The sequence below is a fragment of the Alkaliphilus serpentinus genome, from assembly GCF_009017255.1.
In the GTDB taxonomy this organism is placed as follows: Bacteria; Bacillota; Clostridia; order Peptostreptococcales; family Natronincolaceae; genus Alkaliphilus_D; species Alkaliphilus_D serpentinus.
In genome coordinates, this window is the sequence record NZ_WBZB01000054.1 from 1 (window position 1) to 56,677 (window position 56,677).

Sequence of the window (56,677 nt, forward strand, 5' to 3'; positions counted from 1 at the left end):
TCATAACCTACTTTACACTACCATGATAGATCTTCTTTTTTATCTTTAACCGATGGTGTCAATTACTTTATAACCCTTGACATTCCTTGCAATCTATTTTACTATGGATTTATATAGTTATATTATAATAATTATATTGTTATAACTATATTATACTTTAAATTATAAAAAATGCAATAGCAAAATACACTGGAGGGGTAAATTATGGATAGAAAAAAGTTTGAATCAGTGGTGGATAGTCTGTTTTTGTTTTTGCCATTGTTGAAGAAGAAGCTAGTTACAATGGATCTTTATGATGAGGAACAGGATTTGTTTCAATCCCACTTTCAAATACTTTTTTTATTGGATGATATGGGTACCCTTACTGCATCTGCCTTAGCAAAAAACCTCAATATATCAAAGCCCAATGTTACTCCCCTTGTTTTAAAGCTAACGAAGAAAGGTCTTATAGAAAGAATCGGTAGTGAAAAAGACAAAAGGTATGCCCATCTTAAGCTAACTGAAAAGGGAATGGACTTTATGAATCAACATAAAACCCTTGTTATTAATGATTTAAAGAAGAAGCTTAGTAATTTTACTGATGATGAACTGGAAAACCTAGCAGCTGCCCTTGATGTTATTAAGGGGATCATATCAAAGTTCGAATAGAATAAAAAAAGCCGATTAAAGTAATAGAATACTTTACCGGCTTTTTGCTTTATTAAGTTCCACAGAAGGTTCGATAGGGACGGTTTGAAGGCTCAGGTAATTTTGTATACTCCTCCTGCTGAGGTGAGTAGCCATAGGGCCTTGAAAGGACATTCAGAAGCCTATCCATAACACCATAGTTTCCATCCTTTACAGTAGCTTCAAGGGCTTCTTCCACTCGATGATTACGGGGAATAACAGAAGGATTGAAGCCCCTCATTAGTTGATGGGAGGAAGTTTTTGATTCCTGCTGTCTATCTAGCCTAGCCTGCCACAGTTTATACCATTCTTTAAATTCTGGGGTTTCAAAGAAGCCGGTGTCATCTCCTTCTTCAAAGGTTAATCCCCTAAAGGTATTGGTAAAGTCAGCCTTATGTTTTTGCATAATCCTTAAAAGCTCCTGAATAAGGTCTTCATCCTGTGGCTCATCATTAAAAATCCCTAACTTTCCCCTCATACCAGATAACCAATTATCATGATATAGGGCTGAAAAATCTGAAAGGATATCCTCTGCCAATTTAACAGCCTCCTCTTCCTTGTCATGTATAAGAGGTAATAGAGCATCAGCAAGTCTAGCCAGATTCCACCCAGCTATAGAAGGCTGATTTTGATAAGCATACCGTCCCTTACCATCAATTGAGCTGAAAACCGTAGCAGGATCATAGGTATCCATAAAGGCACAAGGTCCATAATCAATGGTTTCTCCACTAATTGCCATATTATCTGTATTCATAACCCCGTGGATAAAGCCCACCAGCATCCACTTAGCAATCAGGAAAGCTTGGGACTTTACCACTTCCCTAAGTAAAGAAATATAAGGGTGATCATCGGTATCAATATAGGGAAAGTGTCTACCTATTGTGTAATCAGCCAAAGCCCTTAAGTCCTCAATAGTCCCCCAACTTGCTACGTATTGGAAGGTACCTACCCTTATATGACTGGCAGCCACACGGGTTAATATAGCCCCGGGTAAATAGGCATCTCTAATAATCCCTTCTCCTGTCGTCACCACTGCAAGGCTTCGAGTGGTGGGAATTTGAAGGGCAGCCATTGCCTCACTAATAATATACTCTCTAAGCATGGGCCCAAGGGCTGCACGGCCATCACCGCCACGGGAGTAGGGTGTAGGGCCAGAACCCTTAAGCTGAATATCTACCCTCTGACCCATTGGGGTAATCTGCTCTCCAAGCAAAAGGGCCCGACCATCCCCCAGCATTGTAAAATGTCCAAACTGATGGCCTGCGTAGGCTTGAGCCAAAGGTAAAGCCCCATCAGGAATACTATTTCCTGCTAGTGTTTCAATACCTTCTTTATTTAGCAGGTTTTGTACATCTAGTCCTATCTCTGTAGCCAGTTTATGATTTAAAATAACCAGCTTTGGTGATGGTACTGGAGTAGGCCTTAAGGTAGAATAAAATATTGAAGGTAGCTGTACATAGCTGTTATTAAAGTTCCAATTTATTGCCTTTGTGCTTGTCATATTATCACCTTTTCCTTTTCTCTTATATGCTATTATGTTGGTTTTTTTATGGCTATTAAAAATATTGCTTAAAAATACATCTAAGTTTATTATATCTTTTTAAAACACATTTAAACTTTTTATAGATAAATCACATCCTATATCTATTAATCATATTATGTTCATAAAAGAGTATGAAAGGAATGATTTATGTGAATTATTATTATAACCCATGCTACTATCCTTATTTCTATAATGCACCTGTTTATAACCCATATAATATGCAGGGCTACAGATTTCAACCATACCCCTATTGGGGTAATATGCCTATGTATTCTCCAGGCTCTGGGAGACAATGTATTGAGTTAAAGGATTATGGACCTGAACCCTTTGTAGTTAACATTGAAGAGGCTACTAAGGAAAATACAAATTTCCGTACCGCGTTATGGACTGGATGTCATTTACAGCTAACTCTAATGAGTATAGATGTTGGTGAGGATATAGGTCTTGAAAAACACCCAGATGTAGATCAATTTATACGAATAGAAGAAGGTCAAGGGCTTGTCATGATGGGGGATAGCAAGGATAACTTATGCTTTAAAAAAGAGGTGTATGATGATTATGCAATACTTATTCCTGCTGGAACATGGCATAATGTAGTTAACACTGGCTGTAAACCCCTTAAGCTATACTCTATTTATGCACCACCGGAGCATCCTAGGGGCACCATCCACGAAACCAAAGAAGATGCTGAAGAGGATCATCATCATTAAATAACAGACTGCTTAAAAACCCCCAAAGGCTTCCCTTGGGGGTTTTTTATCATAAACTTAAATTAGGAATCCTACCACTAAAACCACCAACACCAGAAAGGGAGCTGGCACTTTTTTCGTCAGCAATACCCCAATAGTAAGAAGGGTGACCAAAATATTATCCAATCCAAATCCACTCTTTTGCATTAAAATTACAGCAGCTACAGAAATCAATCCTCCAGCAACTGCATTAATTCCCTTTAAGGATACCTTTATTCCTCTTATCTTCTTTAAACTATCCCAAACTGGATAGATAAAATAAATTAAAAGTAGACCTGGTAGAAAAATCCCTACTCCCCCTGCCACAGAGCCTAGGACTTGGGTTAGTACACTACCACCACGGGCCGCCATCCCTCCTGCATAGGCACTAAAGCTGAACATCGGCCCTGGCAAGCCCTGAACCAAGCCATAACCCGTTAAAAACTCTTGATTGGTCATAAATCTATTTACTTCAACAAGCTCACTGTGCATAACAGGAACCACAACCTGCCCACCACCAAAAACCAAATATCCATATCGATAGAAGCTTTCAAAAAGGCTGATAATATGATTGTCCCACACAAAAGCTATGAGAATGCTACCCCCAGCAAAAAATCCAAAGACAATTAAGTAACTCCAAGGAGGATTGATGGTTACACGATTCCATAGGTCCTTTTCCTTTGACGTGACAACACTAGCAATACCGCCAATAATTAAAACCAAGGGGAATATCCATGGGTCACGGATAAAGTAAGTGGTTATGCCTCCAAAGAGTAGCAAAGCTATTGTGATTTTATCCACTACAACCTTTCGTCCAATTCTATATGCAGCTACAACAATAAAGCCTACAGCCATGGGTCCGATATATCTAAGACCCTCTTGGGAAAGATTCATGGTTGATAAAAATTGATACAAAAAGGATAATAGGGTCATGACGGTAAGAACAGGTAATGCCCATACCAACATAGTTAAAAGGGCTAATAAGGGTCCCCCCATTTTATAGCCTATGGATACAATGGTTTGAGTGCTGGTTGGCCCTGGTAGAATACTACACAAAGCAATCAGCTCCACCAGCTCCTCTTCATTAAGATAATCCTTCATTACCACCATTTGGTCGGTAAATACCCCGTAATGGGCCTCTGGACCTCCATAAGCCCCTAAAGAGCAAATAAATACATCCTTTAAGAAGGTAGTCCAGACCAATTTCTTCTTATTTTGTAAATTGTGGTCCTTCTTCATGTAATCATCCTTTCAATCATCGATTGACTGTTAATAGTATATCAGTTTTTACATACAATACCCTTGAACACATTTACAATTCATGATATTATATTATCAAATATCAATATCGTATTCCTATATCAAGATTATATACTAGGGGTGAGAAGAAATGCAAGACCAAATTTTAAGGAAATTTTTCTTAGGTTTTATACAAATCCATATCCTTCATCATGCAAAAAAAGACCCCTTTTATGGTGTTTGGATGATGGAAGAGCTTAAGGAGCATGGCTATGATATCAGCGCTGGAACCCTTTATCCCTTGCTCCATAGCATGGAGACCAAGGGGCTTTTAGAAAAGGAAGAAAGAAATGTTGATGGTAAGATCAGAAAGTATTATGGGATAACCCCTCTTGGAAGCAGGGTATTAGAGGAAGCGCGACGGAAGGCCTATGAATTGTTTAAGGAAATAAAGGATTAAAAGAGGAGGACCCTAAGGCCTCCTCTTAGATTGTTGAAAAACCCTCATCTTCTTTGTAGCTACCATTATACAAAACTGCAGCAATTAGCTTTTGAGTATACTCATGTTGAGGATTATTTAGGACTTCCTCTGTATTTCCCATTTCTACTATTTCTGGAGATATAAATTGTCGATATGATTGAAAGGGTCAACAAAGGCATAATAAAGCTTTTTAGAGTATTTTTACATTATACTTCGATTTGAATATAGCTGCTACCCTCTTCAACCTTAACTATAATTTGATTTTCTTTGTAGCACCAATAAAAGCTATGATTCTCATTTCTATTACAACATTCAGTGGCTAACTTATCATTAATAGTTACTTTATTAGGTTTTACTTCATTCCAAAAACGTAAGAAAATAGGTTGATTACTATTAGTGCTAACAGTTATACCTTTATCTATTCTAACTACTTCTATATTAATATCTCCCAAAGCCCCAAATTTAAAGTCGTTCTTTATCTGATCTTCTAATCGTATATCAAGGCATAAATTTTTGAAGCTATCAACATCATTCCCTACATTTCTCAAAAGTTCTAAGCTACTATTCAAATTCAGGGGTATGATTGAGTTAGCCTTCACAAACACCGGGATGGTATCTAATGGAGAGAAAACTTCAAAATAGCCCGACTTATCATATACCCTATTATCAAAGAAACCATGCCATTTACCCTTTGGAAAATAGACTCTTTTTACGGTTTGGCCTTCCTCTGAAACAGGTGATACCAAAATGTTTTTTCCTAGCATATATTGCATATCCAGGTTTATGCATTCATCTTCATCTGGGAAATCATAGAACATGGCCCTCATCAGAGGTTGACAGTTATTTACACAATCATTTGCTTCACTATATATATAAGGCAATAAGTTCATTCGCAGTATAGCGAACTTTCTATATACAGAGATAACCCTTACATCCTTTGTTCTTTCTGCAATATTCCAAGGAGTACGGTCTCTATTATACTCCCCCTTTGTTTCTGCATGGTACTGCATTACAGGACAAAAAGCTGCCATCTGAGCTGACCTTATAAACAGCTCAGCAGTAGGAATTTCTCCATGGAAGCCAGCAATGTCCCAGCCCCAAAATATGATTCCCGAAAGTCCGGCTGAAATTCCTGCTCGAATTGAGGACCTAAAGGCTTCCCAGGTAGAGCGTTCATCTCCAGCCCAATGCATTGGCATTGTATGGGACCCTGAATAACCAGCTCTACTAAAGGTTATGCCTTCCCCCTTTAAATCTTTTACATACCTATAATAAGCTCCTATATAATCTAATACATAACGATTATGCATCTCTCTTCCAGATGTGCCATCAAAAAACTTTAGTTCATCTCCTAATATACATTCTCCACCATCAGTTTTAAATCCATCTATTCCAATGTCCTCAAGAAGATATCTTCTTTTATCAAGCCACCACTCCCTTGCTTCTGGGTTAGTAAAGTCAAGAACTAAACTTCCTGCAAACCATCCATAGGGAATTCTATAGGGGGTTAAATCTTCATTCATAACACAAAAACCTTTTTCAATCATCAATCTCTCATCCTCATCCCTTTGGGGATGGGAAACTCCCCCCATATACTTGTGAATAGGTACTTGCCATAGTAATACCTTTATCCCTTCCTGGTGTAGCTTATCTACCATGCTTTTGGGATCATTCCATCTACCCCATTGAGAAAACTCAAACTCCCTGGCCCTATGGCGTTCTTTTCCATCCTTCAGATTATATTTTGCATCATTGAAGATGTAAAATGTCGCCTCATCACTCCACTGTTCAATAACCAGCACTGTAGCCGGTATATCAAATTTTTTTGTCATTTCAACCTGATAAAGTACTTCCTGTTGACTGTCCCAATTATTACTGGACATCCATGGTCCAAAGGCCCATATAGGTGGAAGCTCAGGTAGTCCGATTCTATTTATATAGTTTTTCAGAATTTCTTTAGGATCTCCAAAATATAAATCGAAGTCAAAACTGTCTTTACTACAGTAACCTTCAATAGTAACTGCATTTTCATTTGTGGAGCAGAAATCGAATACACTATAAGAATTAGTCTTAAAATGCAAACCATAGCCCTCTGAGCTTATATAAAAAGGACTTGGCATATAGGTCTTCATCCCTTGGCTCCTGTACTGGTTATATACATAATTATCTATTCTAAGGCCTTTGTATTCAATACAAGAATATCTCTCTCCCATACCAAAGTACTTCTCTTCTTTGCCTGCTTTAAGATTTAACCTTGCTTTTATGATGTCCTCACCGTTGTAAAGAAAGGATACCATGTTATCTTCTAAAGTAGTCAATACCCTCCCATTATGTTTATCGCAAATATAAATACCCTTTTGTGTTACGACAACATCTAAGTCCTCTGCTTTAAAGGTATCCAACTTTAATAGATTATAAATCTTATAATTATGCCTGAACACAAACTCAAATAAAGCAGCTTTGCCATTGGGTCTAATGGTTAAAACAGGTAATACATCAGAATCTACAGCCTTTTCGAAATATATTATTATCTTCTCCTGTAGCTGTTCTGCCCCTATTATGCCATTACAGTCAAACCACCTTGCAGTATTGAAGGAGAACTCTTCGCTTGAGGTAAGTTTCCCACTTCCCTCTGCAGTTATCTTATAGGTGACTTTTTCTCCAAAATCAAACCTTCCGATATTAGCCCTATAATACTCTCCTCCAGCATCTGTACCCTCTTTAATCATTTTTACTTCCATTGGAGGTTGATTATTTTTCGAAAACTCCAGTTGAAGTGTATATTCACCAAAGGAAGGGTTAATTTCTGCATTTATTACTACCTCCTCTGTATCAGTCGGTATCCTTGGAGATCTTTCATGTAAAGATGTATAATATGGATCGCTGGTTCCTTTAGGGCAATGGATAATTGTCAGGTCCCCACTTATGTTTTCTTTTTTATATAGAACTTCCTCAACTATGGCCATAAGTATAGTAGAAAGAGCCTCTTTCCCTATAGAAGCAGTTAATTCTGCTGCTTTATTATAAAGGACCTTTGCACGGGTTAAATCCCCTTTTTCAATATCACCTTTCTCAGCAAAATACCAGGACAATAATAGAGTCAGCTCTTTATTTCTTTTTTCTGTTAAACTAAATTCTATTCCTTGATTTCCAAAAAACCTTTCAGATTCTTCTTCCATGGATTCAACTAATATTCGATCTTCAGCACCAAACATACAAAAGGGGACTGCACACATAGATAGATCTCCCAGTCGAAGATCGCCTTCAGCAATACTAATTAAATAGCCACCCTGTAGGAATTTCTTTAATGCATACTCCCTTAAGGCTATCATTTTTTTACGGGCATCATCATTATCAATGATGTTTAGCCCACTCTTTAGTCCACAGTGTAATGCAGCAATATTGGATAAGTAATAATCCGATTTACCCCCGTAAAGCCAGTGGGGAGCATTACAATCATTGGTACTTAGCTGTACAGATACTAGTTCTTCAATGTATTTACCCTCAATATCCTTAATATCAGCTTCCCTAATTGCATCACTGATTATCCATAGGGCCAGTGCATGGGTTGTAATATTTTTTGTGTCTAAGTTATCAATTATTAACTTAACATACTCGTTGACGGTGTTATAATCCTTTGATAATAAGTAGTATTTTGTTGCAAAGCATAGGTCTCTGATTTTATCATCAGAAAGTCTTACGCTACTTTCAAATAGACTTTTGTAATTGTTCGTTTTAATCATATCCATACCTCTAATCTCTAATGATAAATGTTTGATATCCTTGAAACTTGACACCCTATACTATAAATGATAGGATAGTTGCATAAAACAACTACCCTATCATTATTGAAATACTGTGGTTTTGCATGATTGTTCCTGACTCAACACAAGCATGCAATACTCCCTATGAGAAACTGTTGGCGCAGTTTCTCATTTATTTTATAAGCCCCTGCAGTCTTTTTGCTGCATTTTCAAGGGCTTCTTTAGCTGTTATTCTACCAAGCTTAGCCTTCTCTAATTCTTCTCCTACTGCGCCAGTAATTTCATTCCATCTCTCTGGGATAGGGCCTACAGGAGGAAGAACCAATGAATCTAAAGTTTCATTAACAACCTTTCTTGAAGCAGGTTTGTCTAGTTCATAATAACTTGCCATTACCTTCTCATCTGCTATAGCTGGCACACTCCAACCCTTTTCAATCCTTAAGGAAACTGCATATGGGTCACTGGTCATAAATTTCATAAATCTCCAGGCAGCTTCTTCCTTTTTAGTATCCTTAGATACTACAAGGGCATCTGCAAAGAAATGATGGGCCTTTTGTGTATTCCCTGGTTCTAAGGCAATATCCCATTCAAAATCGGCATCAGCAAATCTTCCAAAATTCCAAATACCTGTGCGAAGCATAGCCAGCTTACCATCTTTAAAGGCATTTAAATCAGCATCTGGCTGGCTGAAGGTGTCATCATTAAGCTTTGGTGATACTCCATATTTCAATGATTTGTCAATCATCCATTGTAGAGCATCGATATTAGCTTGACTGTTTATGGTAACTGACTTATTGTCACTACTCCAAATAGATCCACCATTTTGTGCAATTGTCTTATAGAACTCCCAGAACTGAAATGGTGCATAAGTTCCCCAAATACCATTTTTCTCATCTGTAAGCTTTTGTGCTGCTTCAAGTTCTTCCTTCCATGTCCATGATTCATTAGGATATGCAACACTGTTTTTATCAAATAAATCTTTATTATAGAAAAGTACTACAGCAGAATACCCTTCAGGAAGTCCATATTGCTTACCATTATACTTAAAAGCATCATAAGCTAGCTTCTTGAATACATTTTCCTTAAATTCTCCATCATTGGCTATTGCACTGTTCATATCTTTAATAACGTCCTTCGCTGCATAGGTGGCAAAATTTTCATACCCAACCTCAAATACGTCAGGAGCTGCATTACCTGCTATGGCAGCATTTAGTTTCGTATAGTAGTCAGCCCAAGCCAAAACCTCATACTCAACCTTAATATCTTCGTTCAATTCCATAAATTTGTCGATCATTGCCTTTAGAGTTTCCTCTTGAGAGCCACTGGCTGTATACTGCATAAATTTAATGGTTACTGGCTCTTTTGCTACTTCAGCTGGTTGTCCAGACTGTGGTTCTGTAGTTTCTGCTACATCTTTACTACAGCCTACCACAAGGGATAAAACCATAATAATCGCTAGTGCTAGTACTAGAGTCTTTTTTAACATTTCATCCACCTCTTCATTTTTTTATTTTTTTTCCAAGTTCAATAACAAATAAAAATCTAATCTATACATCCCCCCTTCTTGTTTCTTAACCTTTGTTTCCACCTAACGTAAGTCCCTTAATGAAATATTTCTGAGCAAAGATATATACAATAAATATAGGTATAAAGCTTACTGTATTCCCAGCCATAAGTATATTCCATTCCGTTGCCCACCTGCCTGTAAGTTTACTTAGGCCCAAGGGAAGTGTCATAAGTTCTTTGCTGTTTACAATAATCAATGGCCATAAAAAGCTATTCCACGAGTACATGAAGGCAAATATACCTAATGTAGCCATTGCAGGTTTCGACAGAGGAAGTATAATTTTTGTGAATACCTTTAAATAGGAAGCACCATCTATATATGCGGCCTCAAGAAATGAATCTGGTATTGTTAGCATGTGCTGTCTCAGTAAAAATGTCCCAAAGGCGCTGAATATATCAGGTAGAATAAGTCCTAGGAAGGTATCCGCCAATCTTAATTTTGAAAATACTATAAACAAAGGCACTAAAGTAACTTGTTTTGGTATCATCAAGGTTATAAGATATAACATAAAAAGCACCTCTCGGCCTCTAAATTGGAATTTTGCAAATACAAAAGCTGCCATTGAACAAAATAAAAGCTGTAGAATTGTTGTTATTGTAGAAACGATTACACTGTTTATGAAGAATTTTTCTATTGGAAAGTATTTTTTTATTTCAATAAAATTTTCAAAAGTAAATCTATTTGGCAAAAGCTGTGGAGGCATTTTCACCACCTCAAGGGCATCTTTAAAAGCCCCGGATATCATCCAAAGAAAAGGAAACACCAAAGTAACTGCAGCTACAGTTAGTATTGTATAGGTCAATAGGTTAGGAACTAGAATATTCTTATTTATCTTCATAATTGACCCACCTCTTTTGTAGTTTATTCATTACAAGGGTTATGATAAATATTATTGAAAATAATATCCATGACTGGGCTGCAGCAAAACCCATTCTATAGTTCTTAAATGCATTCTTAAATATCTGTTCAACCATAGTTGAGGTGCTTCCAGCCGGCCCCCCTCCTGTCATTACCATAACCTGATCAAATAATTGAAAGCAGTTTATCAGAGATATCACAAGTATAAAGTAAATTGTTGGTGTTAATAGGGGTAGAGTTATTTTAAAGAACTGATTTATTGTATTTGCACCATCAATTTTTGCAGCTTCATAATAGTCATTAGAAATATCCGCCAAACCAGATAGTAATATAATTGTGACAAAACCTACGTCCTTCCAGACACTGGCCATAATTATTGCAGGCATAGCCCAAAAGAAGTCAGAGAGCCAAACTGGCCCTTGAACTCCTACTAAAGATAACACATAATTTATAATACCTGTATTTCCATTAAGAAGCCATTTCCATATTATAGAAACTGCCACCCAAGAGGTTATAACAGGTATAAAAAACATTCCCCGAAAAACCTTTGCTCCTTTTATGTTCCTATTCAGTAGGGTGGCAAATAATAGGCCCAACCCTAAAACAAGGGGTATATATCCTATCAGGAACTTAAAAATGTTAAAGATGGCGATATAGGATTTTTCTTCTGTAAATACATTTATATAGTTCAACAAACCCACAAATTTAGGTTTTCCTAGCATATCCCAATCAGTAAGGCTTACAACTGCTGATATTAAAATCGGCAAAAGATTGAATAGTGCCATGCTTAAAAGACTTGGGAGTAAAAAAGCACCTATTACCAAAAGTTTTTTACCCTTTTTATCACCAACCATGTTAAACCTCCTTATTTCGTTAATTGGCAGACTGTAGCCCTTTCAACGATGTTTAAAGATAGAGTCATTTCTTTTATTCCTTTTTTATTTCTACCTTCAAGTATGTCAATCAAAAGATCAGCAGCCACCATTCCCTTTTGTGCAATATCCTGCCTTACAGTGGTAAGAGGAGGAGTAAACATTCTGGTTATAGAAAGGTCATCAAATCCAATTATGGAATAATCTTCAGGAATTTGTTTTCCCCATGCTTTAAGACTGTTGATGGCTCCAAAGGCAATTATATCAGCTGTAGCAAATATTGCTGTCACTGGAAGCCCACTATTTACTATTTCATTACCTGCAGCAATACCATATTCATAATTAACTGACCCACTGTAAACATATTCTTGCCTAAAGGGTATTCCAGCCTCTTCTAAAGCTTTTTTATATCCATGAAAACGTTTTTCCATAACGCCATGATTCTTGATCTTTCCTGTTACTATAGCAATATCTTCATGTCCATTTGCAATTAAGTGCTTTGTTGCGATATATCCACCATATAAATCATCAATACCTATCATGTAGAAATTCTCATTATTTACATAGCTGTCGAGAAATACTACTGGCATCTTTACTTTGCTTAGCTCCTTGCAGTAATCTTCCTCATAAGCACCTAATATTATTGCTCCATCCAGGTTTCTCTGCATAGAAACATCAAAGCAGCCTCTTCCTCTTTCCACTCTTGATAGAAGAATATGATAACCATTCTCCCTTGCTTTTGTTTCTATACCACCCAGTACATCACTGTAAAAGGGGTTTACGATTACAATGTCGCTATTTTCTTCGGTCTGGGGAATGATTACACCTATAAGCATGGATTTATTCTTTACCAAGCTTCTTGCAGAGAAATCTGGCACATAGTTTAAATTTTCAGCTGCCTCTTTAACGGCTCTTATGGTCTCATCAGACACTTTATTAAACTTTCCGTTGAGTACATAAGAAACAGCAGCAATAGATACACCTGATTCCCTAGCTACATCTTTTATTGTAATTTTCTTCATAATAAATACCTCTAATCTAATTTTTTAATATTATTTTAATATTAATTAAACGTTTAATCAACTGTAGATATATTTGTTTTTAGGGGTTTATGGCTATTATCTATTTTAATCTCATATTTTCTATCGTTATAAATTAATTTAAATTGTACATCCTTTATATGATCCGGCAAACAGGGTTTTGCCAATAGAGTATGATCTCTAATGTATATCCCACATATACCAAATATAAAGGCCTGCCAGGATGCTCCCGCTGCTGCAAAGTGGATCCCTTCCTTGCCAGTGTTATTCATAATGTTATCTATATCTAGTCTAATGCTCTTCATTAAATAGCTATAGGCCTCTTCCTTATAATCTAGCCATGCAGCAAACTGTGCGTGGGTACCATAGCTTAAGGAGGAATCATGTAATGTTATAGATTCATATTCATCCCAGGCTGCCTTCATCTCTAGCTTGCTAAATTTATCAGGCAAAAGACACATTAGAAGTATAACGTCTGCCTGCTTTATAACCCTATAGCGCTGCAAACGATCAAAGCAGATTGTCTTATATAAAGGTTCTTCTCCCTTTTTATATGCTGAAATGTCTAGTACTTCAAGCTTATAAAAGTTATCATCCTCAATATACAGATTTTTAGCTTCATCATAGTTAACCTTGGCCTTGGTAATAATATCATTCCAAAGATTTATTTCACTTTCTTCAAAGCCCATTTCAGACTTCATATCTATCCATTTAGACCTTCTATTGGACTTCAACATCTCAATTGCCTTTTTGCCTAACTCAAGATTGTAGAGGGCTAAAAGGGTAGTATAAGTATTGTTTAGTGTAACTCCTCCATATTCATTGGGTCCCTTTACAAACAGCATATTATATAGGTCATTTCGTAAATCATAGGTAAAGCGACTCGCCCAATATCTAGCAGTTTGAATTAGAATTTCAGCACCATAATCCAAATAAAATTCAATATCCCCGGTTATGTTGTAATAGTTCTCTATGGCGTATGCAATGTCGGCTGTAATGTGAACCTCTGAAAATCCAATATCCCAAGTCTCACATTGTTCTATACCATCGGTGTTACACATCCATGGGTAACGTGCACCTGATAAATTCTGATTTCTAGCATTTTCTTCTGCTGCTTTTAAAGTATTATATCTAAACATTAATAGATTTTTTGCCGCCTCAGGACAAGTATAGATGTAGAAGGGCAGCATAAAAATCTCAGTATCCCAAAAATAACAACCCTTGTATCTGGAGTGGGTAAGGCCTCTAGCCCCTATGCTTACGGTTCCATCATGTTGAGAGTTGGATGATATCAACTGAAAAATATTATATCGAAGCCCCTGCTCCAGTAAATCGTCACCCTTTATATCGATACTGGATATATCCCACTTAAGGGACCATTCCTCTTCTGAATCCCTTAAAACCCTTCGGTAACCCCTGAGGGAAGCATCTGCTATCATTTCCTTTGAAGCCTTTTCTATATCAGCTATACCATCCCTAGAGGTATATATTGCTGAATAGGTATCTAACTCTATAGAGGATCCTTTAAGAACCTTTTTTGTACTCTTAATACCTACAATCTTTGCTAAACTTATGCTGTCATGTTCTACTCCACCCTCTGGGGATACCACGCATAAGGCCTCAGACATATGAATATTTGTACCTTTCGTATTAAATCCTATAGATACAGAATTTTTTTTATAGTGATTAATACTAGTAACATCAAATAGCGATACCACTTCACTGTCACTTTTTAACTGATCATCTGGTATTGGATTATTTGAAGAGGCTGCATCGATTCCATTTAATACTGTTATCTCCCCACTATAGTTAAGGGGAGTAACCTTATATCTAGTAACCGCCAGATGCTTCTCTTTGAGACTAAAAAATCTGCTATACTCAATAACGGTATCTCTTTCTTTACTATCTCTAACCGTCAATTTACGGTATAAGACACCATTTTTCATATCAAGCTCACGATCATAGTCGATTATATTACATTCAAATGGATTAAGCAGCTGTCCGTCAATATATAAGTTTATATAAAATATATTGGGTGTGTTTACAAAATCCGTTATTCCTGCCTTAATATAATCATACACTCCAGCTATAAACACCATAGCTTCATAAGACTCTTTATTTTCCTCTGGATGGAATCCCCTTGAGCCCATATAACCGTTGCCCAAAGAAAATAAACTATCATATAATAAGGCCTTTTCAGGTTTGTATTCCTTTTCTATCAGCTTCCAAGTATTAATGCTTCCATAGCTCACACCAGCCACCCCCTTATTTCTTACCACTATTCAATCCAAAGCCTTCATAAAGAGCATAGGCTAGAAAACCAGCACAGGTTGCAAAGGCAGCCCCTGTTTCACATTGGCCAGTGTGTTCATTTACACTCTCACAAGCTATCCCATTATCCATATTGGTTTTCATAAGGATCTCTCTAGCATGCTCCTTCTCTCCACAAAGCAAGCTATTGCAAAGACTCAATATCCATGGGTGGGGTGCATGCTCACAGCCTATTTCAGCAATATTACAATTGGCGAAGGAATAGGCGTATGATGGATCCTTAATATTTTTGACTGTATCTACATAAACCTCATCTTCATAGCTACAAAAGCCCATATATGCAGATAGAAGTAAGCTTCCAGGAGGCTCATCATATATGTTAAAGTTACCTTGTAGGTCTACAGACCATGCAAATATTTTTTTGCCTTTGTGTTCTACAATACAGTTCTCATTTATTGCCGTCTTTACTTTGTCAGCCCTTTTAAAGAGTTCTTCCTTTTTATCAAGATTTCCTAGTTTTTCATTGATCTCTCCAAGGTTTTTAAGTATACGCCAAACTAATATGTTGTTATATGTAAGATATGGATAAACAATCATATCATCTGTTGGCTGTAGAAAAGTATCATAAAGCTCAATACTCTCATGTCTATGCTCATCAAGTATTTCCAGTATGCTTTCTATACCTTTTTTATACTCAGGAATATTGATAATATCATAATCTCCAGTATGGACTACATAATTATACAGGGCAATTACTGGTGCACAAAGTTCATCAAGTTCAAAGCCAGGCTCTAGAACTGTTCCATCAATATATCTACTATGAATACCTATATTTTTTATCTGTGTTTTAAAGACATAATTCAGCATTTTTTTTGCATATTGGGAGTCAGCTATTAGTATAGAAGGAAAGCTCCATAACAAGCTATCTCTGTCCCAGTAAGCTGCACTTACATAATACCGTGGGCTTCTAGAGGTAACAAGTACCAGATCTTCTGTATCTAAGGTTTTTCCTGTTGCAAAGAAAAAATTAAAGAATAGATTTTCATTAAGAATTCTTTCGATGTTCTCGTCTTCAGCCCTTTTCATCCTTTTCTTAAGCCATTCATAGGTTGCCTTAAATTCATATTCAAAGCCTCGCCTATACATTTCCTTAGCAGAAGTAATTGCAGCAACTTCTTCATAGCCAATGCCAAAATAGTAATTAACTCTTTTTTCTTCCCCCGGTGCTATATTTACCTCTTTACTAAAGTAGTAATCTATTTCTTTATTATTGTAGTTTGCAACACTTGTCATGCCTTCCTCTGGCATAGGTGCGAAGGAGAGGATTGTAAAGGCATCCTTTAAGTCAAAGCAGTAACTTCCCTTATTCCAGTTGCTTTTGTAGAATATCCGCTTTGCTTCAATCTCTTTGCTTTCATTAATTTCGTGTATAGCACGAGACCAAGTTCCTTCTAGACCTAGTTCAATACTCACTTCCTTATCTGTTGGGTTTTCAACAGCAAAGGAATATACAAAGCCTCTTTCGTTAATAGGCGCAAGTATAGTAGCATTTATTTTTATGTCTCCAGCAATACCTTTAAAGGAGGGAACCCAATGATATTGTCTATTCCACTTAATATCTTTAATGTCATATTTCATATTATCTTGTTTTACAAAGGGCCTAAGCAAAGGTGAATCTTCCCTACCCCTTAAAGAAATCATTCCTTTATATCTCATATATAACAAAGTCATGCTTAATATAGCGCCATCTGATTCTCTAATTTCCGGTAATGAAATAAATTCATTGCCCGTTGCAAATATATTGTATTTATCCAATATTCCACCTTCTTCCTTTAAACGTTTAACTATGTATATTTAAATTCTATTATTGTTTAGTTAAATAGTTGCAATATCTGATCTGTTTCACATAGTCCTGGAATAACCATATCTGCCCCAATAAGATTGGAATTATCGCCTATCCCCACAGCATACATACCTGCCTTTTTTGCAGCTTCAATACCTGCATAGGCATCCTCAAATACAACGCATTCATCGGGGTTTCCTCCTAAAGCTTCAGCTGCTTTTAAAAACACCTCTGGATCTGGCTTAGGCCTTTCAACTAAATTTCCATCTATAATAGCATCAAATAAATCCTTAAGCTCTAGCCTTTCTAGAATGATTTGGGAATTTTTACTTGCTGTAGCTAAGGCTATTTTAATTCCATTCCTTCGCAACAATGTTAAAGTTTCAACTGTACCCTTTAATATCTCCCTCTTGTCTACTTTAGAAATATAGTCAATGTACCAGCTGTTTTTCATCCTACACAGTTCTTCTAGCCTATCTGATGGAAGGTTTTTTACGTTGCCAACCTCCAATAGTATTTCCAAAGACCGCATACGACTTACCCCTTTAAGCCTTTCATTATCAGCCATAGTAAATTCAAAGCCCAAGCCTTCAGCCAGCCTCCTCCATGCTTCATAATGATATTTAGCAGTATCTACAATAACCCCATCCATGTCAAATAGTGCATATCTATAGGATTTCATGAAAGCCCTCCGCATAAAACTAGTTTAGTTAAATATTTAAATCTAAAATTAGTATATAATAGATATATTACTGCACGTTACTTAAACGTTTAACTAACTTTAGTATACAACGCTATAATTTAACTGTCAATAATATTTTTCCATTGTTATCTGCTTTTTACTATGGAATTTGCCAAACCTTCAATTGTTTATTTGATAAATTTATTAATATTATATAAATCTCAATAAATTCAATGATGCTAAAGGAGCTAAGGTGTTTTTTTAGATTTCTATCATTTTAGAAAAGTACTTCATTAAAGAAGGAAAGGTGTCAACTTCAGTTTTTAGACTATAGTATTCATATCCTTTAGTAATTTATGATTTACTATTATATTACCTTCTTTTAATTTACATTTAAAAAACCCATACCTGTATATAGGTATAGGTTCAAATCATTTAAATAATAGCAGTCTTTAGAGATGTTAAAATTTCAAAAAGTTAATTTTAGTCTCACTAAGCACATCAAAATCTTCTAAGAAAAGATCTCCATTGCCGATATTCTATCGAAGGCTTCCTTTAGCTTATTCATGTCGACGGTACAGGCAAGCCTTATATAGCCTTCTCCGCTTTTACCAAAGGCATTTCCCGGTATCACCAGCACATGGGCCTCTTCTAATATCCTTTTACTAACCTCTTCAGATGTTAAGCCTGTTTCTTTGATATTAACAAACAGATAGAAGCTGCCCTGAGGTGGTAACACTGACATTTTGGGGATTTTACAGATTCTTTCATAGGCGTAAAATATCCGTTTATGATAGGATTCTATCAATTGGGGTTGAAACTTATCCCTAATTTTTAATGCATAGAGGGCCGCCCTTTGGGATATGGAGGGTGCAGAAAAGCATATTCCCTCATTTATATCTCTGAAGCATTCAATCATATATTTCGGTGCCAATAGATATCCGATCCGCCATCCTGTCATGGCATAATCCTTAGAAAAGCTTCCTATTGTAATGGTTCTTTCCTTCATGCCCTCCATCGTGGTCATAGGCAAAAAGGCTTTGCCGAAACTAAAGGCTCCATAGATGTCATCGGCAATTATTATCAGATCATACTCTATTGCAATTTTTGCAATTGCTTTTAGGGTTTCTTTACTATAGCAGGCTCCTGTGGGATTATTGGGGGTGTTTATAATTATAGCCTTAGTTCTATTGGTAATCAGATTCCTTAGTCCTTCAGCATCTACTTGAAAACCATCCTTTTCATAGGTTTCTAAGGGCACCATTTTTCCCCTAGCCAATTGAATCTGATTTTCATAGGGGGTGAAGAAGGGCTCAGGAACAATCACCTCGTCTCCATCATCTAAAATTCCTTCTAATACAAGATACATTCCATGACAGGCCCCTACTACAGCCATCACCTCTGACAATTCCAACGGATATCCGTAGACATCATGGTAATATTTTATAATCTCCTCCCTTAACTGAGGATCACCTAGGGAATCTGTATACTTGGTGTGACCTTCACAGGCATCCTTGTAGGCTGCATCAATAACATATTTGTCAGTAACCCAATCATGATCTCCTAAGCTGAGCTTAATGATATCTTGATATTTATATGCTAAGTCTACCACTTCTACCATAGGAGTAGTGATGGAATTCCAATATCTTTTTGATAGGAATTTATGCTTCATCTACACACCACTCCTTCCTTACTTTAAAACCTTACCAAGAAAGTCTTTTGTTCTTGGATGCTTGGGGTGAGTAAAAACCTCCTTAGGACAGCCCTCTTCTACAATCCTTCCTTCATCCATGAAAATCACCCTACTTCCCACTTCCTTTGCAAAACCCATTTCATGGGTAACAACAACCATCGTCATCCCCTCAGCTACTAATTCCCTCATAACCTGCAGCACTTCTCCCACCATTTCAGGATCCAGTGCAGAGGTAGGCTCATCAAAGAGCATCATATCCGGAGACATGGCCAGAGCTCTAGCAATGGCTATCCTCTGTTTTTGACCCCCTGACAGTTGATTGGGATAAACGAAGGCTTTATCTTCTAGACCAATTCTCTTTAGTAGAGTTAAAGCACCTTTTTCTGCTTCCTTCTTCTCCATTTTTTTCAGCTTCATGGGGGATAGAGTGATATTCTCCATTACCGTCATATGGGGAAATAGATTGAATTGCTGAAAAACCATTCCCATCTTCTGTCTTTGCTTGTTGATATTGTTGGTCTTGTCTGTAATAGATATCCCTTCAAAAACAATTTCTCCATCTGTGGGTTCCTCTAAGAGGTTTAAGCATCTCAGAAAGGTGCTCTTTCCCGATCCACTGGGTCCAATGATTACCACTACTTCTCCTTGGGAAATATTTATGTCAATATTCTTCAATACTTGAAGCTTACCAAATTCTTTATTTAAATTAGATACTTGAATCACCAGCCCTCATCCTCCTTTCTACAGAACCTAATAGTTTAGACAATCCAAAGGTAATGGTAAAATAAATTACCGCTGCCACCAGTAGGGGGGCAAAGGGCATATAGGTATTCCCCCTTACAGTATCAGCTTTATACATTAAATCATGGATCCCAACTACGGAAACAATAGCCGACTCTTTAATAAGAACAATGAACTCATTTCCTAGGGCAGGCAGAATATTTTTAAAGGCTTGAGGTATAATGATATATCTCATAGCCATACCATGGGGCATTCCCAATGATCTTGCCGCCTCCATCTGGCCTTTATCAATAGATTGTATCCCGGCTCGAATAATTTCAGCCACATAGGCTGCACTATTTAGAGAAACCGCTGCTATACCTAAAGTGATGTCTTCAAAATCCCATCCCACCAATCTCGGAAGACCATAATAAACAATATATAACTGCACTAATAGTGGGGTTCCCCTAATCAATTCTATATAACTAGATGCAAATCCCTTAATGATTGAATTCTTTGATAGCTTCATAAGGGCTATAAGTACCCCTAGCACTACTCCACAGATCACGCCAAAGAAGGAAAGAAAAAGGGTAACTGCTGTACCATCGATATAAAATTGATAATATTTACTCATAAATGAAAAGTCCATTGTTGTTATCTCCTTTACTTCTAATCAACTCATTTACCCTTTGCCCATTTATTGTAACTAAAATGATAATTGTTATTGTTATTCTTCTTCTGCTAAAGCTGTCGCTTCTTGAATGAATTTATCTATTGATCCATCATTAATAAGCTCTTCTAAGGTTTTATCTATTTCTGCCAGTAGGTCTGCATTTCCTTTGTTTACTGCTACCGCTACCCCATCCTCTTTTCCTAAGGTAAACTCTGGTACCATTAAATCTGTGTTCTGCTTTGCATAGGCCTCTGCAACAGGGGCTACTAAAACAATTCCATCGATCTTATTGTTCATAAGCTCTAATACTAGGTCAGTAATTTTGCCTAATGCTTTAACCTCTCCTGCCTCTAGTTTGTCTTTGGCAATATCCTCCTGCACTGTTGACTTCTGGGCACCAATCTTTAAGCCCTTTAAGCTTTCTATTGAATTTAAAGCTTCTGCATCCTCTGCCTTTATTAGTATTTTTTGTTCTGCTTGATAATATGGGATAGAAAAATCAACACTCTCTTTTCTATCTTCTCTTGGTACCATACCAGCAATAATGAAATCAATATCATCTGCCACTAAAGCCGCCAATAAACCGTCAAACTTCATATCCTTTATCTCCAGCTCAACCCCTATGTTTTCTGCTATAACCTTTGCAATTTCAATATCAAATCCAACTATTTCATCCTTACCGTTTATTTCCTTGTGGAATTCATAGGGGGGATAGTCGGCACAGGTACCTAAAACAATTTTTCCCTTGGCTTGAATTTTTTCAAGCTTTGTCATTTCCTTCTCACCATCATTAGCCTTAACACCACATCCTACAGCGGAAATTGCCAATGTAAGTATAAGTACCATTACCAATATTTTTTTTCCTGTTTTCATTCTTCTTCCTCCTCTTAATATTTATGAGTTATATTTATTCATCTTATTGTATCATTATACATACATCTTTATAATGATGCAATACTTTTTTTATAATTTTTTTAAAAATTTTCTTAATAAAAGCCCTTCTTTAGAAGGGCTCAGACCATCAAAAAGTATAAATACAATATAACCCTAGAACCTACAAAAAATCATTAAGTTTAGGTAGTGTATTGGCACCATAAGGCATAATATAAGTTTTAAGTGATTCTTTAGTTTTTTCCTTAGCTATTGAAAGAGCCTCCTCTAAGGTAGTGGTTATTTGTATATTAATGGATTCTAAGGATTGTGGATTAAGCTCCGAAACGAGAATTACTTTATAATCCTCAGCTATTTTTGAAATTAAAAATCCTGTATATTTAGCAATTGTATAATCAGCTCTTAAGGCTACTTCTCGTGAGTAATTATCCTTATAGTTCTGTATAATGTCTCGCACCTCTGCATCTCCAAAGCCTTCAATACATTGAGCCAACAAAATAATGGTTCCATCTTTTTTCACAGCCTCCTTAGCATTACTTAAGGCCTTTGAAGCTTGATATAGGTTTATATCCTTTGGATATCCGCCAGCTGATACTATGATTAAATCAGCTTTTCCCTTTATATAAACCCCATCTACTTCATTTACATTTTCTCGCCCTATTTCATGGGCCTCTATATAATGGCCTGCCACAGCTTGGCCAATATTACCCTTCTCATCCATGATTACATTAAACATAAAGGAGGGCTTCACCATAGCAGCTGCCTCCAGCATATCCATATGGATGGGGTTTTCAGCTGCAATTCCACAGCCTACCTTCAAATGAATCCCTCCCCCTATGGTTTTACTAAGGGAGAGACCATGGTTTGCCATAATGCTTTCATAGGAGGCAATTCCAGGAAGTATGGATTTTTTTCCACCACTCCAACCTGCTAGGTCATGATATACAATGGCTCCTGTCAATATTATATGATCACTTTCCATTGCTATTTTATTAATCCACACTGGAGTTCCATAGGTTGTCCTTCCCACATGAATCATATTTTTCTGATCTCTACAGTCATGGTCGATTACCTTAAAGCGTTGATAAAGTTCCTCTCCCAGAAGCTTAGAGTGTTCTTCTCTGCTTTGACGACGATGGGATCCTGTGGCACAAAGAAAGGTAATGTCCTCATCCCTTACTCCCCCTTTATACAGCTCTTCTATGATATAAGGGAGATAGAAGTTCATTTTTTGCCATGCCCTTGTAATATCCGATATAACAATACAGATTTTTTCTCCAGCAACAACAATTTCCTTAAGCCTTTGACTTCCAATGGGATTCTTTAACGCATTGAGTACAACCTCTTTTTCAGTTTGATGGTGGCTTAGCCCCTTACTCTCAATTAAGCCCATAAAATTCATATCAGATACCATCCCTAATACTTCCCTATTCCCATATTTTAATTTGAAGCTACCCATTTGACATCCCTCCTTCTCCTTTTAATCATATACTATATGAATCGTAATTTTAACCATTATATGTGTGTTATTATACATTTAAATGCATTTATATACATTATAATCATCCTGTATATTTAAGTCAATGTATTTTGTAATTTGTATGATGAATTATGTAACACTTGTTAAATGGTTGCTTCTGTATCGTATAACCATAAGAATCTAATAAACTAGTTAAAAACCGTGTTCATTAGGGAACACGGTTTTTACATACCAGAATTTTATGACGTTACTCTTCCTAGACTAAAGACTCAAAGCAACACTTGAGAACTTCAAAATAGAGTTATTGATTTTATTTGATCTCTTCTTTTGTATAATAGGCTATTCCTAAGGAACCGGGGCCTACATGAACCCCAATAACAGGTCCTATGGGACATATATCGACAACTCTTCCTACTATATCCTTAACCTTCGTTGCAATCTTATGGGCTTCTTCCTCACAATTGATGTGATGAATAATCACTTCACCAAGTCCATATTTCTTTACATCTTCAGAAAATATCTCTATCATCTTTTCTATGGATTTCTTAGTACTCCTCACCTTTGTGATTACATCGGTTTTACCATCAGCTACAGTTAAGATTGGCTTCAACTGCAATAAAGAACCTAATAATGCTTGGGCAGCCCCTATCCTTCCTCCCTTTTTCAAGTATTCTAGGGTTTGAGGGGTAAAGATAAACTTACTTCTTTTGATATTTTCCTTAACCATCACAACTACATCCTTTAAAGCCCTTCCTTCCTTTGCCCCCTTAGCCCCTGTTATGGCTGCATAGCCAAGCTGCATACAGTTGGACCTAGAATCAATAAGTTCTATACTAGCTTCAGGATATTTATCCATAATCATTTCCTTTACCATATGGGCAGTGCTATAGGTTCCACTCATTTCCGAGGAAATAAAAACTCCTAGTATCTCATCCCCATTATTAATAATTTCCTCAAAAATGCCATATACCTCTCCCACCAATGGCTGAGAGGATTTTGGAATGGTTTGTACCTTATCCAGCTTATTATAGAATTCCTCATTGGTGATTTCAGTTTCCTTAATAGCACAATCTTCAAAAACCACACTTAGTGGTAAAACCGTGATATCATACTCCTTTATGATTTCCTTTGGTATGTAAGAGGTACTATCCACAATTACTTTTATAGCCATCTGTTCATCTCCTTTTCAAATAAACCCTTGATCTAATATTCAATTTCTACATTAATAGACAAATTAATTAATCTATTATATCATTTTTAGAAGCATTTTTCATCAAAGCAATATGATGGATTGGATGTTTTATATTCTCTATTTTACTTAACCTCTTCATAAAGGCTTGATAAATATGATGTAAATATGATGATTGTCCATAAACTGTTGCTAAAAATTCTACTTTAGGTTATACTTTTATCTATGTGTATATGGACAAATTGAAGCCACATAGGAGGAAGATATACATGAAGCTAGGTATCGTTGGTTTGCCTAATGTAGGTAAAAGTACTTTATTTAATGCAATTACTCAGGCAGGAGCTGAATCTGCCAACTATCCCTTCTGTACCATTGAACCCAATATTGGGGTGGTTGCAGTACCAGATGAACGTTTAAAGTTTCTAAGGGATTTACACCAATCTCAAAAGGTTATACCTGCTGCTATAGAGTTCTATGATATAGCTGGTTTGGTTAGAGGTGCTAGCAAGGGTGAAGGCTTAGGAAATAAATTTTTATCCCATATCCGTGAGGTTGCTGCTATACTTCAAGTAATTCGATGCTTTGAAGATGACAATATCACCCACGTTGACGGAAACGTTAATCCTTTACGAGACATCGAAACCATTAATCTAGAATTAATCTTTTCAGATCTTGAAATGATAGAAAGAAGAATACAAAAAACTGAGAAATTAGCAAAGACTGATAAAAGCCTTTTTACTGAGTTAGACCTATTAAAAAGATTACAGGCTGCCTTTGAGGAGGGCTTGTCTGCCCGAAGCCTAGAATATTCTGAGGAAGAAGCAGATTTAGTAAAGGATTTTGGTCTTCTATCTATGAAGCCCATCATTTATGTGGCCAATGTGGCAGAGGATGAGGTTGCTGATGACGGACAAAATAATCCCCACGTACAAAAGCTAAGGGAGTTTGCCAGAACAGATCATGCAGAGGTTGTTGTGATCTGTGCAAAAATCGAAGCAGAGATTGCCGAGCTAGAGGAAGAAGAAAAGGCAATGTTTCTTGAAGAGCTAGGTTTAAAGCAATCAGGTTTAGACCGGTTAGTGAAGGCCTCTTATTCTCTTTTAGGCTTAATCAGTTATTTAACTGCCGGCCCTCAGGAAGTAAGGGCTTGGACTATTAAGAAGGGATCAAAAGCCCCTCAGGCTGCTGGTAAAATCCATACGGATTTTGAAAAGGGCTTTATTCGAGCTGAAGTCGTTGCTTATGACGACCTTGTAAGCTGTGGCAGTAATGCTGCAGCCAAGGAAAAGGGTCTTGTAAGGCTAGAGGGTAAGGAATATATTGTTAAGGATGGAGACGTAATATTATTTAGATTTAATGTATAGAAATTAGAACTAATCATTCACTAATAAAAACAACTATGGTCCGATGAACAATATCAGTCCTTAGTTGTTTTTTAGTATAACAGTTGCTTTTATAGATCCTTTACATTCAGTACCCTCATGGCATTCAATACGGCAAGTAATGCTACCCCCACATCGGCAAATACAGCTTCCCACATGGTTGCCAGACCACCAGCTCCAAGGAGCAATACCACTCCCTTTACCCCAAAGGCCAATATAATGTTTTGCCACACAATTGCCTTTGTTCTTTTTGCAATTTTGATAGCACTAACCAGCTTCATGGGCTCATCCGTCATTAATACAACATCGGCGGCTTCAATAGCTGCATCGGAGCCTAAGCCTCCCATGGCAACACCAATATCTGCTCTAGCCAACACAGGGGCATCATTAATGCCATCTCCTACAAAGACTAGCTTCCCCTTTGATGATTTCTGTCTTTCTAATAGCTCCACCTTTTCAACCTTCTGATTTGGCAACAGCTCTGCATACACTTCATCTAAACCAAGCTGATGGGCCACTTTCGTTCCCACCTCTTTGCTGTCTCCCGTTAGCATAACAGTCTTTTTAACCCCGATAGTCTTTAGTCCTTTAATTGCATTTTGAGAATCTTCCTTAATTTCATCGGAAATGATGATGTAGCCCGCAAAGCTTCCATCAATAGCAAGATATACAATGGTACCAATGGCCTCAACCTGTTTATAGGAAATCTTTTCTTTATCCATAAGCTTTATGTTACCTGCTAATATTTCCTTACCCTTCACTTGTACTTTAATACCGTAACCTGATAATTCATCATATTTTTCAATTATTTCCTTATTTACTTCTTTCCCATAAGCCTTCAGGATGGAGGTTGCAATGGGATGGTTAGAATAAGCCTCTGCAAAAGCGGCGTATCCTAACAATTCTTCTTTGGTAATATTCTTCATAGGATGTATCTCTGTTACCTTAAATACTCCCTTTGTTAGGGTGCCTGTTTTATCAAAAACCACCGTATCTACATTGTTTAATGCCTCTAGGTAATTGCCTCCCTTTACAAGAACTCCATTTCTCGATGCTCCACCAATACCTCCAAAGAATCCTAAGGGAATGGATATAACCAATGCACAGGGACAGGATATAACAAGGAATACCAAGGCCCTATAGACCCATTCTGAGAAGGAGGCACCTTCAATTACCAAAGGCGGAATAACCGCTAGGGCTAAAGCAGTATATACTACTGCTGGCGTATAGTATCTTGCAAACTTTGTGATGAAGTTCTCTGTGGGGGCCTTTTTGCTACTTGCATTCTGTACCAATTCTAGTATTTTGGACACCGTTGATTCTCCAAACTCCTTAGTCACTTTGATGGTTAATAATCCATTCTTATTAATAAATCCTCCCAGCACACTGCTATCCACTTCCACTTCCCTGGGTACAGATTCACCAGTTAAAGCCGATGTATCCACCATCGAAGTACCCTCTACAACAACACCATCTAAGGGCACCCTTTCTCCAGCCTTAACAATAATATAGTCCCCTACAGCCACTTCTTCTGGGTCTACCTTCTTTATATCATTTTCAATCTTTAGATTTGCATAATCAGGACGAATATCCATAAGATCTGCTATGGATTTTCTAGAACGATTTATTGCTAGGTCCTGAAAGAACTCTCCTATCTGATAGAACAACATAACCGCTACCCCTTCTGCCAATTCTCCAATGGCAAAGGCACCAATGGTTGCTACACTCATTAGAAAGTTCTCATCAAAAACCTGACCTCTCAGTATATTTCTTCCCGATTTTAGTAATACTTCCCCACCTACAAGTATATAGCTGATAAAGTATAGACCAAACTCCACTGGAGTAGACATTTCAAATATTAGTCCAATGGCAAATAGTAGGGCTCCAATACTTAAAGGGATTAGTTCTTTTTTATGATCTCCGCCTCCATGGCTATGTCCATGATGATGTCCGTCATGGTGATGTCCATCGTTTTTTTCATCTTCATCTATAACCTCCACATCAGGCTCTATTTCCTTTATGATGGCCGTTGCTTCTTTTGCAAGTCTTTCTAGATCTCTTCCTTTACCCTCAATAATCAGTTTGCCCGTTGCAAAGCCAATGTAAGCCTTATGAATGCCCTTTAGAGAGTTTAATTGATCTTCAATTTTTGAGGCGCAGCTTCCACAGGATAACCCCAACAGCACTAGGGTCTTCTTAGCTGCTTTATCAATGAACTTTTCCTTGACAATCACATGGGGTTCAAATCTATTAACCACATTTCTGACAGCAGCAACAATAGATTCAATCTTACCCTCGTCAACTATTTCGATAGCTAATGTTTTTGTAACGAAGTTTAAAGCTACTTCTTTAACTCCTTCTATTTCCCTTATGCCTACTTCTATCCTAGAAGTACAGCTAGCTCAGTCTAAGCCTTCTAGAATTAGCTCTTTTTTTATGATTCTGCTCATGCCATTTCCTCCAAACCAAATTATGTTATGTTACTTATGGTTGATATGATCAAAGCCTTGCTGAAAAATATTCATAACATGTTCATCATCTAAGGAATAATACATTATCTTTCCTTCCCTACGAAACTTGGCTAACCCTGATTGTTTTAAGATTCTTAGCTGATGGGATATAGCCGATAGATTCATTCCCAAAACTGCAGCAATATCACACACACACATCTCTGATTCAAATAAGGCATAGATTATCTTTATTCTGGTGGAATCTCCAAATACCTTAAATAGTTCAGCCAAGTCGTAGAGCTTTTCTTCCCGTGGCATTGATTCCTTTACATTATGAACAACATCCTCATGGATAATTGTACAACTACAAGTTTCTATCCCCTGCTTCTTATCTCCCATATAACCACCTTCCCTTCAATATATGAACACATATTCATATGTTCACTTATATTATATTCTCTACAGCAATATTTTGCAATTAGTTTTATAGGTTTTTTTAGAAGTTTTACCCCAAATTATACTACATCCTTTATGAAGGCCCATTATATGATCATCTGCAAGGGTTTTTTCATAGCTGGATTAAAGATACGCAAAACAATACCCCCTAATATCAGGGGGTATAGATAAAGTTATGATTCTTACGCAAATAATAAAAGGCTTAAGGCCATTACAACCATTCCTGAAATGAGACCATAAATGGCTATGTGATGCTCTCCATATTTTTCAGCCGTTGGAAGCAATTCATCCAATGAGATATAGACCATAATTCCAGCAACCCCAGCAAAAATAATTCCAAACATGGCATCATTGAAAAATCTCATCAATAAAAAGTACCCTACTATAGCTCCTAAGGGCTCAGACAGTCCTGAAAGAAAGGAATAAAAGAATGCCTTTTTCTTATTGCCAGTGGCAAAGAATATTGGTACAGAAACGGCAATCCCCTCAGGAATGTTATGAATGGCAATAGCAACTGCTATACTGATTCCCAAGGCTGGATCCTGAATAGCACTGGTGAAGGTGGCTAATCCTTCAGGAAAATTATGAATTGCAATGGCTAAGGCTGAGAACATTCCCATTCTTAACAAAGCAGAGTCATTGATCTTTTCTTTCTTCATATCCTTTACATCCCGGATTTCATGGGGATTTTCTGCACTAGGAACAAATTTATCTATGATGGCAATTAAGGCAATCCCTCCAAAGAAAGCAACGGTAGTTACCCAATATCCTTTTGTTGAGCCGTAAACTACTTCCAAAGAGGCCCTTGCCTTTACAAAAATTTCTACCATAGAAACATAAATCATGACTCCTGCAGAAAACCCTAAAGCTGCCGATAAAAACTTCTTGTTTGTTTGCTTGGTGTAAAAAGCCAAAGCACTTCCAATACCTGTAGATAACCCTGCAAATAAGGTAAGTCCGAAGGCAAATAACAATCTTTCTGTCGTTATATCCATAATCCATTCCCCTTTTAAATGTATATTCTATTGCTATTATAAATTACCCATTTCAATACTTCATAAACACCGTTAATTACTAAATTGCTTTCTAACATAATATACCCTTCTATTCGTCAGACTTTATTCTAAAAGCCTCATACTGTTTTTGAATTTCCGGATTTAGTTGTAGAAAATTATTAAATAAGTCTATGACTTCTAAAGTACGGGTGCTTACATCGTGCTCTATTAGTTCTGTATCCTTCAGCAAAGTTTCTTCTATGCCTAAATTCCTCAAAAACCTTTGTATAATTTCATGCCTTTTTAACAGAAACTCTCCTATGGTTTTCCCCTCTTGGGTTAGTTGGATAATTCCATATCTTTGATAGACTATCAATTCCAGTTCACTTAGCTTTTGTACAATCTTGGTTGCAGATGAAGGCCTAACATTTAGTTTCCTCGCCAATTGGTTGACTCGAATATAGCCATCCTTTATACAGGTCCTATAAATCATCTCTAAATAATCCTCCATACTTGAGGTTAAGAGCTTATTCTCTGAATTGAGGATTTGATAGCCTCGAACTGTATGAAATTCTTTATTCTTTTTCAAAATTACATTCCCCCTGTTTTAGAATTTTCTATGTAACAAGTTTAACGAATTCTTCATATCTTAGTTATTAGGTATAGCGAATAAAGTTTCCTACAACTAATTTATGATATAACCTTATAAAAAATTATGAGAAAGGGGTTTTTTACATGAATAAGAATTTAATATCACTTGATAAATTACCTGTGGGTTGTCTAGGCAAGGTAAAAAAGCTTATTGCAAATGGAATTACTCGTAGAAGAATGTTAGATTTAGGATTAATTGATGATACAACGGTAGAATCCTTGAGAAAAAGCCCAGCGGGGGACCCCATTGCCTATGAAATCAGGGGAGCTGTCATTGCTTTACGCTCCGAAGAAGCATCAAAAATCCTTGTTGAGTCAATTCAACAATAAGATAGGAGGTATCTTAAATGGGTCTAACGAAACAATCTACTGGTACAGGCGCATTAAAGGAAATGTTTGAAGTTCAATTGGAATCACCAGATGACAAAGTCATTGCCCTAGCAGGCAACCCTAATACCGGTAAAAGCACAGTATTTAATAGCCTTACTGGACTTAATCAGCACACCGGAAATTGGCCTGGTAAAACTGTTACCAATGCCCAAGGTAGGTACGTGCATCAAAACCAGAAATATATATTGGTTGATTTACCTGGAACCTACTCTTTATTAGCTAATTCTGTAGAAGAGGAAGTTGCTAGGGACTTTATCTGTTTTGGCAATCCCCATGCAACGGTAGTGGTTACAGATGCCACCTGTTTAGAGAGAAATCTCAATTTAGTCCTTCAAATTACAGAAATCACCAATAAAGTTGTGGTGTGTGTAAATCTGATGGATGAAGCCAAGAGAAAAAAAATTAAGATTGATCTCGAAAAACTATCTAAATTACTGGGAGTGCCTGTAGTGGGCACAACAGCCAGAAACGGAAAAGGGTTAAAAGAACTGAAGGACATGGTAGAAAAGGTTGCTTGTGGCGAAGTAAATCCTACACCCACGAAAATAAGCTATGATGAAGTCCTTGAAAAGGCCATAGAAGAAGTAGATCCTCATATTCATAAGTTAGTTGGCCATCAGATTAATAGTAAATGGGTATCTCTTCGTCTTATAGATGGAGATACCACCCTTTTAGATTCTATCAATAGCTTTCTGAAATACAACTTATCGGAGGATAATATGTTACACATGAAATTAGAGGATGCTGGCACCAAGCTAAAGGCAGAAAATATTATGCTAGCAGATTTACGAGATATTATTGTTTCAAGTATTGTTAAGACTGCAGAAAATATTAGTAAGGAAGTTGTTTCTATAGAAAATGAAGCCTATAATCAGTTGGATCGTAAAATTGATAGTGTATTAACTTCTAGGCTATTTGGTATACCCATTATGGTTTCTCTTTTAGGCTTGGTTTTTTGGCTTACAATAGCTGGAGCCAATGTTCCTTCAGCTATGTTGGCGGATGGCTTATTTTGGATTGAGGGTCATCTAACTTCATTCTTTAGTTGGCTTGGTACCCCTGTATGGATACATGACATTCTTGTATTAGGGATTTATCGTACATTAGCCTGGGTTGTTTCTGTAATGCTTCCCCCAATGGCAATTTTCTTTCCATTGTTTACCCTACTAGAGGACCTAGGTTATCTACCTAGAGTGGCTTTTAACCTAGATTATTATTTCAAAAAGGCTTGTGCCCATGGAAAACAGGCTCTAACCATGTGTATGGGCTTTGGCTGTAATGCCGCTGGAATAATAGCCTGTAGAATCATCGATTCTCCACGGGAGCGATTAATCGCCACCATTACCAACAATTTTGTTCCTTGTAATGGGAGGTTTCCAACCTTAATTGCTTTAGCCAGTATATTTATCGCTGCTTCAGCTGGAGCCTTTAGTTCATTTGCAGCTACCTTGGCAGTTTTAGCAACCATCATATTAGGAGTTATAATAACCCTTTTCATCTCAAAATTATTGTCTAAAACCATATTAAAGGGATTACCTTCTTCCTTTACTTTAGAGTTACCCCCCTATAGGAAACCCCAGGTAGGAAGAATTATTGTTCGTTCGGTTTTTGATCGTACTTTATTCGTACTAGGTCGTGCAGTTGTGATTGCAGCTCCTGCTGGCTTGGTTATCTGGGTTATGGCCAATATTACTATTGGTGATGCTAGCATACTTACTCTTTGCGCACAATTTTTAGATCCCTTTAGCAGATTATTAGGCTTAGATGGATATATCATGATGGCATTTATATTAGGTCTGCCTGCTAATGAAATTGTGATTCCCATTTTGATTATGAGTTACATGTCAAAGGGATCTATGCTAGAGTTAGACAGCCTAGCTGAAATGAGACAATTATTCATAGATAATGGTTGGACTTGGCTTACAGCAGTTTGTACAATGCTATTCTCATTAAATCATTGGCCCTGTGGTACTACTCTTTGGACCATCCGTAAAGAAACCCAAAGCTGGAAATGGACGGGAGTTTCCTTCTTAGTTCCAACTATCACAGGTATTGTAGTATGCTTTATAGTAGCTCAAGGGGTAAAATTATTGGGACTGATATAATTTCAAAAAAACTTTGTAGATTTTATAGAGCTACTAACTAGTATCTTAAATATATTTAACTAATTTAACTAAAAACACTTTGCTCAAATAATCAGAGTAAAGTGTTTGATTTTGTATTTATTTAGCCATCTGACCTCCTTCAGCTTAGTAACTAAGTAAAATATATTTTAAGCAATAAAGGATATTTATACGATAATTTTGTGGTGGATTTGAATCATAACTTAATCAAATGCAGCATATCTATCTTTAAGAAGACAAGCTATAAGGAGGATAAAATGGAAAAGAAATCAATCATAATTCTTTTAATGATCATGATAATATTTGGATTTAATGTTTACTACAGCTATGGTGAAGAAGTAAGACAATATGAGAAGTATAAAGCAGTAATCACGGATATTAAAGAAAGAATTGAAAATAGGAGTAGAATTTATACAATCGAGGCGAGATTTATTGATGGTCCTTATGAAAATAAAACTATTGATTTTAATCATTTACCTATAGAAGGAACAAGCTCTGATGTTTCATTAAGAAAAGAGATGACTATCATTGTTAGCGTTCAATTGTTGGATGACAGAATAGATTCTGTGAGTTTGTATGATGTAGAAAGAAGAGGAGTGTTAAAAGTACTAGCCGTTATCTTCATCTCCTTATTGATTATCTTTGGAGGATTTAAGGGGATACGAGCAGCAGTTTCATTGACATTAACATTAATACTAATTCTATTCTGCTTAGTTCCCTTGATATTAAAAGGATTTAATCCTTTATTGGCCTCAATTTTGACTGCATCCTTAGCTATCCTTATCAACTTTATTCTTATTGGTGGATTTAGCAGAAAAAGCTTTTGTGCAATAATTAGTACGATAGGTGGGACAGTAATTGCCGGTTTATTTGCATATCACTTTGGCAATCTTATGGCCTTAACAGGTGTTTCTGAGGATACTATTCAAACCTTTATAAGCTATTCAAATATTAAAATAGATTACCGTGGCCTCTTGTTTAGTGGAATTATTATTGGAGCAATAGGGGCCATTATGGATGTGAGCATGTCTATTATCTCCTTCATATTTGAAATGAAGGATAAATACCCCACAACTACTCCACAATCCCTTTTTAAATCAGGACTTAATGTGGGAAAGGACATGATGGCAACAATGGCTAATACACTAATTCTAGCATATGCAGGTGCTTCATTACCGATTTTTTTACTTTTTACCACTATGGAGGTTTCTTTTATAGATGCCATAAACCTAGAATTTATCTCAGAAGAAATTCTTCGTTCCTTATGCGGAAGTATTGGTTTAATATCAACAATTCCCCTAAGCTCCTTTATTGCTTCAATAAAAGCCAGGTGAAGCTTATAAAACATAAAATTGCCTATAATAGGTATCCGTTTCCTATTATAGGCAATTTTCTTCTTGTTTAGTTTAAACACTAAAAAGGAGTAATCCTTTTTCCTTCTTCAAAGTAGCTCTATTTTTATAAACTAAAAACTCTAAATGACTCATGGCTTCCCCTAGGGCAAAGGATTTTTGAGGTGGGGGAAAGCTGGCCCATGAATCAAAGGGAATTTTCCAACTCATTCCTTCTGCTACTTCCACCACTGTCATAGATCTTTCTGCCTCCCTCAAAATATTTTCTACCTCTTGAAGTCTAATCTCATGATGGGCAATTAATTCATCAATTCTCCCTCTGTGGTCTCTAATAACATTTCTATGGGATGGGAGAGTGAGATTTATATCTAAAGAGGAAATCTTTTTAAGGCTATGGATATACTGGTTAAGAATTACTGGGTACTGAAACCCCCAAAAGCCAATATTAGGAGTAATAGGGTTTAAAATATGGTCTCCTGAAAAGTAGATTTTGTGTTGAGGCTCGTATAAATTAATCATATGGGGGGTATGGCCTGGTACTGCAATAATCTCCAGCTTGTAATCCCCTATTGAAATAGTTTCTCCCTCTTCTATTGGGGTATAATCAAAATCTTCATTAGGGGCATAGAGTCTCCCGGGGTGTTTATCAAAAAAGCCACCTTCTACCCTTTGCCCAAAGGCCTCCAATTGTTTCTTCATAGCAATCCAATTGTCCTCCTTCATCAATCCTTTGGTGGCTGCTCCATCTCCCCTACTCATATAGATTTGCCCTCCCCTTTTAAAAACCAAATGGGCAAGGCCAGAATGATCGGAATGAAGATGAGTAATTACCACCTTAGATTTTGGAATATCCACTTGCAACTCTATTAAGTTCTTTATAAAGGCTTCTTGACTTTCTTTACAATTAAAACCCGTATCAATAATTAAGTTCTCATCCTCCCCCTTGATTACATAACTGTTTAAAGCCCTAAGGGGATTATTGGGAAGGGGAACCTCACAGCGGAAAATATTTCTAAACAACTCTTCAATCATTAGATTCATCCTTTTTGTTTTATCTTTTTTATGTTTTTTAAGCCTACCTCTATTATAGTACACTGATTTATTATACAACAACCCTTAAACTAGAATCTATTGAGGTAAAAGCATAATGACCAGCTTATTAGAGAGCTGGTCATGAATATTGGTTTATATAGATTCATTTGTAGTTGGATCAAATCCATCAATTAATTGCCTTCGAAATTCCTTGAAGGCCGAAGCCATAGAGTACTCTCTAAGGAGTTCCTCTTTGGTAACCCACATCAAGTCTCTTTCCATATCTTGTACTTCTTCAACAGCTAAATAATATCCAGATAAAATCCATTGTATATGGGTGAAGATGGCCTTTGAGTTTTTTAATGGTTGGCACTCAATAACCTTCAAGCCCCACTCCTTTAACAGCTTGGTTAACTCTACACTTGATTTTTTTCCTTCTATATTGGGAAATTCCCATAGATCCTTTAACAGCTTGGAATGTGTTCTTTTCTTGATGGCAAATCTACCCTTATGCTCCATCAGTAATACCGTTATTTCCTGTTGTTTTTTTTCAGCCCTTGGTGATTTAATGGGTATTTCATTTTGCAATCCCTTTTCATAGGCTATGCATTCAGCTATTATGGGGCAGTTAAAACAATCTGGCTTAGAGTTGGGTTTGCAAATGATAGCTCCAACCTCGATTAGAGCTTGATTAAAATTTCCAATATCAACTGCTGGAAGTAGACTCTTAACCTGATGGATAATCTCCCTTTTCACTTTAGCATCCTTAATATCCATTGTACTGCCAGTTAGTCTAGCCATCACCCTTAAGACATTTCCATCTACTGCAGCCACCCTTTCTCCAAAACATATGGAAGCAATTGCCCCAGCAGTATACTCTCCAATTCCCTTTAATTCCATAAGCTCCTTTGCCCTCTTGGGGAAAGCCCCTGCATGCTTTTCCATCAGGAATTTTGCTGTTTCCTTCATATTTCTAACTCTGCTATAATACCCCAAACCCTCCCAAAGCTTTAATAGTTGATGGTCTTCTACCTCAGCCAATGCCTTTAGGTTGGGGAGCCTATCGATAAAGCGTTTGTAATAGGGAATCACAGTATCTACCCTAGTTTGTTGTAGCATGATTTCAGATACCCATATCTCATAGGGTGAAGAACTTCCCCTCCAAGGCATTTTCCTTTGATGGTTTTTATACCATTGGAGAAGTTTTCTTTGAAATTCAGTTATTTTATCCTCTTGAAATAATCTTGTTTCCATTCTTATTCACTCATCCCTTTTTAGTTATATTAATATCCTTTTAGGGGGTAGTGCTGACTTTTTTACTCCTATATATATGAAAAGAAAACCTAGCTATCTATTCCGAAAGGCTGCTTACGGCTTTTGCTTTAGCTGTAACATAATAGTTGATGATACCAGCTACTATAATTAAGGCCCCTCCTAAAAAGGATAAAAAATCAGGTATTTCTGACCATAAAACAATACCCCATAGGCTTGAGAATAGGATATTAATATAGGTGTATACAGAAAGCTCTGAAGCAGGGGCAAGCTTGTAGGCCGTTGTCATGAAAAACTGGGCCAGAAATGCTGAAATACCAATACTTAATAAGCCTAAAGATTCTGTTAGAGATGGCATAACCACCCCTTCAATCATCATAAAGGGTATGAGCAGGATGCTGGATACCAAACAAAAGTAAAAAATGATGACAATGGGTTTGTCGGTTGCGGACAGCTTTCTAATAATGGTGTAGGCTGCACCTGCAAAAACAGCAGATAAAAGGGCGAGTAGCCCTGGGATGATGGTTATGTCGAAGGTTGGTTTAATGATAATTACCGCCCCCAATAGACTCACCAAAATGGCTAGCTTCTGCCCAGTCTTAATTCTTTCTTTTAAGAAGGCCACTGCAAAAATCATAACGAAGAAGGGAGATAGTTTATTTAAAATAACAGCATCTGCCAGGGGTAGCCTTTCAAGGGCAGCATAGTATAACCCCACACCTGAAAGGCCTAGAATTGCCCGTAAAAGCATCCACAAGGGCTGATGTACTTTTATGCTGGTTTTTGTTCTAATCAGAGTTATAGAAACAGCCAAAAGGCCTATAAAGTTTCTAAAGAACATCTTTTCTGTCAATGGTAAATTAGGCACACTCTTAACGGAAGCTGCCATCACTGAGAAGAAAAATGCTGATATGATCATATATAAAATTCCTTTGTTTTTCATGTTCTCACCTCACAAATCATTATTATAACATATTTATCAGTCGTTGGATATTTCCTTTGAACTCTAGCTGGCAAGGAAGTTTTTTCTTTTTCCTCCTTTAATGTTTAAGAGCTGATTATAACAGAATTAATTTCTGTAATCAAATATTTAGTAAAGCTGAATTTTCTTTTGCTTTTCTGTCTTATAAATTATATAATTTATCTATGAGCTATCGAAATTTAAACCCAATCATAAAAAAATTCATATTCGTTGTTTTTCTATATGGCCTTACCTCTGCCTCCTTTAATGGCTTTTTCGGTATATATGTAAAGGAGCTGGGCTATTCCGAAAGCATTGTTGGTACAATCCTTTCTTTAAGAAGATTTTCAGTAGGTATAATGGCTTTTGTTATTGCCATTCTTGCAGAGAAAATCGACCATAAAAAAACCCTTTTGCTGGGGCTTATTACCGTCGGCCTTAGCAGTATTTTCATTGTTCTAGTGGAGAATGTTAATCTGATGAAGGTAATGGCTGTGGTCTTTGGATTTGGCCAGGCCGCCATGATGACTGTAGAGTCGCCTTTTATCTACAATCAAACTGACATAGAGGAGAGAGTTCACGCCTTCAGTTTGACCTTCGCCACAAGGAATGCTGCTTTCATGACGGGTTCTTTACTTACAGGATTTTTAGCAGATTACTTCTCAGAAAAAGTAGGTGCTGGTGCCATTTCTATACGATATGCCCTTATTGTTATAAGTATTATCAGTCTTATTGCTATATTTCCACTTAGTAGGTTAAAGCCAAAGCCTGTTGTAGTGACTAAGAAATTGAACCTTCGAGAATTCAATGGGTTTTTTACCAAAGTTAATGTCCTATTTCTATCCTATACTGGTTTCATTGGTTTAGGAGCTGGCCTTGTGGTTCCTTTCTTTGGTGTGTATCTAAAATATATGTTGGATACCACCGATAGTATAGTGGGGTTAATCCTTAGTTTCGCTCAGCTAGGAACAGTCTTTGGAGGCCTTAGTGTGCCCTTCTTAAGTCGTCGTATAGGAAATTATAAAACCATTGTTGCAACACAGCTTTTAAGTATTCCTTTACTGATTGCCATTGGACTTCCTCAAGGCATCGTTATTGTAGCCATAGCTTTCTTCCTGAGAAGTTCGTTGATGAATATGGGACAACCCCTTATTCGGAATATCTCTATGCATATAGTGGATGACCACCATCGACCTTTGATGAGCGCTATGCGAGCTATGCTGAATAATTTGTCACGGGCTTTAGGAATTTTTCTGGGTGGCCGAATTATGGGGATCTTCACCTATAACACTCCCTATATTTTCACAATTCTATTTTATCTTATTGGTACATCTATCTTCTTTACCATCTTTAAAAAAGAGATTCTTAAAAACAAATCCATATATCAAGAATCTCAGGCTAAATAATAGGCTAATACCAATGTAAATAAACAAAATAAAGAACTATCTATAGATAATTACCATAGATTGTTCTTTTTTATTATTACATCATTGATTGGTTAAGGATTTTTCTGTTTTATTTGCTCTTTTTCCTCTTTTTTTATACAGTTAGAAGAGAAGTACTCTTTTAGCTTTCTAGGCCCTGCAAGCAGGTCTCTACCAATGTACAATATCCCATCATCCTTAGTTTTAACACTCCATTTTACTAGACAAATACTCCCATCAGTAATTTCTATACCGGTAATGCCTTGGGGATGTACACAGCTACCATCATTAAAATAGGGTGGTTCATCAATTTCAGGAAACATGGGTCTATGATTGTGGCCTGCAATCAGCATATGCTTCTCTTTTATTACCCATTGGGTCAGTCTTCTGGCCACTGCCTCTTTTTTCTTGTAGTTTTTGGCAGTTCGAGTAGTATCATTTACCCCAAAGGCCTCTAAAGGTCTCCATAGGAATCTTACTAAAAATTTACTTAAACTCCATAATTCATAATTTAAAAAATCAACTTGATGACCATGAATTAGAAAAATTTTATCTTCTGTTAATCTATGTTTTAAAATTAAGCCTTCATGAACCTTTATTTGTCTATATAGTTTATTGTACCTTTTTTGCCTTTCACTTATATATTTGTTAATCATTTTTCTTTTGAATTTATAGTATCTTTTCTCGATATCATGGTTTCCATAAATAAAATAGAGCCTGTCTTCATGGTAAAACTTTGAAAATAGCTGAAAGATATCGGTATACTCATAGATGATGTCAGAAAGTCTACTATTTTGCCACAACTCATCCCCATCACCTAACTCGATATATGTGTAATTCTACCTATAATAGTGACTTAGTGCAGCAAAGAAAATATTTCGATTTTTTGAAAAGGTATCTGCCCAATCTCCATTACCCCTATGGCAATCGCTCATGAAGATGATTCTCGATGAATCATCAAAGGGTATTTCTTCAGCTGAATAAAAAATCTTAGACAAGCGATCTAATTTATCCATCTTTCCCCCTACAAGGTTGAATTTCTTTATATTGAAATATATTCTATATTTCATAAATTAATAACTTCAACACTGGAAAGAAAGATTAGCCCGCAGCCTTTATGATCTCCTCTAACCCTGTCTCTTTGTTTTCTTTAACATCAGATTTCTTAAATTTCCTTTTTAATCTCGCCAGAAATGATAATGAATAATCCCTTAGCTGGGGAGCAAGGATTATTATAAAGGTAAACATAAATGTCAATATCACAAAAGTCCAAATATTAAGAACTAAATTTGCAAAGCTATTAGCCAATAACATTTAATCAGCTCCAAAATATCTTTTCTAATATACTATTCCTTTGAGGTTAAGATGGTTATTGCGCCTCTACATCCACTTTAGAACGTTATGCTAATTAGTTGATATTTCCTTTTGATTTAAAAAGTATTGATTGATAAATAATTGTTGAGCTAGTTGGAATAGGTTACTTATGCCCCAATATAAAGTTAACCCGGCTGGAAAGCTTCTACCCCACCAAAATATCATAGCTGGCATAATATATTTTGTTACAATTTGGGTCGAGCTCTGCTGATTACTTGTATCTGATGTTGTGGTGCTTGTTAAATAGGTGGTAAAGCCTGCTATAAAGGGTAATATCCATGGATCAGCTAATGATAAATTAGCTATCCATAAGAATCCCCCTTCTATAGCTTCTTGAGTAAATCCGTAATCTATAGGATTTCTTAAAACAGTGAACAAGGCGATGATAATAGGCAATTGTATTAATAAAGGTAAACAGCCTCCATAGAGACTCACATTATTTTCTTTATATAGTTCCACTGATTTAATATTTAATTTTTCTTGATCATTTTTATATTTTTCTTGTAGAACTTTGAGCTGTGGCTGTATTTCTTGTATTTTCTTCATTGATTTTGTTTGTTTCATTGTTAAAGGCAACATTGCCAGTTTAACAATTACTGTAAATACAATAATCGACAAGCCATAATTACCAATAAGATCAAAAATCATTTTTAGCAGAGCCCCTAAGGGCTTCACCAAAATATCCATAATAAAAACCTCCATATTCGTTATTTTCTTTACCTTGCTACGGTAGATCTGCATTCTCTTATAAAGCCATCTCTTTATTTATTTTCCTCATTTCATGTTTAAGGAGAAACCCCGTTATAATAACAGCTAGTATATCTGCTACTGGGAAGGATACCCATACCCCCATAAGACCAAGGTTAAACAGCCTAGGAAGTAGAAGAATGAGAGGTGTTAGAAGTGTAAATTGTCTTAGCAAGGATAACACCAAAGCTGGCACTGCCTTCCCTAAGGCCTGAAATAAAGTAGCCCCAACAAACTGGAGACCCAAGAATGGAATCATTGCTATAACCATCCGAAAAACAAAGGCCCCCTTGGTGATAATGCTATCATCGTCAGTAAATGCCATAATAATTACTTGTGGGAAAGATTGGCCCATAATCCAACCCAAAATAGCTATAACTGTAGAGGCTATAATGGATAGCTTTACAACCTCCTTAACCCGATCTATTTTTTTTGCCCCATAATTATAACCAGCAATAGGCTGCATTCCTTGAACAACACCCATAATCGGTAAGAAGAGGAAGGCAATAATTCTATTTACAATTCCAAATATTGTGATGGCTATATCGCCACCATAAATCCTTAAGGAATTGTTTATAACTATTGAGAATATGGTATTGGTGGTGCTTCTTGTAAAAGCTGAAGCCCCGACAGCAAAAATTTCACGTATGATTTCTAGCCTTGGTTTTAGGTGATGCAGCCTTACTTTAAGGGAACTCTTACCACTATATAAATAGCTGATAATGAATACAAAAGAAGCAAACTGAGAAATAATGGTAGCATAGGCAGCTCCTTTAATGCCAGCCTTCAGTCCAAATATAAATAGCGGATCAAGGGCTATATTTAGTAGAGCTCCTATTAATGTTGAAGTCATGGCTATCTTAGCGTTACCCTCTGCTTGTATGAGATACTGTGTTGCCATTGTAAAAGAGAAGAAAACACTTCCTAAAAATATCACTCTAATATAGTCTCTTGCAAAGGGCATCAGTCCAGGTGTAGCTCCAAAAACCTTTAAAAATGTATCTGTAAACAATAAACCGATTGTAGCAAATATTAGGCTAATACCAATGATTAACACATAGGCATTACCTGCAACATGATCTGCTCTTTCTGTATTGTTGGCACCCAAGTTTCTTGAAACAGCTGAAGCACTACCTATTCCAACCAGCTGAGCAAAACCCATCGTTAGCATCTGGATGGGGAAGGCAATGGCTAATCCACCAATGGCCATAGGACCTACTCCACGTCCTATAAAGATGGTGTCTACAACATTGTATAGACTGTTTACCATCATCCCAATAATAGCGGGTAATGACATTTTTAGTAGTAGTGTAGATACTTTTTCTTTTCCCAGTTTTTCACTTTGACTTAACATAGAAGCCCTCCCATTTCTTTACTATAGCTATCACTATCCATATATTATAAAAGAGGATATTATCGTAGCACTATTTAGTTATGTTGTAATAATTATTCTATCATAACTATTATACTTGATATTCTTGAAAATGCAATAGTAAAATATAGAAATGGTATCCAATAACAGATCCATATACTGTAATACTTGAAGTAATTTTAATCCATACATCATTTATTAAACTACTTTATTAGAATTTCCAACTGCACTAGCCTCTGTAATAAAGCAACCCTCTATGTATTCATACCTATTTATCAGTTTATACTCTAGAGGTTACTGGAACCTTCTTAGGTTACGTAAAAAACCCGAGGATAAACTCCCTCGGGTGCATTATTGCTTCAATCAGTATGCTACTTGTGGGTGTTACAACCACAAGTATTTTTACTTGTTCCGCCTGCTGGACAACCAATACATTTGGTCCCTTTTTTCTTTTCAATAACAATCTTAGTAATAGAAGCACTTACTATTGCTAGGATAACTAGAATAACAATTATATCTGACATAATTCCCTCCTTAAGAACTTAAGGCTACTTTTCTCTTGGCTACTTCATCACCTTTTCTCACAAGATATACAACATAGCCAATCATCAATGCCACTGCCACTAAACCTGGTATGAAACCACTGCCTAAAGCCCCAGTTGTTATCATAGTACCTATTTGATAAGTCATAAAGGCCACAACATAACCCATACCAAATTGGAAGGCAATACCACCCCATAGCCACTTCTTATTCTCCATCTCAGAGTTCATAGCACCAATAGCTGCAAAACAAGGGGGTGTAAATAAATTAAACATTAAGTAGGCTAATGCTGCCACCGATGTTAAGCCCATTATTTGAGCAACGTCTGCACTACCTGAAACAAGAGCTAATTCCTCTGTATCAATGAAGTTTGTAATACCGTATACTACAGCCAAGGTTCCAACAACATTCTCTTTTGCTATAAAGCCTGTAATTGCTGCTGCTGCCAACTGCCATGCACCAAAGCCTAAGGGCACTAGTATAATGGCGAAGGGTGATGCCATACTGGCTAAAATACTTGTGTTTTCTGCACCTTCAGCAACCGCTTGGAATTGCCAGTTGAAGGTTTGCATGATGTGTACAGCTGCGTTACAAAGTAATATAATAGTCCCCGCTTTAATTATAAATGCTTTACCTCTTGAAAGCATAGAAACTGCAGCTCTCTTAATACTTGGAAATCTATACTCTGGTAGTTCCATAATAAAGAAAGACCTTGCATTTTTTTCGCCAGTAATTCTTACTACCAATAGCGCTCCTAAAATGATGATTGCAATCCCTACGAAGTACATGGTGACTCCCACCCATGCTGCATCATTAAAGAAGACACCCGCAAATAATGCGATAACTGGAAGTTTGGCTCCACAAGGCATGAAGGGTGTTAACATTGCTGTGGTTCTTCTTTGTCTTTCATTCTTAATGGTCCTTGTCGACATAACACCAGGTATAGAGCAACCTATACCAACAATCATTGGGATAATTGATTTTCCTGATAACCCAACCTTCTTGAAGAATCGATCCATAACAACAGCTACACGAGCCATATAACCACAGTCTTCCAGTAATGCTAATAAGAAGAATAATACCATGATCAGTGGTAAGAAACCTACAACAGCTCCAACTCCACCAATAATACCATCTAATAAAATTGAAGAAAGTACAGGTGATACACCATCACCAAGGGATCCTTCTACCCAAGCATAGAATGAATCAATCCAGCCAACAAATGTATCTGCTAGAAGGGGCCCTAAATGGGCTTGGGATATGGAAAAAACCACCCACATAACCAATGCAAAAATAGGAATTCCAAGCCATTTATGGGCTAAAACTCTATCAACGGCATCCTGTTTAGTTTGTTTGCTACTAATTACTTTTCTTTCCTCTACCTTTGATACAATTTCCTTGACGAACTCATATCGTTTTTTGTCTGAAGCTTCTACTGATTTTTGATCTGCCATATTTACACCTTTACTATCAAAGGGTGCAGTTTGGGTTTTACCAGTTACCTCTACTACTGTAGAAATTAGATCCTCTAAACCATTATTATTTCCCTTTGTTGATACAGTTTCCACAACAGGGCAACCTAATAATTTAGATAAGCTATCCACATCTATATTAGTAGCTTTCTTCTTGGACAAATCACACTTGTTTAAAGCAACCACTACTGGGATCTCTAATTCAAGAAGTTGGGTTGTAAAGAATAAGCTCCTGCTCAGGTTGGTTGAATCAACGATATTAATAATTACATCTGGATTTTCATTTCTAACAAAACCGCTTGTAATGCTTTCCTCAGAAGTAAAGGGAGACATTGAATAGGCACCTGGAAGGTCTACAGCTGTTATTTGGACATTTGATTTATTAAGCCCTTTCTTTATATCTCCTTCCTTCTTCTCAATGGTTACGCCTGCCCAGTTACCTACCTGTTCAATTCTACCGGTAATTGCATTAAACAAAGTAGTTTTTCCGCTATTGGGATTCCCCGTTAGGGCTACTTTTATCTGTTCTTTCATACTCATGAATATTAACCTCCTAAATTCTTGTGGGATTGTTAGCTTTGGCTAACTTTTTTGAGATAAAAACATTATGTAATTCTTAAGTTATATAAAAATGTTAACCTCAGTTAACTTTGTTGCCAAAACAAAAGCTATACAATAATAGCTTCAGCCAAATCTTGATCTATACTATATCTTGCATCCTTAACTGAAATAACATAGTTCTCGGCTAGTATAGAGATTACAGTTACTAGTTCTCCTTCATAACAGCCTAAGGTAAATAAAAAGCTCTTAAGTTCTTCGTCATTTGTCTTTATTTCCTTTATAACATACTCCGTATTAATCCTTCCTTGTGCTAGATTCATTGCCGGACCACCCAATCCTTTGGTTTTGTCTAAAATTCTAGATATACCTTTATTACTTATAATACTCTCCATATATATACCTCCAAGCTTTTACCTATTTATTTTAATTTTCTTTTTGTGTAAGTATACTTCAATAGCTTCCAGCATTCTATCACTTAGAACATGCTCCATTTTACATGCATTTTCATCGGCTTCATTTACTGTTAATCCAAGGGAATCCTCAAGAAATAGTGATATTAATTTATGATTGGTATATACTTGTCGGGAGAGCTCCTTACCCTTAGTTGTTAAAGTGATAGTGCCATAGGCTTCTTTATTCACCAATCCCTTTTCTTTTAGATAATTCATCGCCCTCGATACACTTGGCTTTGATACTCCCAAGCGTTTTGCTATTTCAACCCCATGGGCATGACCATGGCTTTTCTCTAATATATGAATGGTTTCTAAATACAATTCCATCGATTCACTATTACTCATTATATCACTCCGTTTAACTTTCGCTTTACCTTTATGAAAACTTTGTTAAACAATTACTGATTTAATTTAACATTTGACAATGATTCTCATTGCCTTCTTTATTATATCATCTATATTTTGCCTAGACAATGGTTTTTTTTATTAATTTATTACTATCTTTGAATGAAAAACTAAATTCCACTCTGATAAGAGTATGATATGGAAATTACATTTTCAAAATTAATAGTAGAGGTTAGTATTTTCAATAATCCAATACAATATAAATACAGAATTCTTTTGCTCTGATAATTTTTTATGACTACTTTATTTAATATTTATTTTTATTGCAATTATCTTATAAACGTGTTAATATTTCATAAGCAGCATAATTAAATATCTTTAAATCAGTCCTGTGAGGCTGGCAAGATAATCATGGAAAGTATTTTCACATAGTGATGGAATTCGTGTGACTTCTTGCTGACGCAGGAAGTCATTTTTTATTGGTTTTTAATTATCCTGAATAGCAACACCTTTAAATTAGTCCTGTGAGGCTAAAAAGGAGAATAGTGCATACTCTTCTCCTCAATTTTAAAAATTAAGGAGGTTTTTTTATGTCAGAAAATGTGTCATCAAAACTTGGAGTCAAAAGCGCAGAAATCAACAATTGGCTATCTTTATCAAAGAGAGTGATTCTAGCACTTCAACATCTTATTGCAATGTTTGGAGCTACTGTATTGGTGCCTATTCTTACAGGGTTAAATCCATCTGTTGCATTGGTTTCAGCAGGGCTAGGTACCCTTATATTTCACGCAGTTACAAAGAGAAAAGTACCTGTTTTCCTAGGTTCTTCCTTTGCCTTCATTGGTGGAATCATAGCCGTTAAAGAAGCACATAGTGGAGATTTATCCTATGCTCAAGGTGGAATATTAGTTGCAGGTCTCATATATGTGTTAATGTCATTTTTAATTAAGAAAATAGGAATGGATTTTATAAGAAGATATTTGCCATCTCACGTAATAGGAGCAATGATCATTGTTATCGGATTAAATCTTGTTCCTGTAGCATTTAATATGGCCAGTGGTAACTTCCTACTTGCCATAATAACCCTGGGAACTGCCCTGGTTATAAGCTTCTTTGGTAAAGGCTTTATAAAGCAGCTTTCAATACTAATTGCAGTAGTAGTAGGTTACGTTGTAGCACAGATTATTGGACAAGTAGACCCATCTTCCTTTGTAAATGCACCTATGTTTGCAATTCCAGCATTCACACTGCCAAAGTTCAGTGTCTCTGCAATAGCAGTGCTAGCCCCAGTGGTTCTGGCAGTTTTTATGGAGCATGTTGGTGATATAACTACAAACGGACAAGTTGTTGGCCAAGATTTTATAACAGATCCTGGATTAAATAGAACACTTCTTGGTGATGGACTTGCTACACTATTAGCTGGTTTTATAGGAGGACCTGCCAATACAACATATGGTGAGAACACTGGAGTTCTAGCCATTACAAAGAATTATGATCCTTCTATATTAAGATTAGCAGCAGTATTCGCTATAGTTCTTGGGTTTGTAGCCAAGATCGGTGGCTTCCTTGGAACTATACCTACTCCAGTTATGGGTGGAATAAGCATGATGCTATTCTCAATGATCGCTCTTGTTGGTGTGCAAACCATCAAAAATAATAAGGTACAATTTAATGTAATAAATGTTATTGTGATGCTTGTAGTATTAGTATTAGGCTTATGGGGATCCTATTTCCAAAATATAACCGGTATTAATATTGGTATAAAGATCAATGAAACTGTTTCAATTACAGGTTTAAGCTTGGCTGCCATAGTTGGAGTGGTATTAAATGGAACTCTTAACATGATCATACCAGCTTCTAAGAGGGCTTAGTACTCTATTTAAAAACAAAAAATCCATGGTTTGCTTTTGAGGCATTCCATGGATTTTCTATTTGCTTACAAATCTTCAAGACAGACACAAGCAACACACAACACAAGGGGACGGTTCCCAACACAAGGGGACGGTTCCTGTGTGTTCCAAACTTGAGGTATTGACCTTTTAAATAAACCGGACCATCGTGTTAATCATCTTCTGTACTTATCATATCATTAATCTGTTGTTTAGTTTCTGACGATAATGTATCCTCTAGATAATACCCTCCAGTTCCTTTCATTTTCTCAAACGACTGATTAATTATCTCATTAACTCTTTCTATCTCTTCCTTCAGTTCTCTGGCAGACAATAAGCTGCATCCAGCCCCTCTAATAATAATCTGCTGTAGAGCATCGGATGTTGCTACCACTATACTATATTCTTTCTGTTTTTCATGGACAAACCTTTCAATATACTGGTCTGCAGTCTGTGCTTCCTTTGTATATACCATATGAATATTACGATATTTGATTTCTTCCTGAAGATGCCCCTGAAGGCGATAGGCATCAAAAGCAACAATGATTTGACATTTTTCAATCCCCTGATAATTACTAAGATAATCAAGCAATTTCATTCTAGCACTTTCCATGTTGACATCTGCCAGATCTTTTAACTCGGGCCATGCAAAGATTATATTGTACCCATCTACAATGAGATACTTTTCCTTAGTTTCTTGTGGTCTACCTATATAAGGTTCTGACTTATAATAAGATTCCGACGCGCTTCTGTTTCTTTTCCAGGAAGACTTCTTTCCCTTGTTGGCATAGAAGGTTTTATCAAAAATTCTATCAATCTCTTCTAAGTCAATCCACTTCTCTTCCGTAGTAGGGATTTGATTTTGTATTATTTCTTCCAAAGAGTCATCTATCTCCTTTAGATAGCTTTCAATATGCATATAGTCCTTAACTTTATCCCAATTTACTGTAAAACCGGTGCCATTTTGACAAAATACTGAGCTAGTTGGGTTTGCTATATCTCTTTCAGAGTCGTATCCCATTCTCTCTATTACTTCTTCTGGATTATGACATGGCTCATATCCTTTCAGACTGCAAAAGAACCTACCCTCACCCTTGGTATAGGCAACAACCTCCTTCTGATAGTTCCTCATAGTTATAACAGGGGCCTTCCCCACAAGAACTACCATCTCTCCATTCGATTTAGTGATTTCATAGGTTCCATGCATTTTCTCAATGTCTGTCATTGCTCTTCCTACCAATTTTTCAGGTAGCTCCAATTGAAAGGAATAATAAGGCTCCAATAATATGGATTCTGCCTCCTTTAATCCCTGACGTACTCCTCGGTAGGTGGCCTCCCTGAAATCTCCGCCATCTGTATGCTCATTGTGGGCCCGCCCTGAGACTAAGGTAATCTTCATATCGGTAATTGGAGAGCCTGTTAAAACTCCTTTATGGGTCTTCTCTTTCAGATGGGATAAAACTAACCTCTGCCAGCTTTTTGCTAATATGTCTTCACTGCATTCCATCTCAAAAACCAAGCCACTGCCAACTTCACCTGGCTCCAATAATAGGTGGACCTCTGCATAATGCCGAAGGGGTTCAAAATGTCCTACCCCTTCTACTATATTGCCAATAGTCTCTTTATATAAAATTCTTGCAGCATCTAAGTCCACCTTGACACCATATCGGCTTTCTATTAGACTCTGCAGAATTTCAATCTGCACCTCTCCCATGAACTGGGCTTTAATTTCCTGAAGCTCGTCATCCCATACAATACAAAGCTCTGGTATCTCTTCCTCAATTTCTCGTAATTTAGGAAGCATCATTCTTGGAGCACAGTCGGGGGGTAGAATAATTTGGTAGGATAGTACAGGCTCCAATATAGCTCCTTCTATGTTTTCCTCAATCCCTAAGCCTTCTCCTGGTTTAGTTTTGCTGAGTCCTATTACTGCACACACAGAACCTGCCTTGATCTCATTCACGGCCTCGAATTTCTCCCCGGAATAGATACGGATTTGATTGACTTTCTCTTGCCATACTCCATTGTTTATAACATCCTTCACCTTCAGGCTTCCACCAGTAAGCTTCATAAAGGTAAGGCGATTGCCCTGCTGATCTCTTGCTATTTTAAACACTTTAGCTCCGAATTCTTTCGGATAAGAAGGAATGCTGGCATACTTTACAATCCCTTTCATAAACTCCTCAATTCCTTCCAATTTTAAAGCTGACCCAAAAAAGCATGGAAATACCACGCGTTCCTTGATAGCCCTCTTAATCTTAGAGAGCTCTATATTCTCTTCTTCTAGATAAGCTTCCATCATCTTTTCATCGCACATTGCCAACTGATCATAAAACTCGGCTGTCTCATCTTGTCCAAATTCAATGCATCTATCATCCAGTTGCTTTCTCATTTCTTTCAATATTTGATCTTTATCTATCCCATTCTGATCCATTTTGTTTATGAATAGAAAGATGGGAACCTGATATAGTTCTAGAAGCCTCCATAATGTTTTGGTGTGTCCCTGCACCCCATCAGCACCGCTAATAACTAAAATACCATAGTCAAGGACCCGAAGTGCTCTCTCCATTTCAGCAGAAAAATCAACATGGCCAGGGGTATCAAGTAAGGTTATCTGTCTTTCCTCTACCTCAAATATGGCCTGTTTCGAAAAAATGGTGATTCCCCGTTCCTTTTCTAGTTCATAGGTATCTAAATAGGCATCCTTTTTGTCTACCCTTCCCAGTTTTCTAATTTTACCACTCAGATAGAGCATACTCTCTGACAAAGTTGTTTTGCCCGCATCCACATGGGCTAATATTCCAATCACTAATTTTTTCATAACCAATGTTCAAATCCTTTACTGTTGTCTTTTCTTAAATAAGTAAAATCAAACAAAACACAGACACAAGGACACAAGGGGAGACACAAGGGGACGGTTCCTATGTGTTCTGTATTTTTCGTATAACTCCAAAGCTAATACCTGTTAATCTCTCTATTTGTCTTATTGATAATCCCTCTTTTTTAGCTTCTATGATTATTTTATCTCTTTTCTCCTTTTCAAAATCCTGCAACTGGGTAGTAACCATAACTCCAGATAGATCTTTAATAATTTCTATTGCTTCAATATCGTGTATTCTAGTAACTTCTTCATATTCAAGGCATTGCTCCTTAGTCTCTTCTTTATTGAACTTCTTAAATAACTCCAAAGCCACTCCTTTATCATCTGCAAATAAACTTAATGGAAATTTAGTATCACATAATTCTTTCTTTCCAAAATACTCGTTATAGCTACTCCATGGATACTTAGCTATATCGTTGACAATACCAGCTTTTATTGGGTTTTGGTGTATGTATCTAAGTACAGTTAATAGATATTTATCATTTTCAACTACTTCGCTTTTAAATCTATCTTGAAACAAATGCCCTGTTCTTTTGTGTTTAGAATTATACCAGTATACATATTTAGCCCCTATTCTCCTGAAAGAAACTCCCAAGTCCTCTATGCCTTCTTTCATTAATAAATGTATGTGATTCCCCATGATGCAATATGCATATACCTCATACTTACTCAATTCTTTAGATTCCTTTAGAATATTAATAAGCATTTCAAAGTCTTCATCATCTTTAAATATGGTCTGTCCATTTATTCCTCTAAGCATTACATGGTATACTCCTGTGCTGCTTTTTTGCCTTGCTTTTCTTGGCATAAAAATCACCTCTAGTTAAGAATATCATAAACTAGAGGTGAGTACAACACATAGGAACCGTCCCCTTGTGTTATAGGTGATTACAGTTTATCTATAAGTTCAAATATTTCAGAATTTTTAGGGATATCCTTCATAGAATGCCCATAATGTACATATCTGAGAACTCCTTCTTTATCTACTAACATCTGGGCTGGCATTCTCCCTAACTTAAATAAATTGACTTCCTGTCCGTATAGTTTAAGTATAGATTTTTCCTCATCAGGAATACCATAGAATCTAAGATTATGCTCTTCCCAATAATCGTTAAATTTCTTGGCTTTTTCAGGTCCAATTACAACTATTTTGGTATCTTTTTCTAAAAACTTATCATAATCTTGATGCAACTGCATCATATGCTCTCTGCAAAAGGGTCAAACAAATCCTCTATTTAATACGATCAATATGTTACTCTCCTTTTTAAAATTAGAAAGCTTAAATTTACCCCCTTTAAAATCTGTAATTTCAAAATCTGGTGCTTTTTTGTTTAATTCTATGTTTGCCACTTTAATCATCTCCTCATTTTAATTTATAGTATATTACCTTAATCATAGCTTATTTAAACCGATAATAAATCTTTATACCCTAATACTTATGCTCCATTCACTTTGTTTTAACATGATTATATAATTACATCATGGAAGATTTTATTTTTACATATTCATTAGAGAATAACGCCCTTTAATTAATCTGAGAAAAACCATTAGAAGTTGGTTCTTTCAGGATTGTTAAAAAGAGCGCTACTAAAAAGCAATGTACTATTTGATGATCTATGTTTCATTTTATGACAAATATTTGAACCCAACACTATAATGATATCAAAGCTTCCACATTCTAAATGGTAAATTCGATTTTCTCCGTAATAGTTATTACCTTACCATCTTTAACTTCTATAAAGAATGGAACTTTTTGAGCAGGTGGTGAATCAGAATATGATTCATTTAAATGTAGCATAAACTCCTCTATATTTGTTGTTGTATATAATCTGTCCGCAACCCCATCTTCAAGAAACAGGAAACTATAATCAACAAATGAATATGTTGTTTCCTTTGTTAATTTATAAGTTTGCTTATCTGTGTTGGGATTATAAATGTAATAACCACTGGGTGTAGTGATGCTTTCCCCCAATTCTTCCAGTTCTTCTAGTCGTTCTGTATCTTCCCTGTAAATTATTTCAACTTCATCGATATATAATAAGTCATCTTCTATCACCATGTATCCTGTTATTATTCTTGGCACGTATGAATTTTGACTGGGATTTGCCAAAAGCCCAATACCAATGGCTAGTGCAATAATGGCTGCTAATACAACCACCCAAAATCTTGGTTTTTTATAGTTTAACACGTTTTTAATCCTCTCTTTCAAGTAACCACAGGGAAGGTTTGCGGTTAATTTTTCTTATAAAGTATATACTATGATTTCGATTGCCTTCTTATCTTTAATTCCCTTTCTCTCATTTATGTCTAAACACACTATATCACTTTTCTTCGTGGAACTTAACAAGTTCACTTATAGCTTTTTTCTGTTAGTATTAAATATCTTAAATATAAAATCACTATCTATAATTCTAGCTTTATCAGTATACTCACAGTAGCTACTCCATTTATAGTCTTTTATATGCTCCACTATACCAGCACTTAATGGATTAATGGATTTTGACGTATATACCTTAACACTGTAAATAAATACTGATCATCCTCTACTACTTCACTTTTATATCTATCTTGGAATAAATGGCTTACTCCATCATATTTGAAGAAACATTTTTACTTATTTCTCTCATTTCGGGTAAATAGAATAGTGCCCATCACTGTAAAAAATGCAAAGAAGGCAATTGATGCAATAATGTTGATTGCGGGGTTGTATATAACAACGCTATGATATTCTGGCTTTCCCCAGTAAAAAAAACCTCTTGCTAAATCAGTCAGGTAAGTCAACGGCATAATTTTTGCCAGAAAAGCTATAATGCCGGTGGAATTAGATATTGGGATAATCGTACCCGCCAAGAACATTTGTGGCATACAAATCAGCAAAGCGCCCATTTGTGCGACTTTTGAATCTTGAACCAAGCCTATGAACAAGATGCCCAAGGAAGCGCCAACAAGGCAGAAAACAGGTATGACCAGAAGTAGTCTGACGATTTGCATGCCACCCAAGGGTATTTGCATGAGTAAGGCTATCAATAGAACACCTATCAATGAAGTTAAACTGGCGAAACTGGTACCGATCATCTTGCCTAAAATGATTGTATATCTGGAAATTGGGGATACAAACAACTCCTGTGTCAAATTCAAGTCACGTTCTGCAATCAAGGATGTCATACCGCTGGTTGCACCCATAAACATGTTAAAGACAATCATCCCCACCATAACGAATTGCAGAAAGTTATATCCTATGTTGCCTCCTAAGTTTTGTGAAAGGCTTCCCCCCATAATGCCGAGAAAAAACATAGGAAAAATCATGTTTGTAATCATAGCGCCCGGACTTTTGATAAGCCGCATAATTTCTCTTGAGGCAATAGCGAATAATGCGTTAATTTCTCGCCCTAAAGTTAAAGTCATGAAAGCACACTCCCTTCTTTTATTAAATCCAAATAGGCTTCTTCAATGCTTGGCTGATGAATCTCCAATTTTGTTAGGGGTATATCCAAGCCTGACAGCAGTTTTTGAGGTGTCTTATCTTTGTATGCAACCTTCAACCCCTGGCCTGTTTCCATGAAAGCTGCTCCAAGCCTACATAATTCTGTTTTAAGCGTGTTTTGGTCAGTTGCATCCACGTACATATATTTCTGAATCAGCCTTTCTTTAAGCTGACCCGGTGTTCCTGACATTGCAATTTTACCGTTGTTAATTATACAAATCCGGTCTGCGCCTTCAGCTTCTTCCAAGTAATGCGTTGTCAGAAAAATCGTGATATTTTCCTCGGTTCTCACCCTATTTAAATATTCCCACAGGGAATGGCGGCTGGCAGCATCCAAACCCTGTGTTGGTTCATCCAAAAACAGTATTTTAGGATTGTGCATCAGACTGCGGATTATTTCCAGCTTCCGTTTCATCCCGCCGGAGAATGTTTTGAGATTCTTAAAGAGGCTCTCTTGCAGGCCGACAATCTCAGCCAGTTCCTCAATTCGCTGCTTGTACGCCTTGGGCATCATTCCATAGAATGGCCTAAACCTGTATGTGCCGTAAATACTTACATGCAGCCGGATGTTTTCTTCGGCAGTCAATTCCAAATCAAGGCTTGGATTCTGAAAAATTATGCCTGTATTGTACCTAATCTTTTTTGCTTCCTTGTCCAGATCATAACCAGCTATGGATACTGTGCCGTTTGTCTTTGAAAGTAATGTTGTCAAAATCGATATAGTGGTCGTCTTTCCAGCCCCGTTCGGGCCTAAAAAAGCAAAAAATTCACCTTCACGCACATTAAAACTAATATCATCGACTGCCGCTTTTTGCGATTTTTTATACTGTTTAATCAGGTGGTCAACCTGAATCACGTTATTCATTAAACTCACCTCCTATATTCATTTTCCGTCGTTCATTTTTCTGTCAAGTTTTTTGTAAATGTTTTGATTTAATGCAGATTTCATTTTATCCAACCATGAATGATGGGGGATGGCTTCAAGAAGGCTGTCACAAAAACCGATAACATCCTCTCCCACGATATCAAGTACATCCTTTCCTTCCCTTGCTCCTGCTTCAAACATATTAAGAATATCGACCTGTATATTGGGTATGCCTGCATCGCATGTTCCGAACTGATAAAGATATTTAGACATTTCGTAAAACACTACCTGATATTCCTTTGGCAGCACCTTAATACGCCTATCAAGATCTTTCTTCATAGTTCCAGTAATCTTATCATACATGACTGTTCCTCCTTAACTCAGTTAGTTTTGATGAAACAAAGTCCCATTTGCTCCAAAAGGCTGAAAGTTCTTTTTGCCCTGCTTCATTGAGTGAGTAAAACTTTCTCGGCGGCCCGATTTCCGACGATTTTTTCTGTATATCTACAAGCTTGTTTTTTTCAAGCCGGAATACAATCGTGTACACCGTTCCTTCAACAATATCTTCAAATCCAAGGGCATTGAGCTTTTTCACAATCTCATAACCGTAAGTTTCTTCACGGCTTATGATTTCAAGAACACAGCCTTCCAGAATACCTTTTAATATCTCCGTGAGGTTTTCCATTGATGCTCTCCTTTCTACTTTGTGTCAAATAGTACCACTACATAGTAACACAAAGTAGAAAGAGTGTCAATAGAGAAGAATCAAAAAATTCACATTATGAGCTAGATACGAGATTTTAGATAAGTTCTTCTGAAATGCAGCAACTCTCGATTGATTTTCATTAAAACTACTTCTTAGTCTTCTAGAACTTTGGATAGGTTACACTTAATTAGACAGTAAAAACTCGGACATGATATAATAAATGAAATTGAATGGAGGATTATCATGCTTATGAAGCGGGAGTGTTAGTAGCACCGCTGAGTAAATCATTCAAAAAAGCATACGGCCACACACCTAATGAGCTTAGAAAACAGATTTTAAACATGTAAAAAATTATAATGTTCGTAAACGTTAAAGAGCCCACACCTTTACAAGTGTGAGCTTGTATTTTAATCTTTACAAGTGAAGCGCCCCCATTGTCTTGGAACAGGCTCTTTGAGTTAATCAAAGTACCTATCCCTCTATCCTTTCTAAAGCATGGCAAACTAAAGGTCTTGCCACTATCATTAGTGCAGAAATCTTTTTAATTCTTCTATATTTCTCTGTTCAAATTGTAACAGCTGGTTTCCAAGATCAAGTATTTCTTTATCTGCATCATTATATTCCTGTAATTTTTTCGTTATATCTACCGTCCCCATGGTGCTGCCTTGTATTAGTATCTCCGAGATATGGGATGGGCTCTTATTTAATAAGGTTTTTAGATTAATCATAATATAGGAAGAAGCCTTTGAGAGTGGATTTATACCCTTTGCATCTTTATCCATTTCTTGAATCTTTGTTTTTGCCTTATTATAAATCTTTTTATACTCATTAAACTGTGATTCTAAATTCTGCTTAAAGGTATCATCCTTTACTATTGGAATTAATTGTTTTATTGCATCCTGACCCATTTCCGAATTCTGATGTATATAGTTTAGTAGTTCTATATTACCTGTCATCGTCAAAACCTCCTTTTTAACTATTATGTGTGGATATTTAGTATTTATTCAAGAACACAATGGGACGGCAGACTGCGTAATAAAGGTCTTGCGTCCCATTGTGTTCTTGAGTTCATTACTGAACTTAATTATTTAAGTAAGCTTTAAATTGTGACAACGTGATCCATGGAAAGACGGCATATCTATTCAACTCATAAGGATTTGAATTAGCAGTTGTGTAACCACCTTGCGTTGTGAATGCGAGTTTGACACCAACTTCTATAAGAGCTTCTAGGTAGGAACCACAGAACCACAGGCAGAACCAAGGAACCACAGGGACGGTTCGGGACCAGTGAAAAACTGGT

General features: G+C 36.6%; 52 protein-coding genes. 9 read left to right on the forward strand and 43 right to left on the reverse strand.

Translation table 11 applies throughout. The features are described from left to right. The first annotated feature begins 204 nt into the window (after positions 1-204). On the forward strand, positions 205-648 hold the full coding sequence (locus F8153_RS13960; protein WP_151866979.1) for a MarR family winged helix-turn-helix transcriptional regulator: 444 nt from the start codon (positions 205-207) through the stop codon (positions 646-648). 52 nt (positions 649-700) lie between these two features. Here F8153_RS13960 and F8153_RS13965 read toward each other — a convergent pair whose 3' ends face one another. Beyond that, entirely contained in the window at positions 701-2,167 is a 1,467-nt protein-coding gene (locus F8153_RS13965; RefSeq protein ID WP_151866980.1) for a protein adenylyltransferase SelO, read from the reverse strand. 182 nt (positions 2,168-2,349) lie between these two features. On the opposite strand from F8153_RS13965, the gene F8153_RS13970 reads away from it, so the two are divergent. Continuing rightward, on the forward strand, positions 2,350-2,919 hold the full coding sequence (locus tag F8153_RS13970) for a cupin domain-containing protein (protein ID WP_243136991.1): 570 nt from the start codon (positions 2,350-2,352) through the stop codon (positions 2,917-2,919). Between the two features lie 57 nt (positions 2,920-2,976). Here the strand turns inward: F8153_RS13970 and chrA are convergent, their stop codons facing one another. Continuing rightward, positions 2,977-4,176 (reverse strand): chromate efflux transporter, encoded by a 1,200-nt coding sequence (gene chrA, locus F8153_RS13975; protein WP_151866982.1) that lies wholly within the window; start codon positions 4,174-4,176, stop codon positions 2,977-2,979. Positions 4,177-4,327: 151 nt separating this feature from the next. Between chrA and F8153_RS13980 the strand changes: the two genes are divergently transcribed. Further along, positions 4,328-4,636 carry a PadR family transcriptional regulator gene (locus F8153_RS13980; RefSeq protein WP_151866983.1) on the forward strand — a complete coding sequence of 103 codons (309 nt, stop codon included), beginning with the start codon at positions 4,328-4,330 and terminating at the stop codon, positions 4,634-4,636. Positions 4,637-4,661: 25 nt separating this feature from the next. Here the strand turns inward: F8153_RS13980 and F8153_RS13985 are convergent, their stop codons facing one another. From F8153_RS13985 to F8153_RS14055, 15 genes are all read right to left on the reverse strand, one after another. Beyond that, the gene (locus F8153_RS13985) at positions 4,662-4,778 is read right to left on the reverse strand and encodes a hypothetical protein (protein ID WP_151866984.1); all 117 of its coding nucleotides are present in this window, start codon (positions 4,776-4,778) and stop codon (positions 4,662-4,664) included. Positions 4,779-4,863: 85 nt separating this feature from the next. Further along, positions 4,864-8,400, reverse strand: coding sequence for a glycoside hydrolase family 31 protein (locus F8153_RS13990; protein WP_192929829.1), 3,537 nt, complete (start codon positions 8,398-8,400; stop codon positions 4,864-4,866). A gap of 193 nt (positions 8,401-8,593) precedes the next feature. After that, entirely contained in the window at positions 8,594-9,907 is a 1,314-nt protein-coding gene (locus F8153_RS13995; RefSeq protein WP_151866986.1) for an ABC transporter substrate-binding protein, read from the reverse strand. 85 nt (positions 9,908-9,992) lie between these two features. Next, positions 9,993-10,826 (reverse strand): carbohydrate ABC transporter permease, encoded by an 834-nt coding sequence (locus F8153_RS14000; RefSeq protein WP_151866987.1) that lies wholly within the window; start codon positions 10,824-10,826, stop codon positions 9,993-9,995. Continuing rightward, positions 10,813-11,700, reverse strand: coding sequence for a carbohydrate ABC transporter permease (locus tag F8153_RS14005; protein WP_151866988.1), 888 nt, complete (start codon positions 11,698-11,700; stop codon positions 10,813-10,815). Before F8153_RS14005 ends, F8153_RS14000 begins: the two co-directional genes overlap by 14 nt. Positions 11,701-11,711: 11 nt before the next feature. Next, positions 11,712-12,740: a LacI family DNA-binding transcriptional regulator gene (locus tag F8153_RS14010; RefSeq protein ID WP_151866989.1), complete on the reverse strand. Its 1,029-nt coding sequence runs from the start codon at positions 12,738-12,740 to the stop codon at positions 11,712-11,714. A 53-nt stretch (positions 12,741-12,793) separates the two neighbouring features. Continuing rightward, entirely contained in the window at positions 12,794-15,037 is a 2,244-nt protein-coding gene (locus tag F8153_RS14015) for a glycoside hydrolase family 65 protein (protein WP_192929830.1), read from the reverse strand. Further along, positions 15,024-16,844 carry a glycoside hydrolase family 125 protein gene (locus F8153_RS14020; RefSeq protein WP_243136989.1) on the reverse strand — a complete coding sequence of 607 codons (1,821 nt, stop codon included), beginning with the start codon at positions 16,842-16,844 and terminating at the stop codon, positions 15,024-15,026. Before F8153_RS14020 ends, F8153_RS14015 begins: the two co-directional genes overlap by 14 nt. Positions 16,845-16,900: 56 nt before the next feature. Beyond that, a complete protein-coding gene (gene pgmB, locus F8153_RS14025) occupies positions 16,901-17,554 on the reverse strand; it encodes a beta-phosphoglucomutase (protein ID WP_151866991.1) in 654 nt (217 codons plus the stop codon). A gap of 511 nt (positions 17,555-18,065) precedes the next feature. Then, the gene (locus F8153_RS14030) at positions 18,066-19,226 is read right to left on the reverse strand and encodes a pyridoxal phosphate-dependent aminotransferase (RefSeq protein WP_151866992.1); all 1,161 of its coding nucleotides are present in this window, start codon (positions 19,224-19,226) and stop codon (positions 18,066-18,068) included. Between the two features lie 18 nt (positions 19,227-19,244). Beyond that, complete coding sequence (locus F8153_RS14035) at positions 19,245-19,970, reverse strand: amino acid ABC transporter ATP-binding protein (protein WP_151866993.1); 726 nt, start codon at positions 19,968-19,970, stop codon at positions 19,245-19,247. Beyond that, on the reverse strand, positions 19,954-20,616 hold the full coding sequence (locus tag F8153_RS14040; RefSeq protein ID WP_151866994.1) for an amino acid ABC transporter permease: 663 nt from the start codon (positions 20,614-20,616) through the stop codon (positions 19,954-19,956). Before F8153_RS14040 ends, F8153_RS14035 begins: the two co-directional genes overlap by 17 nt. A 78-nt stretch (positions 20,617-20,694) precedes the next feature. Further along, complete coding sequence (locus tag F8153_RS14045; RefSeq protein ID WP_151866995.1) at positions 20,695-21,513, reverse strand: transporter substrate-binding domain-containing protein; 819 nt, start codon at positions 21,511-21,513, stop codon at positions 20,695-20,697. 181 nt (positions 21,514-21,694) lie between these two features. Further along, the gene (locus F8153_RS14050) at positions 21,695-22,990 is read right to left on the reverse strand and encodes a nickel-dependent lactate racemase family protein (protein ID WP_151866996.1); all 1,296 of its coding nucleotides are present in this window, start codon (positions 22,988-22,990) and stop codon (positions 21,695-21,697) included. A gap of 331 nt (positions 22,991-23,321) precedes the next feature. Continuing rightward, positions 23,322-24,182 (reverse strand): DegV family protein, encoded by an 861-nt coding sequence (locus F8153_RS14055; RefSeq protein ID WP_151866997.1) that lies wholly within the window; start codon positions 24,180-24,182, stop codon positions 23,322-23,324. Between the two features lie 287 nt (positions 24,183-24,469). On the opposite strand from F8153_RS14055, the gene ychF reads away from it, so the two are divergent. Beyond that, the gene (gene ychF / locus F8153_RS14060) at positions 24,470-25,564 is read left to right on the forward strand and encodes a redox-regulated ATPase YchF (RefSeq protein WP_151866998.1); all 1,095 of its coding nucleotides are present in this window, start codon (positions 24,470-24,472) and stop codon (positions 25,562-25,564) included. Positions 25,565-25,653: 89 nt separating this feature from the next. Here the strand turns inward: ychF and F8153_RS14065 are convergent, their stop codons facing one another. The 4 genes from F8153_RS14065 to F8153_RS14080 form a co-directional block, all read right to left on the reverse strand. After that, a complete protein-coding gene (locus tag F8153_RS14065; protein ID WP_279237139.1) occupies positions 25,654-27,966 on the reverse strand; it encodes a heavy metal translocating P-type ATPase in 2,313 nt (770 codons plus the stop codon). Between the two features lie 96 nt (positions 27,967-28,062). Next, the gene (locus tag F8153_RS14070) at positions 28,063-28,431 is read right to left on the reverse strand and encodes an ArsR/SmtB family transcription factor (protein ID WP_151866999.1); all 369 of its coding nucleotides are present in this window, start codon (positions 28,429-28,431) and stop codon (positions 28,063-28,065) included. A 239-nt stretch (positions 28,432-28,670) separates the two neighbouring features. Then, entirely contained in the window at positions 28,671-29,483 is an 813-nt protein-coding gene (gene zupT / locus F8153_RS14075) for a zinc transporter ZupT (RefSeq protein ID WP_151867000.1), read from the reverse strand. A 109-nt stretch (positions 29,484-29,592) separates the two neighbouring features. After that, positions 29,593-30,072 (reverse strand): metal-dependent transcriptional regulator, encoded by a 480-nt coding sequence (locus tag F8153_RS14080; protein ID WP_243136990.1) that lies wholly within the window; start codon positions 30,070-30,072, stop codon positions 29,593-29,595. Between the two features lie 146 nt (positions 30,073-30,218). Here F8153_RS14080 and F8153_RS14085 point away from each other — a divergent pair, with 146 nt between their 5' ends. From F8153_RS14085 to F8153_RS14095, 3 genes are all read left to right on the forward strand, one after another. Then, positions 30,219-30,464: a FeoA family protein gene (locus F8153_RS14085; protein ID WP_151867001.1), complete on the forward strand. Its 246-nt coding sequence runs from the start codon at positions 30,219-30,221 to the stop codon at positions 30,462-30,464. A 17-nt stretch (positions 30,465-30,481) separates the two neighbouring features. Beyond that, positions 30,482-32,629, forward strand: coding sequence for a ferrous iron transport protein B (feoB, locus tag F8153_RS14090; protein WP_151867002.1), 2,148 nt, complete (start codon positions 30,482-30,484; stop codon positions 32,627-32,629). A gap of 275 nt (positions 32,630-32,904) precedes the next feature. After that, positions 32,905-33,981: a YibE/F family protein gene (locus F8153_RS14095; protein ID WP_151867003.1), complete on the forward strand. Its 1,077-nt coding sequence runs from the start codon at positions 32,905-32,907 to the stop codon at positions 33,979-33,981. Between the two features lie 72 nt (positions 33,982-34,053). On the opposite strand, the gene F8153_RS14100 is transcribed toward F8153_RS14095, so the two are convergent. From F8153_RS14100 to F8153_RS14110, 3 genes are all read right to left on the reverse strand, one after another. Then, positions 34,054-35,031 (reverse strand): MBL fold metallo-hydrolase, encoded by a 978-nt coding sequence (locus F8153_RS14100; RefSeq protein ID WP_192929831.1) that lies wholly within the window; start codon positions 35,029-35,031, stop codon positions 34,054-34,056. Between the two features lie 153 nt (positions 35,032-35,184). Next, entirely contained in the window at positions 35,185-36,285 is a 1,101-nt protein-coding gene (gene mutY, locus F8153_RS14105) for an A/G-specific adenine glycosylase (RefSeq protein ID WP_151867005.1), read from the reverse strand. A 97-nt stretch (positions 36,286-36,382) separates the two neighbouring features. Further along, positions 36,383-37,246, reverse strand: a complete 864-nt coding sequence (locus F8153_RS14110; protein ID WP_151867006.1) for a DMT family transporter — start codon at positions 37,244-37,246, stop codon at positions 36,383-36,385. A gap of 203 nt (positions 37,247-37,449) precedes the next feature. On the opposite strand from F8153_RS14110, the gene F8153_RS14115 reads away from it, so the two are divergent. Next, on the forward strand, positions 37,450-38,670 hold the full coding sequence (locus F8153_RS14115; RefSeq protein WP_151867007.1) for an MFS transporter: 1,221 nt from the start codon (positions 37,450-37,452) through the stop codon (positions 38,668-38,670). Positions 38,671-38,762: 92 nt separating this feature from the next. On the opposite strand, the gene F8153_RS14120 is transcribed toward F8153_RS14115, so the two are convergent. From F8153_RS14120 to F8153_RS14155, 9 genes are all read right to left on the reverse strand, one after another. After that, positions 38,763-39,491: a metallophosphoesterase gene (locus F8153_RS14120; RefSeq protein WP_330577797.1), complete on the reverse strand. Its 729-nt coding sequence runs from the start codon at positions 39,489-39,491 to the stop codon at positions 38,763-38,765. Positions 39,492-39,527: 36 nt separating this feature from the next. Further along, complete coding sequence (locus F8153_RS16670; RefSeq protein ID WP_330577798.1) at positions 39,528-39,704, reverse strand: hypothetical protein; 177 nt, start codon at positions 39,702-39,704, stop codon at positions 39,528-39,530. An 85-nt stretch (positions 39,705-39,789) separates the two neighbouring features. Further along, complete coding sequence (locus F8153_RS14125; RefSeq protein WP_151867008.1) at positions 39,790-40,002, reverse strand: hypothetical protein; 213 nt, start codon at positions 40,000-40,002, stop codon at positions 39,790-39,792. A 90-nt stretch (positions 40,003-40,092) separates the two neighbouring features. Beyond that, on the reverse strand, positions 40,093-40,749 hold the full coding sequence (locus F8153_RS14130) for a YidC/Oxa1 family membrane protein insertase (protein ID WP_151867009.1): 657 nt from the start codon (positions 40,747-40,749) through the stop codon (positions 40,093-40,095). Between the two features lie 58 nt (positions 40,750-40,807). After that, positions 40,808-42,163, reverse strand: a complete 1,356-nt coding sequence (locus F8153_RS14135) for an MATE family efflux transporter (RefSeq protein WP_151867010.1) — start codon at positions 42,161-42,163, stop codon at positions 40,808-40,810. 389 nt (positions 42,164-42,552) lie between these two features. Then, positions 42,553-42,705, reverse strand: a complete 153-nt coding sequence (locus tag F8153_RS14140) for a FeoB-associated Cys-rich membrane protein (RefSeq protein ID WP_151861443.1) — start codon at positions 42,703-42,705, stop codon at positions 42,553-42,555. Between the two features lie 10 nt (positions 42,706-42,715). Continuing rightward, complete coding sequence (feoB, locus tag F8153_RS14145) at positions 42,716-44,734, reverse strand: ferrous iron transporter B (RefSeq protein ID WP_330577799.1); 2,019 nt, start codon at positions 44,732-44,734, stop codon at positions 42,716-42,718. 128 nt (positions 44,735-44,862) lie between these two features. After that, the gene (locus F8153_RS14150) at positions 44,863-45,147 is read right to left on the reverse strand and encodes a FeoA family protein (protein WP_330577800.1); all 285 of its coding nucleotides are present in this window, start codon (positions 45,145-45,147) and stop codon (positions 44,863-44,865) included. Between the two features lie 18 nt (positions 45,148-45,165). After that, the gene (locus tag F8153_RS14155; protein WP_151867011.1) at positions 45,166-45,552 is read right to left on the reverse strand and encodes a metal-dependent transcriptional regulator; all 387 of its coding nucleotides are present in this window, start codon (positions 45,550-45,552) and stop codon (positions 45,166-45,168) included. Positions 45,553-46,142: 590 nt separating this feature from the next. On the opposite strand from F8153_RS14155, the gene F8153_RS14160 reads away from it, so the two are divergent. Further along, entirely contained in the window at positions 46,143-47,423 is a 1,281-nt protein-coding gene (locus tag F8153_RS14160) for a uracil-xanthine permease family protein (RefSeq protein ID WP_151867012.1), read from the forward strand. 190 nt (positions 47,424-47,613) lie between these two features. On the opposite strand, the gene F8153_RS14165 is transcribed toward F8153_RS14160, so the two are convergent. From F8153_RS14165 to F8153_RS16330, 10 genes are all read right to left on the reverse strand, one after another. Continuing rightward, on the reverse strand, positions 47,614-50,262 hold the full coding sequence (locus tag F8153_RS14165) for a translation factor GTPase family protein (protein WP_151867013.1): 2,649 nt from the start codon (positions 50,260-50,262) through the stop codon (positions 47,614-47,616). A 100-nt stretch (positions 50,263-50,362) separates the two neighbouring features. Next, positions 50,363-51,130 carry a transposase gene (locus F8153_RS14170; RefSeq protein ID WP_151867014.1) on the reverse strand — a complete coding sequence of 256 codons (768 nt, stop codon included), beginning with the start codon at positions 51,128-51,130 and terminating at the stop codon, positions 50,363-50,365. An 80-nt stretch (positions 51,131-51,210) separates the two neighbouring features. Next, on the reverse strand, positions 51,211-51,672 hold the full coding sequence (locus tag F8153_RS14175) for a peroxiredoxin family protein (RefSeq protein WP_151867015.1): 462 nt from the start codon (positions 51,670-51,672) through the stop codon (positions 51,211-51,213). A 328-nt stretch (positions 51,673-52,000) separates the two neighbouring features. After that, positions 52,001-52,510 (reverse strand): hypothetical protein, encoded by a 510-nt coding sequence (locus F8153_RS14180; protein WP_151867016.1) that lies wholly within the window; start codon positions 52,508-52,510, stop codon positions 52,001-52,003. A 422-nt stretch (positions 52,511-52,932) separates the two neighbouring features. Then, complete coding sequence (locus tag F8153_RS14185; RefSeq protein ID WP_151867017.1) at positions 52,933-53,727, reverse strand: ABC transporter permease; 795 nt, start codon at positions 53,725-53,727, stop codon at positions 52,933-52,935. Beyond that, complete coding sequence (locus F8153_RS14190; protein WP_151867018.1) at positions 53,724-54,671, reverse strand: ATP-binding cassette domain-containing protein; 948 nt, start codon at positions 54,669-54,671, stop codon at positions 53,724-53,726. The genes F8153_RS14185 and F8153_RS14190 overlap by 4 nt, the downstream gene beginning before the upstream one ends. A gap of 18 nt (positions 54,672-54,689) precedes the next feature. Continuing rightward, positions 54,690-55,034, reverse strand: a complete 345-nt coding sequence (locus tag F8153_RS14195; RefSeq protein ID WP_151867019.1) for a DUF1048 domain-containing protein — start codon at positions 55,032-55,034, stop codon at positions 54,690-54,692. Continuing rightward, on the reverse strand, positions 55,027-55,356 hold the full coding sequence (locus tag F8153_RS14200; protein ID WP_151867020.1) for a PadR family transcriptional regulator: 330 nt from the start codon (positions 55,354-55,356) through the stop codon (positions 55,027-55,029). The genes F8153_RS14195 and F8153_RS14200 overlap by 8 nt, the downstream gene beginning before the upstream one ends. Before the next feature lie 545 nt (positions 55,357-55,901). Then, positions 55,902-56,333, reverse strand: coding sequence for a hypothetical protein (locus F8153_RS14205; RefSeq protein WP_151867021.1), 432 nt, complete (start codon positions 56,331-56,333; stop codon positions 55,902-55,904). A gap of 124 nt (positions 56,334-56,457) precedes the next feature. Further along, the coding region (locus F8153_RS16330) for a polysaccharide deacetylase family protein (RefSeq protein ID WP_207707738.1) at positions 56,458-56,677 on the reverse strand (220 nt) is incomplete at its 5' end.

What these genes read in the sequence shown, in the direction of transcription:
- F8153_RS13960 (WP_151866979.1), top strand. Translation starts at nt 205, where the DNA reads ATGGATAGAAAAAAGTTTGAATCAGTGGTGGATAGTCTGTTTTTGTTT.
- F8153_RS13965 (WP_151866980.1), bottom strand. Translation starts at nt 2,167, where the DNA reads ATGACAAGCACAAAGGCAATAAATTGGAACTTTAATAACAGCTATGTA.
- F8153_RS13970 (WP_243136991.1), top strand. Translation starts at nt 2,350, where the DNA reads ATGATTTATGTGAATTATTATTATAACCCATGCTACTATCCTTATTTC.
- chrA (WP_151866982.1), bottom strand. Translation starts at nt 4,176, where the DNA reads ATGAAGAAGGACCACAATTTACAAAATAAGAAGAAATTGGTCTGGACT.
- F8153_RS13980 (WP_151866983.1), top strand. Translation starts at nt 4,328, where the DNA reads ATGCAAGACCAAATTTTAAGGAAATTTTTCTTAGGTTTTATACAAATC.
- F8153_RS13985 (WP_151866984.1), bottom strand. Translation starts at nt 4,778, where the DNA reads ATGGGAAATACAGAGGAAGTCCTAAATAATCCTCAACATGAGTATACT.
- F8153_RS13990 (WP_192929829.1), bottom strand. Translation starts at nt 8,400, where the DNA reads ATGATTAAAACGAACAATTACAAAAGTCTATTTGAAAGTAGCGTAAGA.
- F8153_RS13995 (WP_151866986.1), bottom strand. Translation starts at nt 9,907, where the DNA reads ATGTTAAAAAAGACTCTAGTACTAGCACTAGCGATTATTATGGTTTTA.
- F8153_RS14000 (WP_151866987.1), bottom strand. Translation starts at nt 10,826, where the DNA reads ATGAAGATAAATAAGAATATTCTAGTTCCTAACCTATTGACCTATACA.
- F8153_RS14005 (WP_151866988.1), bottom strand. Translation starts at nt 11,700, where the DNA reads ATGGTTGGTGATAAAAAGGGTAAAAAACTTTTGGTAATAGGTGCTTTT.
- F8153_RS14010 (WP_151866989.1), bottom strand. Translation starts at nt 12,740, where the DNA reads ATGAAGAAAATTACAATAAAAGATGTAGCTAGGGAATCAGGTGTATCT.
- pgmB (WP_151866991.1), bottom strand. Translation starts at nt 17,554, where the DNA reads ATGAAATCCTATAGATATGCACTATTTGACATGGATGGGGTTATTGTA.
- F8153_RS14030 (WP_151866992.1), bottom strand. Translation starts at nt 19,226, where the DNA reads ATGAAGCATAAATTCCTATCAAAAAGATATTGGAATTCCATCACTACT.
- F8153_RS14040 (WP_151866994.1), bottom strand. Translation starts at nt 20,616, where the DNA reads ATGGACTTTTCATTTATGAGTAAATATTATCAATTTTATATCGATGGT.
- F8153_RS14045 (WP_151866995.1), bottom strand. Translation starts at nt 21,513, where the DNA reads ATGAAAACAGGAAAAAAAATATTGGTAATGGTACTTATACTTACATTG.
- F8153_RS14050 (WP_151866996.1), bottom strand. Translation starts at nt 22,990, where the DNA reads ATGGGTAGCTTCAAATTAAAATATGGGAATAGGGAAGTATTAGGGATG.
- F8153_RS14055 (WP_151866997.1), bottom strand. Translation starts at nt 24,182, where the DNA reads ATGGCTATAAAAGTAATTGTGGATAGTACCTCTTACATACCAAAGGAA.
- ychF (WP_151866998.1), top strand. Translation starts at nt 24,470, where the DNA reads ATGAAGCTAGGTATCGTTGGTTTGCCTAATGTAGGTAAAAGTACTTTA.
- F8153_RS14070 (WP_151866999.1), bottom strand. Translation starts at nt 28,431, where the DNA reads ATGGGAGATAAGAAGCAGGGGATAGAAACTTGTAGTTGTACAATTATC.
- zupT (WP_151867000.1), bottom strand. Translation starts at nt 29,483, where the DNA reads ATGGATATAACGACAGAAAGATTGTTATTTGCCTTCGGACTTACCTTA.
- F8153_RS14085 (WP_151867001.1), top strand. Translation starts at nt 30,219, where the DNA reads ATGAATAAGAATTTAATATCACTTGATAAATTACCTGTGGGTTGTCTA.
- feoB (WP_151867002.1), top strand. Translation starts at nt 30,482, where the DNA reads ATGGGTCTAACGAAACAATCTACTGGTACAGGCGCATTAAAGGAAATG.
- F8153_RS14095 (WP_151867003.1), top strand. Translation starts at nt 32,905, where the DNA reads ATGGAAAAGAAATCAATCATAATTCTTTTAATGATCATGATAATATTT.
- F8153_RS14100 (WP_192929831.1), bottom strand. Translation starts at nt 35,031, where the DNA reads ATGATTGAAGAGTTGTTTAGAAATATTTTCCGCTGTGAGGTTCCCCTT.
- mutY (WP_151867005.1), bottom strand. Translation starts at nt 36,285, where the DNA reads ATGGAAACAAGATTATTTCAAGAGGATAAAATAACTGAATTTCAAAGA.
- F8153_RS14110 (WP_151867006.1), bottom strand. Translation starts at nt 37,246, where the DNA reads ATGAAAAACAAAGGAATTTTATATATGATCATATCAGCATTTTTCTTC.
- F8153_RS14115 (WP_151867007.1), top strand. Translation starts at nt 37,450, where the DNA reads ATGAGCTATCGAAATTTAAACCCAATCATAAAAAAATTCATATTCGTT.
- F8153_RS16670 (WP_330577798.1), bottom strand. Translation starts at nt 39,704, where the DNA reads ATGGATAAATTAGATCGCTTGTCTAAGATTTTTTATTCAGCTGAAGAA.
- F8153_RS14125 (WP_151867008.1), bottom strand. Translation starts at nt 40,002, where the DNA reads ATGTTATTGGCTAATAGCTTTGCAAATTTAGTTCTTAATATTTGGACT.
- F8153_RS14130 (WP_151867009.1), bottom strand. Translation starts at nt 40,749, where the DNA reads ATGGATATTTTGGTGAAGCCCTTAGGGGCTCTGCTAAAAATGATTTTT.
- F8153_RS14135 (WP_151867010.1), bottom strand. Translation starts at nt 42,163, where the DNA reads ATGTTAAGTCAAAGTGAAAAACTGGGAAAAGAAAAAGTATCTACACTA.
- F8153_RS14140 (WP_151861443.1), bottom strand. Translation starts at nt 42,705, where the DNA reads ATGTCAGATATAATTGTTATTCTAGTTATCCTAGCAATAGTAAGTGCT.
- feoB (WP_330577799.1), bottom strand. Translation starts at nt 44,734, where the DNA reads ATGAGTATGAAAGAACAGATAAAAGTAGCCCTAACGGGGAATCCCAAT.
- F8153_RS14150 (WP_330577800.1), bottom strand. Translation starts at nt 45,147, where the DNA reads ATGGAGAGTATTATAAGTAATAAAGGTATATCTAGAATTTTAGACAAA.
- F8153_RS14155 (WP_151867011.1), bottom strand. Translation starts at nt 45,552, where the DNA reads ATGAGTAATAGTGAATCGATGGAATTGTATTTAGAAACCATTCATATA.
- F8153_RS14160 (WP_151867012.1), top strand. Translation starts at nt 46,143, where the DNA reads ATGTCAGAAAATGTGTCATCAAAACTTGGAGTCAAAAGCGCAGAAATC.
- F8153_RS14165 (WP_151867013.1), bottom strand. Translation starts at nt 50,262, where the DNA reads ATGAAAAAATTAGTGATTGGAATATTAGCCCATGTGGATGCGGGCAAA.
- F8153_RS14170 (WP_151867014.1), bottom strand. Translation starts at nt 51,130, where the DNA reads ATGCCAAGAAAAGCAAGGCAAAAAAGCAGCACAGGAGTATACCATGTA.
- F8153_RS14185 (WP_151867017.1), bottom strand. Translation starts at nt 53,727, where the DNA reads ATGACTTTAACTTTAGGGCGAGAAATTAACGCATTATTCGCTATTGCC.
- F8153_RS14190 (WP_151867018.1), bottom strand. Translation starts at nt 54,671, where the DNA reads ATGAATAACGTGATTCAGGTTGACCACCTGATTAAACAGTATAAAAAA.
- F8153_RS14195 (WP_151867019.1), bottom strand. Translation starts at nt 55,034, where the DNA reads ATGTATGATAAGATTACTGGAACTATGAAGAAAGATCTTGATAGGCGT.
- F8153_RS14200 (WP_151867020.1), bottom strand. Translation starts at nt 55,356, where the DNA reads ATGGAAAACCTCACGGAGATATTAAAAGGTATTCTGGAAGGCTGTGTT.
- F8153_RS14205 (WP_151867021.1), bottom strand. Translation starts at nt 56,333, where the DNA reads ATGACAGGTAATATAGAACTACTAAACTATATACATCAGAATTCGGAA.